We start from the raw sequence: 57,340 nt of genomic DNA on the forward strand, positions 1-57,340 counted from the left end.
GCACCTCGCCTAGGCTCGGTGTGCCCGAACGCAGGCTTGAATCCGTGGGCCGCCGTCATGGGCCATCCATGGCCCAGGACGGCTAACCCGGCGTCCTGCCGGGTTACCCACGGATTCAAGCCTGCGTTCGGGCACACCGAGCCTGAGCGAGGTGCCGAGTGGTGGGGCAAGAGCCCTTTGGTTACTTTGGGGCTTTTCCAAAGTGACCCGCTGTAAGAGCGGAACCCTAAGCCGCCGTTACCGAAAAAACGGATATGTACTCAACCCAACTCAACTCAACCCAAAAAGCCGGTCGGCCCAGAGGCCGCCATCACCGCCAACCCCCACACTTGACCACGCCCGCTCCAGGAATCAATTGCCCCCTCAACATGGCAAGATGAACGCCGCTCAGGTTTACTACTCCCTGAGTAATGGAGTCACCGACCTTGCGTGTCGGCTCATCAAGGTCACTGAATGGACAACTACACCCCCCGCACCTGGCAACCCCACGAGCGTCCGGCCCTGCCGGGCTCGCCGTCGACGCCGCTGCACCCCACCCACAAACGCTGGCTGTATGCACTGGTCGGCGTCCTGGTCGCAATCACCGGCGGCCTCGGCAACTCGTTGGTAATCGCCAACCTGCAATACCTGCAAGGCGCCCTCGGCGCGACCACGGCGGAAATGGCCTGGCTGCCCGCCGCCTACGTCATGACCAACGTGTGCATGAACCTGCTCTTGGTGAAGTTCCGCCAGCAATTCGGCCTGCGTGCGTTTACCGAGGTGTTCCTGGTGCTGTATGCGCTGGTGACTTTCGGCCACTTGTTCGTCAACGACCTCAACTCCGCCATCGCCGTGCGCGCCGCTCACGGGATGGTCGGCGCGGCGCTCAGTTCCCTGGGGTTGTACTACATGATCCAGGCGTTCCCGGCCAAGTGGCGCTTGAAAGCCTTGGTGCTGGGCCTGGGCACCGCGCAGTTGGCGTTGCCGTTGGCGCGGCTGTTTTCCGAAGATTTGCTGCAAATTGCCGAATGGCGTGGCCTGTACCTGTTTGAGCTGGGCATGGCGCTGATCTGCCTGGGCTGCGTGTTCCTGCTCAAGTTGCCACCTGGCGACCGCTTCAAGACCTTTGAAAAACTCGACTTTCTCACCTTCGCCATCCTCGCCAGCGGGGTGGCGCTGCTCTGCGCGGTGTTGTCCCTCGGGCGGATCGACTGGTGGCTCGAAGCGCCGTGGATCGGTGTGGCGTCGGCCTGTTCGCTGGTGCTGATCATGACCGGCCTGGCGATTGAGCATAACCGCGCCAACCCGCTGCTGATGACCCGCTGGCTGGGCAGCGGCACCATGATTCGCCTGGCGCTGGCGGTGATCCTGATTCGCATGGTGCTGTCGGAGCAGTCCACCGGCGCGGTGGGCTTCATGCAGATGTTGAACATGAGCTACCAGCAAATGCACACGCTGTACGTGGTGATGTTGGCGGGCGCGGTGGCCGGGCTGGTGGTCAGTGCGTTGACGATCAACCCGGCGCACTTGCTGATGCCGCTGGTCATTTCCCTGGCACTGATGGCCACCGGGTCGGTGATGGACAGTTTCTCCAGCAACCTGACTCGCCCGCAGAACCTGTACATCAGCCAGTTCCTGCTAGGCTTTGGCGGCACGTTTTTTCTCGGGCCGACCATGGTGCTGGGCACCAAGAACGTATTGACCAACCCGCGCAACCTGGTGAGTTTTTCGGTGATGTTCGGCATTTGCCAGAACCTCGGCGGCCTGATTGGCGCGGCGTTGCTCGGGACGTTCCAGGTGGTGCGCGAGAAGTTTCATTCGAGCATGATCGTCGAGCACCTGACCCTGCTCGATCCGCGTGTCGCCGCGCGGGTGCAGAGCGGCGGTGCGGCCTATGGCGGTATCGTCGCCGACCCGGACTTGCGTAACCTCATGGGCATTCGCAGCCTCGCCACGGCGGCGACCCGTGAGGCGAATGTGATGGCTTACAACGATGTGTTCATGCTGATCGCGATCGTCGCGATCCTGACCATGCTCTGGATCTTTACCCGCAGTCTGTGGCTGTTAAGCACCACCAAAGCGGCCACTCCCGTTCAACCTAGCGGCGCTTCTTCATGACCGAACCGACCACCACCACGACCACCACCAACGCCATCGCCGCCACCCCTGAAGGCGCCACCCCACCGGGTGCCACGGTCACCGAACCGCGCTCCTCGGGGGTGCGCATTCTCTCGTCCCTGGGCTTTGCCGCGATTGCCCTCGTCGGCGTGTTGATCGTGCTGTATGCCTGGCAATTGCCGCCGTTCAGCAGCGCGGTGGAAACCACCGAGAACGCCCTGGTGCGCGGCCAGGTCACGATCATTGGCCCGCAGCTCAGCGGCTATGTGTTCGAAGTGCCGGTGCAGGACTTCCAGTACGTCAAGGCCGGCGACCTGCTGGTGCGCCTGGATGACCGCATCTACAAGCAGCGCCTGGACCAGGCCCTGGCGCAACTGGCGGTGCAAAAGGCCGCGCTGGCGAATGTGGTGCAGCAACGCAACAGCGCCGAAGCCACTATCAAACTGCGCCAGGCCGCGCGGGTAGACAGCCAGGCCCAGGCGCGCAAAAGCACCGCCGACCTGCGCCGCAATGAAGCGCTGATCAGCGACGGTTCAGTGTCCAAGCGCGAACTGGACGTGACCCGCGCCGCCAATGCCCAGACCCTCGCCGCCGTGGCGCAGGCCCAGGCCAGCCTGGAAATCGCGCGTCAGGACCTGCAGACGGTGATCGTCAATCGCGGTTCACTGGAAGCCGCCGTGGCCAGTGCCGAAGCGGCGGTGGAGCTGGCGCGGATCGACTTGTCCAACACCCGCGTCACTGCGCCGCGTGACGGCCAGTTGGGGCAGATTGGTGTGCGCCTTGGCGTTTACGTCAACTCCGGCGCGCAGTTGATGGCCCTGGTGCCGAAGCAGTTGTGGGTAATCGCCAACATGAAAGAAACCCAGATGGCCCACGTGCAGGTTGGCCAGCCGGTGACGTTCACCGTCGATGCGCTCGACCACCGCAAGTTTCGCGGCACGGTGCAGTATATTTCCCCGGCGACCGGCTCGGAGTTCAGCCTGTTGCAGGCGGATAACGCCACCGGCAACTTCGTCAAGATCGCCCAGCGTTTGCCGGTGCGGATCACCGTTGATCCCGACCAGGAGCAGAGCGAGCACTTGCGGCCGGGGTTGTCGGTTGTCGTCAGTATCGACACGGCCGGCCGCCTGAAAAACAGTCCGCCCTGACACCACTGATACAACACAAATCAAAACTGTGGGAGGGGGCTTGCTCCCGATGGCAGTGTGTCAGCCACTACATGCATGACTGATCCACCGCCATCGGGAGCAAGCCCCCTCCCACAGTTGGAATGTATTTCAGGGTGAAATTGAGTTGGACCGACTGATTGTGTTCCAGCAATTTCAACCCCGGCCGCCCCGGCAGGTGATGGGCATTCACCGGATGGCTCACCGGCTCGATGCAAAAGAACCCCAGCCCCGGCGGGCAGTACAGCAGGAAGTAATCGGCGCCCGTGGCCTGGCATTCCAGGGCATAACCCAGCTCCGGCTGTTCGATCCGGCAATGCCCGTCCCACTGGGAAAAACCGTTGTCCACCAGGCCCTCGGGGAGGTTTTTCGACGCCTGGAAGTCCCAAGCGTGCGGCACCGCCGCCAACCCCGTGGGTAGCTTGGACGCATCGCTCAGCCACACCTGCGACGCCTTGGCCTGCAACCGCGTGGCCGGCAGGCGCGGCAAGTAGGGATGCAACCCCAGGCCGTGCCACGCCGCCTGTTCGGCCAGATGGGTGACGCGCAAGGCGATGCTCAGCTCACCGTTGCGCAGTCGAAACCGCTGCTCGGCGCGGTAGGCGAACGGCGTGGCGCATTCCAACGCAAGCAGCACTTCATCCGCCGACTGGCTGACCACGCGCCACGCCTGTTGCCAGGCCGACCCGTGAATCGGCAGCGGATCGGTGAGGCTGTTGGGCGTGAGTGCCAGCCAGCCCGCGGGCGTGTCGAAACCGCCGTTGGCGATGCGATTGGACCAGGGCGCGAGGGGATAGCAGGCCAGTTTGCCAGGCAGGCCGGTGTCCAGCGCCGCTTGATCGCTAGGCCGCAGCAGGGGCTGGCCGCTGGCGCGCACGCGCCAGTTGACGATGCTGCCGCCCACGGCCGGGGCGAGGGTGAGGTGGGTCAGGTGGTCTTGCAGTTCAATCAGCATCACAGCACCAGCCCTGGCAACCACAGCGACAATGCTGGGATGTAAGTCACCGCGATCAACACCAAAAACAGCACGCCATAAAACGGCAGCAGCGCCTTCACGGTTTTCTCGATACTCACCTTGCCCACCGCCGCTCCCACGAACAGCACCGCGCCGACCGGCGGGGTGATCAGGCCGATGCCAAGGTTGACCAGCATGATCATGCCGAAGTGTATCGGGTCGACGCCGATGCCGAGCACCACCGGCAGCAGGATCGGCGTGAGGATCAGGATCAGCGGCGCCATGTCCATCACCGTGCCGAGCAACAGCAGCATGACGTTGATGCACATCAGGATCACGTAGCGGTTGTCCGACAGGGTCAGGAACAGCGTGGTGATCTTCGCCGGGATCTGCATCAGGGTCATGATGTAGCCGAAGCTGGCCGCGAAGGCGATCAGGATCATCACGATGGAAATGGTGCGCACCGTGCGGTGCATCAGCTTGGGCAGCTCGTTCCATTGGTAGTCGCGGTAGATGAACATGGTCACGAAGAACGCCCACAGCACGGCGATCGCGGCGGACTCGGTGGCGGTGAAGATGCCGGAGAGAATGCCGCCGAGGATGATCACCATGGCCATCAGGCCCCACAGCGCGTCGGCGCAGATTTTCAGCGCTTGCTTGAGCGGGATGACTTCGCCCTTGGGGTAGTCGCGCTTCTTCGCGAAGATCAGGCACAGCACCATCAGGCACGCGCTCATCAGCAGGCCCGGGACCACGCCGGCCATGAACAGCGAGGCGATCGACACCGTGCCGCCCGCCGCCAGGGAGTAGAGCACCGAGTTGTGGCTGGGCGGGGTCAACAGCGCCTGTACCGAACCGCTGATGGTCACCGCCGTGGCGAATTCGCGGGGGTAGCCACGGCGTTCCATTTCCGGGATCAGCACCGAACCGACCGAGGCGGTGTCGGCCACCGACGAGCCGGAGATTGCGCCGAAAAACGTCGAGGCCATGATGTTCACCAGCGACAAGCCGCCGCGCACAAAACCCACCAGCACCCCGGCAAATGCAACCAGCCGCCGCGACATGCCGCCCTCGGCCATGATCGCGCCGGCCAGCACGAAGAACGGAATCGCCATCAGCGAAAACTTGTTCACCCCGCCGGCGATCTGAATCATCAGGGCCTGGTACGGAATGTCGATCCACCACGCGCCGATCAACGCCGACAGGCCCAGGGCATAGGCCACCGGCATGCCGATCAGGATCAAGCCGATAAAGCTGCCCAACAGAATCAATGCGTCCATATCAGGCAGCCCCTTCGCTTTCTTCAACCAGGTCGAAGCGCACGACCCGTCGGTTGCTCTGGTCACCGAGCAGGAGTTTTTCCACCACGAAGATCAGGGTCAGCAACCCGCCAATCGGGATCGGCATGTAGGTGATGCCCACGCGCAGGGTGGGGATGGCGCTCATGAACTGGTTCCAGGTGGACAGGCACAGTTTGCTGCCCCAAATGGTCATGAACAGGCAGATGGTGCCCATGAGCAATTGCGAGAGGATGCCGACGATCTGGCGTTGGCGTGCAGGCAGGCGGTCGGTGACCATCGCCACCGACATATGCGCCCCGGCGCGGTAGCTGGCGGCGGCGCCGATAAAGGTGAACACCAGCATCAGCAGGATGGCGGTGGGCTCCGGCCAACTGGAGCCGGTGCCGAGGATATAGCGGGCGAAGATGCCCCAGGGGATGATCAGCGCGACCCCAAGGACCGAGAGGCCGGCGACCCAGATGCAGGTCATGTAGATACGGTCGTTGATGCGCAGCAGTCGATTCTTCATGGCGTTCACCGTGACCGGGCGCGTCAATGCCGACCGCGCCGGGCCTTATGCGAGAGGCAGGGCAGGTTATTGAACGGCGTCGATGCGCGCGATGATGTCGGCGAAAGGCGCGCCGTACTTGGCGCGAACCGCTGCGGTGGCGTCGTAGAAGGGTTTTTTGTCGACTTGGATGAACTCCACGCCGGCCGCCTTGAGTTTTTCCTCGCTGCTGGCGGATTTTTTATCCCACAGCACGCGCTCATCGGCCTGGGCGGCCTTGGCGGCGTTTTTCACCATGACCTGTTGCGCAGGGGTGAGCTTGTTCCAGGTGATTTTCGACATCACGATCGGTTCGGGCAGGATCAGGTGCTCCGTGAGGGTGTAGTACTTGGCGTTTTGATAGTGGTTGTGTTCTAGCAGGGTCGGTGGGTTGTTTTCGGCGCCATCGATCACGCCTGTCTGCAAGGCACTGAAAATTTCGCCGGTGTCCATGGCGATACCGTTGGCGCCCATCGCATTAAATGCGTCGATGAACAGGGGATTACCTTGCACGCGAATTTTCATGCCCTTGAGGTCTTCGATTTTGCGTACCGGCTTTTTGCTGTAGAGGTTGCGTGTGCCGCCGTCCATCCAGGCCAGGGCGACCAGGCCGAATTCGGAGTCGGTGATCTTGGCGAGTATTTCATCGCCGATCTCGCCATCGATGACTTTGCGCATATGCGCCTGGTCACGGAATACGAACGGCAGATTGAACACGTTCACGTCCGGCACCACCGGGCCGACAATGCCGAGGCTGACGCGGGTCATTTGGACCGCGCCGACCTGGGCCTGTTCGACGACTTCTTTTTCCGAACCCAGGACTCCGCCGGGGAAGTATTTGAAGGTCAGTTCGCCGTTGCTTGCTTTGGTGAGGGCCTTGCCCATGTTCTCTTCGGCCACGACGGTGGGGTAGCCGGCGGGGTGGACGTCGGCGAATTTGATTTCCAGCGCGTGGGCGGCGCTGCTGAGGGTGAAGACTGCGGCGGCGAGCAAGGTGCGTTTGAAGTCCATGGGCGGTCACTCCTGTCTTGTTATTGTTGTATTCAAGGCACAGCGATGCAGCTAGAGGGTGAAGTGCGGTTCGGGCAGTCCTTGGACGCCAGGGTTGAGGGCGAACACGCCGCCGGACAGCGACTGCTCACTCGGGTCGTCACGGATCGAGGTGACGAATAAAGTGTCCAGGCGACTGCCGCCGAAGGCGCACATGCTGGGTTTTTTCACCGGCACGCTCAGGGAGCGGTCCAGGCGGCCGTCGGGGGTGAAGCGGTGGATCAGGCCGGCGTCGTTGGCGCAGATCCAGTAGCAACCGTCGACATCCACAGCGGCGCCGTCAGGGCGGCCTGGGTGTTGCTGCATGTCGACAAATACGCGGCGGTTGCTCGGCGTAGCGGTTTCGGTGTCGTAGTCGAAGGCCCAGATCTGTTGCACCAGCGGGTGCGAGTCCGAGACGTACAGCGTGCGGCCATCAGGGCTGAAGGCCAGGCCGTTGAGGGTGATAAAACCCTCTAACTGCGCATGCGGCGCGGCGCCCGAAGCGTAACGGTAGAGGATGCCAGCGGCGGCATTCGCGCCCATATCCATGACCATGCTGCCAGCCCAGAAACGGCCCTGGCGATCACAGCGCCCATCGTTCAGGCGCATGCCCGCGCGCGGGTGCGCGACCTCGGCCAGCGGCGTGGTGTCGAGGCTGCCGTCGTTGTGCGCGGTGAGCTGGAAAAAGCCGCTTTGCATCCCGGCGACCCAGTTGCCTGCACCGGTGCGGGCAATGCAGGCGAGCATCTGCGGGGCTTTCCACGCGTCGATATGGCCGGTGGCGGCGTTCCAGCGTTGCAACCCGCCGTTGGGGATATCCACCCAGTACAGGGCGTTTTCTTCGGGCACCCACACCGGGCATTCGCCCACGGCATTGCGGGCGTCGACAATCAACTCAGCAGTCATGGCAACTCATTCCCTTGGGTGAGTGTGGCGTCAGTCACCGAATGGTCCCGCTGCGCAAAAAGCGCCGCCCTGGTAGACCTTGGCCGGGTCATTGGCGGCGAGCGGCGGCAGGGCCTCGACCTGGGCGCGGAACCCTTCGGAGCTGTCTTTTGGGGTAAAGCCCAGGTGCGCGGCGTAGCGGTTGTCCCACCAGGTATCGAGGTTGGCCGACATGCCGTAGACCACGGTGTGGCCGACGTTCGGCGTGTACAGCGCGCGTTCGAGCAGTTGGGTCAGGTCGTCGAAGCTCAGCCAGGTGTGCATCATCCGGCGGTTCTGCGGTTCGGCGAACGACGAGCCGATGCGGATGCTCACGGTCTCGATGCCGTAGCGGTCGAAGTAGAAACTGGCCATGTCTTCGCCGTAGGACTTGGACAGCCCGTAGTAGCTGTCCGGGCGACGTGGCGAGTGGGCATCGAGTTGTTCGCCTTGTGGGTAGAAACCGATCACATGATTGGAACTGGCGAAGATCACGCGTTTGACGCCATGGCGGCGCGCGGCTTCGTAAATATGGAAAATCCCGCAGATATTGGCGCCGAGGACTTCTTCGAACGAGCGCTCTACCGAAACGCCGCCGAAATGCAGGATGGCGTCGACGCCTTCGACCAAGTGGTGGACCGCCTGTTTGTCGGACAGGTCGCAGGGGTGTACTTCTTCATCGACGCCGGCGGCGGCCATGTCGGCGATATCCGACAGGCGCAGCACCTGGGCATACGGCCGCAGGCGTTCGCGCAGGACATTGCCGAGGCCGCCGGCGGCACCGGTGAGGAGGAGGCGGTTGAAGGGCGTTGGGGTAGTGGCGGTCATCTGGATTCCAGTTTTTGTTGTAGGTTGTCGTATGACTATGCCGGAGTATTGTTAGTGAGTCTCAGGTTGTCAATGTTGGAGGGGCTTGCTCCCGATGACGGTGTATCAGGTAATGTCTCTGTGACTGACCCACAGCCATCGGGAGCAAGCCCCTCCCACAATGGATGTGCACGGGTTTTAGATTTTTAAAGCAACGAAATCGGATAGCTGATGAAGACCCGGTTCTCATCAAATTCGTTATTGCTAAAGTCCCGCCGCATGGTCGAGTTGCGCCAGCGCACGTTGAGGTTCTTCAGTACACCGCTTTGCACCGTGTAGGCCAGCTCCGATTCACGTCCCCATTCCTTGCCGTCGGTGATCGTGCCGGTGTGGACGTTACTGCCGCTGATGTAGCGGTTCATCAGGGTCAGCCCCGGAACGCCGAGCACCACGAAATTGAAGTCATGGCGCAGTTGCCAGGATTTTTCCTTGGCGTTGTCGTAGCTGGCGTTGTAGCTGTCGTTGGCCAGGGTGCCGCCGCTGGTGCCGTTGACTCGCATCCATGCGCTGTCACCGCTGAGTTTTTGCAGGCCGACGTAGAAGGTGTTGCCGCCGTACTTGGCCGAGAGCAGGGCGAAGGCGGTTTTGTTGTCCAGGTCGCCGGCCAGGGCGCTGCCGTCTTCCTTGCCGTTGAAGAAACCGAGGTTGGCGCCCAGGGTCCAGTCGCCCAGCGGCTGGCTGTGGGTCAGGTTGAGGTACTGCTGCTGGTAGATGTCGCTCAGTTCGGCGTACCACAGGCCGACCTGGGTGCGCTTGTCGTTGAAGGTGTATTCGCCGCCGCCGAAGTTGAAGCGGTCTGAGGTGAAGGCGGCTTTGCCGTTCATGAACATGTCTTCCATGCTCGCATCGTTGCGCGGGCTGTTACCGCGAAACTGGCCGCCGTAGAGGGTCAGGCCGGCGATTTCATTGGAGGTGACCTGGCCGCCCTGGAAGGTCTGCGGCAGGGAGCGGCCATCGTCCGAGCGCAGGATCGGCAGCACGGGCATCCATTCGCCGACTTTCAATTCGGTGTTCGACAGCTTGGTTTTCAGCGCCACGCCCAGGCGCCCGAAGTTATCGGCGGGGCGCCCGTCGTTGTGAACCGGCAGCAACTGGGTGCCGGCGGTGCCTTTGCCGCCGTCGAGCTTTTGCGAATACAGGCCCAGCACGTCAATCCCGAACCCCACGGTGCCCCGGGTGTAGCCGGATTTGGCGTCTAGGATGAAGTTCTGCGTCCACTCTTCGGCCTTGGCCTGGGGGTTGGACGGGTTGGTGAAATTGCGGTTGAAGAAGGCGTTGCGCACGTTGAGCGTGGCCTTGGCGTCGTCGACAAACCCTTCGGCCTGGGCGGTGAGGGGCAGGGTGAAAGCCAGGCTGCTGAGACCGATAAGGCCGAGACGCGAGGAGGAATTGCGGGCGAATTGACGCACAGTGACGCTCCCTTTTGTTTGTTGTTTTTATTATTTGTCATACGTCGTCGTACAACATTGGGGCGATACTTGCGGGGTTTTTGTGGCTTGTCAATCAGAAGTTATACGATGACCAGGCTTGACTGATCAAAAGTGGCCGCAGTCCAGGGAGGGAGCTGGATCGTGCCGACGATGGATTCAGCCAGCCACGACCATCGGCGGCAGGGTGCCGAGGAGGGAGACGGCGGCTACCGCTGAAACACCTAGTAACCATTCAGCCATCACACTGGCCTTCAAGGTCTCCAGTCGCTGTTCGCAGCGATCGATACGCAAGCGGTTCAGCAGCGCCAGGGCCAACATGCCCAGCACCAGCATTGCCTTGATCAGCAGAATCAGGGCGAAACCGTTGAACAGCGGGGTGGGCCACAGTTGTCCGGTCAGTACGCGAACATTGATCAACCCGGTGACCAGCAAGCCGGCGACCAGGCCATAACCCACGCCGCTGAAGCGCCGCAAAATCGGCTCCAGCCCCTGGCGTTGCGGTTGGCGCAGGATCAACACCAGCAACAGCAAACCGCCAAGCCAGGCGCCCACGCACGCCAGGTGTACGACCTGGTTGAGGATCAGCAACTGCCCGCTGAGCCCGTTGAGCATGGCGCCGTGACCGACCGGTGCGAGGGTCGCCAGCAGCAGGCTGAGCAAGGGCAGGCGCAACGCCGGCCAGGGTTTGATCAAGGCGATCAGCAGCAACAGGTTGAGCAGCAGATGCCAGAGCCACACTTGGCCAAAAAAGGTTTTGCCCAGCACCAATTGCACCGTGGCCGGTTGCAGTGCGGCGTCCCAGCTGCCGGCCATGCTGGCGGTAATCAGCAGCAACCAGGCCACGCCGGAGCCGAGCCCCAGCCAGGCCAGGCCACGGCTGATACGCAGCAATTGCCGGTCCAGCGCCGGCTGCGGTTCATTGGCCATCAGCCAGGGCCTGAACACACAGGCCCCGAACATCAACAAGACGACGATGAAATGCAGGAAGCGGCACAGCACCAGCAGCGTCGCCATAGGTTATTGGCCGACCTTGAAGCTGTATTCACCGTTGCTCTTGTGGGTGTCGACCGAGACGGCGTTCCACACCACTTTGTAGGTGCCAGCCGCGAGTGGAGCGGCGGGCGTCACCACCAGGGTTTTCTTGTCGGCATCCGGGGTTGTCAGGCCCTTGATCGCGATTTCGGTGCCGTCCTTGCTCAGGGATACCTTGGAAAAAGTCGCCTCCACGCCTTCGCTGAAGCTCAGGCGCACCTCTTTCGGTGCGGTGACGCTGCTGTCTGCCGCAGGCGTCGCGCTCTTGAGGTGCGCATGGGCAAACGCGGCCGAGGCGCCCAGCAGGGAGGCCAGCAGGGCGACGGTGGTCAGGGTTTTCTTGATCAACATTAGGCAACACCAATCAATGGGTAGGGGCGCCAGTGTACGAAGTTTCGGCTCCGCCTGTCGCCCCGATCTAGAGCGGGTGGTAGTCTTTCCGTTATGTCTTTGTCAGGGAGCCCTTATGGGCAATCACAAGATCGGAATCCGTCGAGTCAACGTCGAAAAAATCCTGCTGGCCGCGGAGAAGATCTTCGCCGAGAAGGGGTATGGCAGCACCGCCATGGCCGATATTGCCGCAGAAGTGCAACTGCCGCGCTCCAACCTGCATTACTACTTCACCACCAAGAGCGAGCTGTACAGCGCGGTGCTGTTTGACCTGTTGGAAGTGTGGAAGCAGGACGCCTTGAGCTTCGAAACCTTCGATGACCCGCGGGTGGTGCTCAGCAGCTACATCCGCGCCAAGATGCAACGCTCACGCACGCGGCCGTATGGGTCGAAGGTCTGGGCCAACGAAATCATGCACGGCGCGCCGACGCTCGGTGAGGCGTTGGATGAAAGCCTGTACGACTGGGCCAAGATGAAGGAAGCGAAGATTCGCCAATGGGTGGAAGACAAACGCATCCTGCCGGTGGAGCCGGCGAGCCTGCTGTATATGATCTGGGCCTCGACCCAGCACTACGCCGACTTTGATCATCAGGTGAAGATTCTGAACGATCACCAGCCGTTGTCGGATATGCAGTTCGAGAGGGCGATTCAGACGGTGACCAGTGTGATTTTGCGCGGGATTGGGTTGGAGCCTTGAGGCTTGAGTTTTGTGGTGAGGCTGGGGGCCTCATCGGGGGCAAGCCCCCTCCCACATTGACTGCATTTTATCTGAAGGAATGCGGTCAACTGTTTGAGGCTTGAGTTTTGTGGTGAGGTTGGGGGCCTCATCGGGGGCAAGCCCCCTCCCACATTGACTGCATTTTGTCTGAACGAATGCGGTCAACTGTTTGAGGCTTGAGTTTTGTGGTGAGGCTGGGGGCCTCATCGGGGGCAAGCCCCCTCCCACATTGACTGCATTTTGTCTGAAAGAATGCGGTCAACTGTTTGAGCCTTGAGCCTTGAGTTTTGTGGTGAGGTTGGGGGCCTCATCGGGGGCGAGCCCCTCCCACAGTGGATCGCATTTTTTCAGACATAATGCGCTCAATGTGGGAGGGGGCTTGCCCCCGATAGCGGTCTACAGGACTACACCGCTTCCCGATAGGGATTACGCGGGTCCTGGGTCCAATTCAAGAACGGCTTGCCGGTGTCCACCGTCACCATCTCGATGCAATCGGCCACCGGGCAGGTGATTTGGCACAGGTTGCAGCCCACGCACTCATCATCGATCACCTCGTACTTATGCGTGCCGTCCGCCTGTTTCAAGCTGGCGATGGCCTGGTGCGACGTATCCTCACAGGCAATATGGCAACGCCCGCAGCCGATGCAGGCGGCCTGATCGATCTTGGCGATCACCTGGTAGTTGATATCCAGGTACTTCCAGTCCGTGGTATTGCCCACTGCGCGCCCGGAGAAATCCTGCAGGCTGGTGTAACCCTGACTGTCCATCCAGCGCGACAGGCCGTCCTTCATTTCTTCGACGATGCGAAAGCCATGCAGCATCGCCGCCGTACACACCTGCACGGCGCCGCAGCCGAGGGCGACGAATTCCGCCGCATCGCGCCAGTTGCCGATGCCGCCGATCCCGCAGATCGGCAGGCCGTGGGTCTGCGGGTCGCGGGCGATTTCGGCGACCATGTTCAGTGCGATCGGCTTCACCGCTGAACCGCAGTAACCGCCGTGGGTGCTCTGGGTGCCGACCGTCGGCAGGGCGACCATGCGCTCCAGATCCACGCGGGTGATGGAGTTGATGGTGTTGATCAGCGACACCGCATCCGCCCCACCGCGATACGCCGCACGCGCCGCCACGCGAATGTCGGTGATGTTCGGCGTGAGCTTGACGATCACCGGCAGCGAGCAGTACGTCTTGCACCAGCGCGTCACCTGTTCCACATACTCTGGCACCTGGCCCACCGCCGCGCCCATGCCGCGTTCCGGCATGCCATGGGGGCAGCCGAAGTTCAGCTCGATGCCGTCGCACCCGGTGGCTTCCACCAGGGGCAGGATGTTTTTCCAGGACTCTTCGACGCACGGCACCATCAGCGACACGATCAACGCGCGGTCCGGCCAGTCCTTTTTGACCTGGGTGATTTCGCGCAGGTTGATCTCCAGGGAGCGGTCGGTGATCAGTTCGATATTGTTGATGCCCAGCACTTCGCGGTTAGCGCCATAGTGCGCCGAGTAACGCGACGACACGTTGACCGCCGCCGGGTCTTCGCCGAGGGTTTTCCAGACCACGCCACCCCAGCCCGCTTCAAACGCGCGGACCACGTTGTAGGCCTTGTCGGTGGGCGGCGCGGAGGCCAGCCAGAACGGGTTGGGGGCTTTGATACCAGCGAAGACAATCGAGAGATCGGCCATTACGCAGCCTCCACGTTGAGCATGAGTTGGGCGTGCATGGCTTCTGCCGCCAGCTTGCCGTGTTGCACCGCCTGGACGGTGAGGTCCTGGCCGAGGCTGACGCAATCGCCGCCGGCATACACGCCGGGGATGCTGGTGCGCAGGTGCTCGTCGACGAAGATGCGCGCGCCGACCCGCTGCAGTTGCTGCGCCAGCGGGTCGTGCAGCGCGGCGTTGTCGAAGCCTTGGCCGATGGCCTTGAAGATCGCGTCGGCGGCCAGTTCGAAGGTCTCACCGGTGGACTGCAGGCGCCCGTTGTCCATGTGTGTGCGTGCGAAACGCATGCCGCGCACGTGGCCTTCAGCGTCCAGCAGCACTTCTTCCGGTTGGGCCCAGGTCAGTAGGCGTACCTGATTGGCCTTGGCGATGTCCTGCTCATGGCCGGTGGCGCCCATGTCTGCCAGGCCCCGGCGGTACACCAGGTTCACGTCGCGGGCACCGAGGCGGGCCATTTGCACGGCCATGTCGATGGCGGTATTGCCGGCGCCGAGCACGATGCAGCGGTCGGCCAGCGGCAGTTGGCTCAGGTCGTCGGCCTGGCGCAGTTCGCGGATGTAATCGGTGGCGGCGAGCAGGCCGGGGGCGTCCTCATGGGGCAGGCCGAGTTGCTTGCTGGCGGCCAGGCCGAGGCCGAGGAATACCGCATCGAAGTGCTGGTGCAGTTCGCTCAAGGTCAGGTTGTCGCCCAGGCGCTGGCCGTGGCGGATTTCGATACCGCCGATCTGCAGGAGGAAATCCAGCTCCTGCTGCGCGAAATCATCCACCAACTTGTACTTGGCGATCCCGTATTCATTCAGGCCACCGGCTTTTTCCCGGGCTTCGAAGATCACCACATCGTGGCCGTGCAACGCGGCGCGATGGGCGCAGGCCAGGCCGGCCGGCCCGGCGCCTACCACCGCGATGCGCTTGCCGGTGGTGGCGGCGCGCTGGAACGGGTGTTCGCTGAAGTGCGCGTTGTCGATGGCGTAGCGTTGCAACAGGCCGATCAGCACCGGGGCGCATTCTTCGGCGTTGTTACGCACGCAGGCTTGCTGGCACAGGATCTCGGTGGGGCAGACCCGGGCGCAGCTGCCGCCGAGGATGTTGGCCGAGAGAATCTTCTGCGCGGCGCCTTGCACGTTATCGGTGTGGAGGTTGCGGATGAACGACGGGATGTCGATCTCGCTGGGGCACGCGTTCACGCACGGCGCGTCGTAGCAATACAGGCAGCGCGAGGCTTCCAATTGCGCCTGGCGGGCGTTGAGAGGCGGCGCCAGGTCGGTGAAATGGCTGGCGAGGGTGGCGCCGTCTTCATGGGGATGGGGGAGGTGGGTCAGGGTCTGGATCACGGTGTGGGCCTCACGGTTTTTTTGGATTGCCTCTGGCGGGCATTTTTGTTGCCTGGGCTGGCCTCATCGGGGGCAAGCCCCCTCCCACAGTGATCGCATTGTGTCTGAAAGCATGCGGTCAATTGTGGGAGGGGGCTTGCCCCCGATAGCGCTCTCAGCGGTTCACAGCAACCGGCTTGGAGCGCTCAGCCCGCTTGCTCAACTGCTCGAACACCGCCGGGTACGTCGGCCGTTCCACATACCGCCCGGCACCGCGTTCGGCGCGCAGGTCGCCATCGGCCCAGACCAGCTTGCCCTGGCTGATGGTATGGCTCGGCACGCCGCGCACGGTCTTGCCTTCGAAGATGTTGAAGTCGACGTTCTGGTGGTGGGTCTTGGCGGAAATCGTGCGCGTGCCCTCGGGGTCCCACAGCACCAGGTCGGCGTCGGCACCGACGCGGACCGCGCCTTTGCGTGGGTAGAGGTTGAAGATTTTCGCGGTGTTGGTGGAGGTCAGCGCGACGAATTGCTGCATCGACAGGCGCCCGGTGTTGACCCCTTCGTCCCACAACAACGCCATGCGGTCTTCGATACCGGCGGTGCCGTTGGGGATCTTGCTGAAGTCGTCACGGCCGGCGGCTTTTTGCTCAGCGCAGAAGCAGCAGTGGTCGGTGGCGGTGGTGTGCAGGTTGCCCGATTGCAGGCCGCGCCACAGCGCTTCCTGATGCCCGCGCGGGCGGAACGGCGGGCTCATCACGTAGCCGGCGGCGGTCTGCCAGTCGGGGTGACGGTAGACGCTGTCGTCCAGCAGCAGGTGGCCGGCGAGTACTTCGCCGTACACCGCCTGGCCTTTGCCGCGGGCGTAGGTGATTTCATCCAGCGCTTCCTGGGTGGACACATGCACCAGGTACAACGGCGTGCCGATGGTTTCGGCGATACGAATCGCGCGGCTCGCCGCTTCACCCTCGACCTGGGACGGACGCGACAGCGGGTGCGCTTCCGGCCCGGTGATGCCCTGGGCCATCAGCTTGCGTTGCAGGTGATACACCAGCTCGCCGTTTTCTGCGTGCACGGTGGGCACCGCGCCCAGCTCCAGGCAGCGCTCGAAGCTGGCCACCAAGGTATCGTCGGCCGCCATGATCGCGTTCTTGTAGGCCATGAAATGCTTGAAGCTGTTGATGCCGTGGTGGCTGACCAGCTCGGCCATCTCCTCGCGCACCTGCTCGCTCCACCAGGTGATCGCCACGTGAAAGCCATAGTCGGCCGCCGACTTTTCCGCCCAGCCGCGCCATTGGTGAAAGGCTTCGAGCAAGGATTGCTGCGGGTTGGGAATCACAAAGTCGATGATCGAGGTGGTGCCGCCCGCCAGACCCGCTGCTGTGCCGCTGAAAAAATCCTCACTGGCCACGGTGCCCATGAAGGGCAGTTGCATATGGGTGTGCGGGTCGATGCCGCCGGGCATCAAGTATTGGCCGCTGCCATCGAGGACTTCGGTGCCAGCGGGAATGTCCAGGTCCGTGCCAATCGCGCGAATTAGACCGTCTGCGCATAAAACATCGGCGCGGTAACTTTCATCGTGGGTAATGATGGTGGCGCCACGGATCAACAGCGACATGTCGAGTTCCTCACAAGGCTTGACCGGCTTGTGCCAGTTCTAAGTGTTGTAGTTCTTTCCAGCGCAGGTTTGTAAAACCTGTCATGGGTGACAGGAATAGAAACTAGCCGGTGTTTTTAGAATGAGCAAGAAGATTTTTCCTACGTCTATTTGCTTTTTAACTAGTTGAATTTAAACAATAAAAAATAAAAATCACCAAAATGTAGCGAGCGCTCACCATTTTGACGCACTTGACAGGTTTACAGTATGAGTAACATTTCTTATTGCAAATCAGGCGCTTGAGACTTGCCACTTGACGGCGGCGGCAAATAAAAATAATTGTGTTGCACCAGATTGAGTCCTGAATGTTCGGCCAACTTTCGCGTTATCCAGCCTGTGTCACGCGGCAAGTACCGCAGGATTAATCGGTGTTTGAAATAAAGCTGATAAACATCAGCGAGTTATATACGCGGTGCGGGGTCGGGTTGGGTTGTCGGCACGGTTATTGAGTGCAGTGGCGGCTGGCCGGACCCGTGATGTCATGTTGTTTACGAGGTACTCCGGCCACCTGCACCGACCTTGCAGGTGAGCAACAATAATTCGAAAAAAACCGTGGAGCGGCCATGCAACAGAACAGATCGCAAGTCATTGAACGCAACGGCCTGTACGAACTCGACGCCGGCCCCGACGTCCTCGACAGCCCTCGCTACAACCACGACATGGCACCGACCAAGGTGCATGAACGCACCTGGAACAAGTGGCACATCACCGCGCTGTGGGTCGGCATGTCGATCTGCGTGCCCACCTACACGTTGGGCGGGGTGCTCACCGCGTACTTTGGTTTGTCGGTGGGCGAGGCGCTGATGGCGATCCTCCTGGCCAATATCGTGGTGTTGATCCCGCTGACCCTCAACGCCTTCCCCGGCACCAAATACGGCATCCCGTTCCCGGTGTTGCTGCGTTCTTCATTCGGCATTCTCGGCTCCAACGTGCCGTGTCTGATCCGGGCGCTGGTGGCGTGTGGCTGGTTTGGTATCCAGACGATGTTCGGCGGGTTGGCGATTCACCTGTTTCTGGGCTCGATTTTCGAGGGTTGGAAGGCCTTGGGCGGCACCGGTGAAGTGATCGGCTTCATGATCTTCTGGACCCTGAACCTCTGGGTGGTGCTGCGGGGCGCCGAGTCGATCAAGCGCCTGGAAACCTTGTCGGCACCGCTGCTGGTGGCGGTGGGCATTGGCCTGCTGGTGTGGGCGATGCCGAACGTTTCCCTCAGCGAGTTGATGGCGATCCCGCCCAAACGCCCCGAAGGTGCGAGCCTGACCGGTTACTTCATGGCCGGCCTGACCGCGATGGTGGGCTTCTGGGCCACCTTGTCGCTGAACATTCCCGACTTCAGCCGCTACGCCAAGAGCCAGAAGGACCAGATCCTCGGGCAGATTTTCGGCCTGCCGTTGACCATGTTCCTGTTCGCCGCCCTCGGCGTGATCATGACTGCGGCGTCGGTGAAACTGGTGGGCGTCAGCGTGTCCGACCCGGTCACGCTGATCGGGCATATCCAAAGCCCGGTGTGGGTCGCCGTGGCCATGGCGTTGATCATCGTCGCCACCTTGTCGACCAATACTGCGGCGAACATCGTGTCGCCCACCAACGACTTCCAGAACATCGCGCCCAAGCTGATCAACCGCACCACGGCGGTGATTCTCACCGGGTTGGTGGGGTTGGTGTTGATGGGGCACGAGTTGCTGAAAAAACTCGGGCTGATCGTTTCCGACGTGAGCCTGGAAACCGTGTATTCCAACTGGTTGCTCGGTTATTCAAGCCTGCTGGGACCGATCGCCGGGATCATGGTGGTGGACTATTTCATTACGCGTAAACAGCAATTGGACCTGGCCGGTTTGTACCGTGACGACGTGTACCCGGCGTGGAACTGGAAAGGCTTTCTTGCGTTTGGCGTGCCGGTGGTGCTGACGCTGTTGTCGTTGGGCAGCGATGCGTTCAGTTGGTTCTACAGCTATGGCTGGTTTACCGGTTCGGCGTTGGGCGGCGTGTTGTATTGCGGCCTGAATGCCGGGCGCGGGGTCAGCCCGGTCGCCGTTAAATCTTCGTTGTAAACCCGCTCAAGGTGGGAGCTGGCTCCCACCATTGACCGAGTCAATCCATAAGAAATGTAGCCTGAGGAGATCCCCATGAACGCTGCCCTGGACGTTCTGCAATCGACCCATCAGCACATCAACCGCGACCGTTTGTGGCAGTCGCTGATGGACCTGGCCAAACTCGGCGCCACCCCCAAGGGCGGCGTGTGCCGCCTGGCCCTCACCGACCTCGACCGCCAGGCCCGCGACCTGTTCGTGCAATGGTGCGAAGAGGCCGGGTGCAGCGTGACCGTCGACGGTATTGGCAACATCTTCGCCCGCCGGCCGGGGCGCAATCCCGACCTGCCACCGGTGATGACCGGCAGCCATATCGACACCCAGCCCACCGGTGGCAAGTTCGATGGGTGCTTCGGCGTGCTGGCCGGTGTGGAAGTGCTGCGCACCCTCAACGACCTCAAGCTGCAAACCGAGGCGCCGCTGGAAGTGGTGGTGTGGACCAACGAAGAGGGCTCGCGCTTCCCGCCGTGCATGATGGGCTCGGGGGTGTTTGCCGAGAAATTCAGCCTGGCCGATACCCTCGCCAAGGTCGATGCGGCTGGCGTCAGCGTAGGCGATGCGCTGAATGCGATTGGCTACGCGGGGACGCGGGGGGAGAGTGGGCATAAAGTCGGCGCTTACTTCGAAGCGCATATCGAGCAGGGGCCGATTCTGGAGGACCAGAAAAAAACCATCGGCGTGGTGCTCGGTGCCCTCGGGCAAAAGTGGTTCGACCTGACACTGCGCGGCGTGGAAGCCCACGCGGGGCCGACGCCGATGCACCTGCGCAAGGACGCCCTGGTCGGCGCGGCGGTGGTGGTCGCGGCGGTGAATGCGGCGGCGTTGGGGCATCAGCCGCATGCCTGTGGCACTGTCGGTTGCTTGCAGGCTTATCCGGGCTCACGCAATGTCATCCCGGGTGAAGTGCGCATGACCCTGGACTTCCGTCACCTGGAACCGGCGCGATTGGATTCGATGATTGCCCAGGTGCGCCAGGTGATCGACGAAACCTGCGCCAAGCATGGGTTGAGTTTTGAAATGGAACCCACCGCCGACTTCCCACCGCTGTATTTCGACAAAGGCTGTGTGGACGCTGTGCGCGATGCCGCGAATGGGTTGGGGTTGTCGAACATGGACATCGTCAGCGGGGCAGGGCACGACGCGATTTTCGTCGCCGAACTCGGCCCGGCGGGGATGATCTTCGTGCCGTGCGAAGGTGGCATCAGCCACAACGAAATCGAAAACGCCGCACCGGATGACCTGGCGGCGGGGTGTGCGGTGTTGTTGCGGGCGATGGTGGCCGCCTCGGCAGCCATCGCCAGCGGTAAGTTGGCTGCCTGAAATGCGCTAAAAACTGTGGGAGGGGGCTTGCTCCCGATGGCGGTGGGTCAGTTACAGATAAGCTGGCTGAACCACTGCTATCGGGGGCAAGCCCCCTCCCACATGGGTTTTGCGGTGTTCATACATTGTGTGTCTGGCGCAGGATCAGTGTGGGAGCAAGCCCCCCCACAGTTGAACTGTGTCTATACCCAAATGGCATCCCACAACGGGTAGTCGCCAATCCGGCTAACCAATCCCGCTCGCAATGGATTGGCCACCACATACCGGGCCATTTTCACCAAGTCGTCTTCCTGGCGCAGCGCCCGGTCATGGAAACTTTCCTGCCAAAGCCGCCCCTTGCGTCCGCTTGCGCCATTAACGGTCCTGGTGCTTTTGGACTTCACCTGGCACATCAAGTCCGCCAGCGAGCCTTTTTTCAGTTCGAGCAGCCAATGGAAATGGTCCGGCATGATCACCCATGCCAGGGAGTTAGCCAGCCCTTGGTACTGAGCTAATCGAAACTGCCAGACCACCAAGCGACCGAGATGGAAATTCTTGAATATCGGGATGCGTTCGTGGGTGTTGGTGGTGATGAGGTAGATACGGTTCGGTTCGCTGAATCGACCGATGCGCAGGCGGTGTGAAGCGGGTAAGTCAGGCATTCCTTGGCCTCTTTCTGGGTGTGTTTTGAGAGGCTAGATAGAGGGGCTTGGGATTGATGGACATGCTTTTGGCAGGATGTGTCTGAAAGGGCGCAATCGGGAGCAAGCCCCCTCCCACATGGGTTCTGCGGTGTTCATACATGGTGTGTCTGGTGCAGGGTCAGTGTGGGGGTGGGCTTGAACCCTCCCACATGGGTTCTGCGGTGTTCATACATGGTGTGTCTGGTGCAGGGTCAGTGTGGGAGGGGGCTTGCTCCCGATGAGGCCGGAACTGACGCCACCGCTATTGCGGCCGAACCTGCGCGCCTTCCCGCATCCGGCAAATTCCCAGCGCCATACCGCGCTGCGGCCCATCGACATTCGAAGGCTAGATGTGCGGCGATGGAGTTGATCGATTCCAGATCCTGGGTGGCATTGACCAGCAGCGTTTCGGTGTCAAGGTCGGGCCCGAGGCCTGAATATGCGATGGATCAGTCGGTGATGTTTGGCTGATCTACCGCCATCACAGGCAAACCAGCCCCCACCTTCGAGCCGGTTTGCACAAACAAGTCTCAGGCGCCAGGTTGCCAGCCGCCGCCAAGCGCGGTGACCAGCCCTACACTCGCCTGCAACTGCCGCGTCTGCACCGTCTGCAAGGTCATTTGCGCCTGCAACGTCGCGGTCTGCGCGGTCACCACATCCAGATAACTCACCGCGCCGGCCTGGTAGCTGTTCATCGCCAACGCTTGCGTATGCAGCGCCGCATCCGCCGCCGCTTGTTCATCCTGCGCCTCCTGCTGCAAATCCCTTAACTGCGCCAGGTTGTCTTCCACCTCGCGCACGGCCTTCAATACCTGGCTGCGGTACTGCGCCGAGGCTTGTTCAAACTCGGCTTTGGCCTGGCGTTCGTTGGCGCTCAAGCGACCCCCATCGAAGATCGGCAAATTCATCAGCGGCCCCAGCGCCCAATACCGATTGCCTGCCGAGAGTAAATTCCCCACGCCTTGGGTCTGCCCGCCAATCAATCCGGTCAGGCTGAAATCCGGGTACCACGCGGCCTTGGCCACGCCGATATTCGCGTTGGCCGCAAACACCCGGCGCTCCGCCGCCGCAATATCCGGACGACGTTGCAGCAGGTGGCTCGGCAGTTGCGACGGAATCCCCGGCAGGGCGATCAGTTGTTGGCTCGCCGGCAGCGTGAAGTCGCTGGCCGCCACGCCGACCAGTTCACCGATGGCATGTTCGGTGAGGTTGCGTTGCCCGCGCACTTCATCCAGTTGCGCCTTGGCTTGGGCGAGTTGGTTTTGCGCGCGGGTCAGGTCCAGTTCCGACGCTATCTGGCCCTCGTATCGACTGCGGGTCAGTTGCAGGGCCTGGCTGAAATCCTCCAGCGAGTTATTGAGAATCCGACTTTGCGCATCCAGCCCATTGAGCTGCACATACAAGGTCGCCAACTGATGCTGCAAGCTCAAACGCGCCACCGCCAAATCGTCGCCCGACGCCTGCGCCTGCGCATCACCCGCCGCCACTTGGTTGCGGATTTTGCCCCACAGGTCCAAGTCGTAGCTCAATGAAAACCCCGCAGTGTTGCTGTTGTACACCGACGGCTGCGTTGTACCGCGCAGCGGTCGCGAGTCCGATTGGCGCTGACGCAGCGGTTGTGCGCTGGCAGTGATTTGCGGGAATAACCCGGCATGCAATTGGCTGGCATACGCCTGGGACGCATCGAAGTGCGCCAGCGCTGCCGCCAGGTCCGGGTTGGCCTTGAGCAATTGCTGTTGCAACTGATCCAGGCGTGGCTCGTGGTAGAGCGTCCACCACTGCGGCGCCAGTTGGTCGGACGGCTGCGCGCTGTGCCAGGGGCCGTCGCTGGTTTGTTCGCGGTAGTTGGCCGGCAGTTTGATCGCCGGCACGTTGTAGGTCGGTGCCAGCGAGCAACCTTGTAAAGCCAGCAGCATCACGGCAACAAGTGGTTTAAGCCTTGGGCGCATGGGCACCTCCGGCGGCGTCGGCCAGTTGCACGGGGTCGCCTTCGCGCAGGGCGTCGGGCGGGTTGTCGACCACGCGGTCGGCGGGTTTCAGGCCCTGGTCGATCACCAGGCGTTCGCCCAGATCCAGGCCGATATGGATGGCCTGCAGGTGCACGTGGTTTTGCGCATCCAGTACAGCGACCTGGGTGCCTTGGGCGCGGAAGATCAACGCGCTGGCCGGGATGCTCACGCCATGGGTGTCCGCCGGGATCGGCAGGGTGGCTTCGGCGTAATCGCCTGGCAGCAATTGGCCGTTGGGGTTGTCGGCGACAAACTGCGCGAGCAGGGTGCCGGAGCGGCGGTCGATGGCGGTGGAGTCGCCGATCAGGTGCGCCTTGAAGTGCTCGCCGGGGTGCTCGGGAACGGTCAGCTCGGCTTCAAGCCCTTTGTGGATGACGGCCGCATAGTTCTGCGGCACCGGCACGTAGAGGCGCAGTTGGTGGGTGTCGGCGATGCTGAACAGCTCCGGGTCGCTGTCGGTGTCGGCCTTGATCAACTGGCCGATGTCGGTGTTGCGCGCGGTGATGGTGCCGGCGAACGGTGCGCGCAGGGTCTTATAGCTTTCCAGCGCGGATAACCGTGCGTAGTCAGCGGCGGCCGCTTCGGAGTTGGCTTTGGCCGCTGCGGCGTTGGAGGTTTTTTCATCGGCCTCCTGGCGCGACACCGAATGGCTGGCCAGCAGGTTTTGCCAACGCGTCGCGGTGGTGGCGGCCAGCCGCGCATTGGCCTGTTGCTGCAACAGCCGCGCATGGGTTTGCGCCAGTTGTTGATCGAGATCGGGGCTGTCGATTTCGGCGAGGATTTGCCCCGCTTTGACCTGGCTGCCGATGTCGACTTTCCAGTCCTTCAAGTAGCCGCTGACCCGCGCATGGATCGGCGCCTTGCTCCAGGCTTCAAGGTGGGCGGGCAGGCGCAGGGTGTCGCCGGCCACGTTCTGTTGCGGCTCAAACACCATCACCTGCGGTACGGCGGCGGTTTCGGTCCAGGCCGTGACGGATCGTTCGTGCATTGTGCGGGCGTACAGGCCGTTGGCGACCAGCAGGGCGGCCAGGGTCAGGCCGCCGACACCCATGAGCATCAGACGCTTGCGCGAGGGTTTGTGATCAGACGACATGGGGCGTTTCTCCAACAGTTGCGCGAGTAGGCTGACGACCGTGGACCAGGCTGAAGACCACGGGAACAAACAACAAAGTGGCGACGGTGGCGAGGATCAAGCCACCGATCACGGCGCGACCCAGCGGCGCGTTCTGCTCCTCGGACAAGGCCAGCGGCAGCATGCCGATGATCATCGCCAGGGCGGTCATGCACACCGGGCGAAAGCGCGTGTAACCGGCTTCCAGCGCGGCCTTGAGCGCATCGCCATGTTCGGCCAGGCGTTCGCGGCAGAAGCTCACCACCAGGATCGAGTTGGCTGTGGCCACGCCCATGCACAGGATGGCGCCGGTCAACGCGGGCACCGACAATGACGTGCCGCTGAGGAACAGCATCCACACGATCCCCGCCAGCGCCGCCGGCAATGCGGTGATGATCACGAACGGGTCGACCCACGACTGGAAGTTGACCACGATCAGCAGGTAGATCAGCACCACCGCACCGAGCAGGCCGACGCTCAAACCGCTGAAGGCTTCATGCAGCGCATCGATCTGCCCATGCAGGCTGATCACTGAGCCCTTGGGGCGCATGGACGCGGTATCGTCCAGCACCTTTTGCACGTCACGCGCGACGCCGCCGAGGTCGCGGCCTTGCACGTTGGCATACAGGTCCAGGGTCGGTTCGATGTTGTAGTGGGTCACCACCGCCGGGCTTTGCACGCGGGAGATGCTGGCCACGCCGCCGAGGATTTGCGACTGGCCATCGGCACCGGTCACGGGCAGCGCTTCCAGCGCCGGCAGGCTGTCGAGACGGTATTGCGGGGTGGCGGCGACGATGGAATAGGACACGCCGTTGGCCGGGTTGAGCCAGAAGGTCGGCGCCGTTTGCGAGCTGCCCGCGAGGGACGCGACCATGCTGTTGGTCACATCGCGCTCGGTGATGCCCAGGCCGTTGGCGCGCAGGCGGTCGACATTCACTTGCAGCGACGGGTAGCCGGTGGACTGCTGGATGCGCAGGTCGGCAATGCCCGGTACGTGTTGCAGGCGGCGTTCGAGTTCCACGGCGTAAGCACGGTTTTCTGCATCGCTGCGCCCGGAGATTTTCACGTCCAGTGGCGCCGGCGTGCCGAAGTTGAGGATCTGGCTGCTGATGTCCGCCGGCAGGAACGCGAAGTGGCTGCCGGGGAAACTTTGCGGCAGTGCTTCACGTAGTTTTTTCACGTAATCGGCGGTCGGCGCGTGGTGCTGTTTCAGGCTGACCTGGATATCGCCGTCCTGCGGGCCGATGGTGCCGCTGCTGCTGTAGGCCATGTCGATGCCGCTTAGCGGAATGCCGATGTTGTCGACGATGGTGTCGAGTTCTGCGGCCGGGATCACTTCGCGTATCCGCGCCTCGATCCGGTCGAACGCGGCCGCGCTTTCTTCGATCCGCGTACCCAGCGGCAAACGCACATGCAGCGCCAGCGCACCGGCGTCGGTGGCCGGGAAGAAGTCCTGGCCCAGGCTCGGCAGCAGCAGAAACGAGGCGAGCACGCAGGCCAAAAAACCGACGATGAAGCGCTTGCGATTGCCCAGGGCCAACGTCAGCAGGCCATGGTAGGTGTCGCGGATGTTCGAGAAGTGCCGCTCGAAACCCTGCTGGAAATTCAGCACCGACTGCAGCACGGCGTTGCGTGGCCTGGTGTGCTGCTCGCCTTCATGGTGGTTGATGAATGCATCTTCCGGGTGATGGCCGGTGCCGGGTTCCGGCGTGTGCGGTTTGAGCAGGTACATCGCCAATGTCGGCACCAGGGTGCGCGAGAGGAGGAACGAGCTGGCCATGGCAAAGATCACCGCCAGGGCCATCGGTCGGAACAGGTACCCGGCAATGCCTTGCAGCAAAAACATCGGCACGAACACGATGCAGATGCACAGCAGCGAGACGAACGCCGGGCCGACGATCTGCGCGGCGCCGTCGAGGATCGCGGTCTTCACCGCCTTGCCCTGTTCCAAGTGCCAGTTGATGTTTTCGATGGTCACCGTGGCGTCGTCCACCAGAATCCCCACCGCCAACGCCAGCCCGCCGAGGGTCATCACGTTGAGTGTCTGCCCGCTGACCGCCAGCAGCGCGATGGCCGCGAGCACCGCCAGGGGAATCGAGACGGCGATGATCAGCGTCGAGCGCCAACTGCCGAGGAACAGCAGGATCATCGCGCTGGTCAGCAGCGCGGCGATGATGCCTTCCTGGGCCACGCTGCCCACCGATTGTTTGACGAACACCGACGCGTCGCCCAGCAGTGAGGTCTTCAGCGACGGTGGCAGGGTTTCGTTGATGCGCGGCAGCATCTGGCGGATGCCGTCGATGATCGACAGGGTGGAGATACTGCCGTTTTTCAGCGCCGGCATCAGCACAGCGCGATGGCCGTCGACGCGCACGATGTTGGTCTGCGGCGGCGAACCGTCACGCACGTGGGCCACCTGGCCGATGGTGATCAAGGCGCCGTCGACGGTCTTGATCGGCAGGTCGTTGAGTTCATCGATGGCCTTGGGGCTGTTGTTGAGCAGGATCGTGTATTCGTTGGGGCCGAGCTTGGCGGTGCCGACCGGGATGATCTGGTTCTGCAACGCCAGCGCATTGCCCACGTCCTGGGCCGACAAGCCTTTGGCGGCCAGCGCCTGCGGGTCGAGGTCGAGGGTGATCTGGCGCTGCTTGCCGCCCATAGGCGTGGGCATGGCCAGGCCGGGCAGGGCGCTGAGGGGCAGGCGGATATTGTTTTGCACCAGATCGCGGATCTTGGCTTCCGACAGTGTCGGGCTGGAGAACGCCATTTGCAGGATCGGCACCGTCGAGGCGCTGTAGTTGAGGATCAGCGGCGGGGTGATGCCGGGGGGCATTTGCTTGAGCACGGTTTGTGACACCGCCGTCACTTGCGCGTTGGCAGTGCGGATGTCGACGCCGGGCTGGAAGAAAATCTTGACGATGCCCATGCCCGGCAGGGATTGCGATTCGATGTGTTCGATGTCGTTGACGGTGGTGCTCAGGGAGCGTTCATAGGTGTAGATCACCCGCCCGGCCATGGCGTCCGGCGACAGGCCGTTGTACTGCCAGACCACTGCAACGACGGGGATGCCGATATCGGGGAACACATCGGTGGGGGTGCGCAGGGCCGCCATCGGCCCGATGATGCAGATGAATATGGCCAACACGATAAACGTGTACGGCTTGTGCAGTGCGGTCTTTACCAGCCCGAGCATGCGTGAACCTCCGAGGGAGCAGGATTGCAAACCCCGGCAGTCTTGCCCGACCCACCTAACACGCACCTTTCAGCCAGGTGAAGGAAGATTTAGGTATGGGCTGAAGATCGTTTCATGTGTATTCATTTGTTCTACAAGGGGCGCCTCTCCAAGCTTGTGACCCATCGGATGCGATGCGTCTTTTAACTGAAATCCTTTGGAGCCCTGCCATGTCACTGAAACCTTTATTGCTGATCCCCGCCTTGAGCGCTGTGTTGTTACTGTCGGCCTGCGCCGGCCCGATGCCCAAAGCCGACCCCAGCGAAGCCTGGATCGGATTGAAAGAAGAAGCGCCGAATGACCTGATGGCCGAGCGCGTCGATGGCAAGCGCGTGGACGACGGGCGCTTTTTTGAAGTGCCGCCGGGCGACCATCGTTTGGATGTGACGTTATTCGAAGAGGAGCCAGGCGACGACAACCAGCAGGACTGCCAGGGCCGCGTGGAGTACAAGGACTTCAAGGCGGGTGAGCACTACACCCTGGTGGAATCCAGCCTGGGCAGCACCGTGCGCGCATCGCTCATGGATGGTCACGGCAAGGAAGTCGCGGCAACGCAGGACTTCAATTGCATGCCTGGCTAGGCGTGATGAACCGCCGCATTGTGCAGCTTGGCGGATGCAGCCGGTTTGACGTGGGGGTGATGGTGCCGACGGGTAATGCGCAACACCCCCCACAACATGGCGCCGGCGACCGCCAGCCAACCGCAGAACAACAGGAAAATCGTCGTTGCAAGGCTCATTCTGGCCTCCTTTCGCCCAGTAGGGGGCACACACAGTCTTCTCAATGGACAGTCTAGTCAGTCGACGGTTGCCTGCTATTGACCAATGGTCGTGTCGATCCAACTTCTTTGCTCTATCCCGGGCGTTTTACTGCGGCTCAAGGCTATACCCGGGCTGAAGAGCGTCCTATGATCAGGGCCCTTACCGGCAGTTGATCAAGAGAGTAAAAAATTGCGGTTACGGTCGAACGTTACAACCTCCTTGCTGCTGGCCTGCGCCCTCGGGCTCGCGGCCTGTTCCGGGCACCCGTCGAAGCTGCCGGGCTTGCCGGAGCGCGTCGAACTCAATGGTGTGCCGACGTTTCGCAGCGACGCCTATCAAAGCGGCCCTACGGCGTTAGCCAGCATGCTGTCGCAACAAGGCATTGTCATGACACCGGGTTTACTGGATAAGCCGTTGCACTTGCCGGGCGGCGAGGCGAACCTTGAGCGCAACATGCAGGTGCTGGTCCGTGAATACGGGCTGATGGTGTATCCGCTCGACGCCAAGCTCACGTCGGTGTTGGCGCAGGTGTCCGCGGGGTACCCGGTGATGGCGCGGATCAGCGGGCGGTTTTGGTCTGAGCCGCGCTACGTGGTGGTGGTAGGGTTTAACCAGCGCAAAAGCACGGTGTTGTTGAGTTCGGGCATGGACCGGCGACTGTTGATGGGCTTCAGTGATTTCGAGTCCGCCTGGAAAGGCGCCGGTCACTGGGCCATCGTCACCCAGCGCCCGAGCCAGTTGCCGGCCAATGTGGATGCACAGCGCTGGCGCGACGCGGCCAATGCCACCGCGCAGGCCGGGCAAGAGCAGGCCGCGGCGCAGGCGCTCAAGGTGTTGGCCGAAAGAAAGTAAAACACACCGCGCCCGCCACGCTGGGGCGCGGTGTGGTTTTGCACTACACCACGGCGCCGAACATCGCCCCCACGGCGGCCGTAATGCCCATGGCCAGCACGCCCCACAGGGTCACGCGCCAAGCGCCGACGATGACTTTCGCCCCGCCGGCCCTGGCCGCCACGGCGCCAAGACTGGCAAGAAACAGCAGGGACGTGCCGGATATCCACGGCACAACGCTGTGCGCCGGCGCGATGACCGTCACCGCCAGCGGCAACGCGGCACCGACCACGAAACTCGCCGCCGAGGCCAGCGCCGCTTGCAGCGGTTTGGCGGTGAGGGCTGCGCTGATGCCCAACTCGTCCCGTGCGTGTGCGCCCAAGGCGTCGTGTGCCATCAATTGATCGGCGACCTGATGGGCCAATTCGGGTGATACGCCACGGTGCATGTAGATGTGCGCAAGTTCGCTGTGTTCGGCTTTGGGGTTGCTGGCCAGTTCTGCCCGTTCCCGTGCCAGGTCGGCCTGTTCGGTATCGGCCTGGGAATGCACGGAAACGTATTCACCGGCCGCCATGGACATCGCACCCGCCACCAGGCCGGCCATACCGGTGACGATCAGCGAGGCGTGGCTGGCGTTGGCGGCGGCTACGCCGATCAACAGGCTGGCGGTGGAGACGATGCCGTCATTGGCCCCCAGGACTGCGGCGCGCAGCCAGCCGATACGGTCACTGCGGTGGGATTCGGTGTGCCGGTGCATGAATTTCATGGGGGTGCGGGACTCACGTGTGTGGGCTGGTTAGGGGCGGACGGCTTTCAATCTGCGCTTGCAGAATGCCGCCGACAATCGATATTTCTTTGAGTTGTTCACCCTCGCGCAGCACGAACAGCGCGTCCATCCCGCGTGCCTGCGCCAGGCGTGGGCCTTCGATTTCGCCCAGCACCATCAACGCCGTGGCCCAGGCGTCGGCGAGCATGCATGAGGCCGCCACCACGGTGACGGACGCGATCGTATTGCACAACGGAGCGCCGGTGGCCGGGTTCATGGTGTGGGCATAGTGGCGGCCCTTCACGTCAATCCAGTGTCGATAGTCGCCGGAGGTGGCGATGGCCGCGTCGCTGAGCTCCATGACCCCCATCACTTCACGCTGGCCACGGCTCGGTTTTTCAATGGCCACGACCCACGGTTGAGCATCCGGCTTGGCGCCTCGGGCACGCATTTCGCCATCGATGCCGACCAGGTAGCGCGTGAGCCCGAAGCTGTCCAGACAGCGCGCCAGTTCGTCGACGCCAAAGCCTTTGGCGATACCGTTGAGGTTGAGGTGCAGCGGCGCGCGTTTGCGCACTTGGTGGCGCTGGGCGTCCACCGTCAACGCTGCATTGGCCGAGAGACCGCCGCGTGGCGGCAGGGTGTCGATGGTCTGTTCGGTGACTGATTGTGCGCCCGGACCGAAACCCCAGGCGTCCACCAGATCACCCACGCCGATGTCAAAAGCCCCGCCGGATTGCTGGCTGACCCGCAGCGCGGCGGCTAACACAGTGGCCAGCTCTTTGGGCACCGCCAGCCATGTCTGCTCGGGGCCCGCGTTGAGGCGATTGAGGTCGGAATCGGCTTTCCAGGTGGACATTTGCTGGTCCACCCGGCCCACGGCCTGAGCCAGGCTGCGGTTGATCGCTGCGGTGTCGATGGCAGCTTGGGCATAGAACACGGCGCTGTAGCGCGTGCCCATGGTCTCGCCGTTCAGGCTGTAGCGTTGCATCTCAGTAGACGTCTTCACGGTAGCGTCCTTGTGCTTTCAGGGCCAGCACGCTCAGGTGGAGCGGGGCTAACACGTTATCCAGCGCTTGCATCACGCCTTTGGCCATCTCGCGGCTGCCGCACACCAGCACTTGGGCGCCGTTTTCGATCAGGGCGCGCAACGCCAGGGCGTCGCTGATCAGGCGGTCTTGCACGTAGCTGCGGTCCTGAACCTGGGAAAACGCCGCGCGCAATGCGGTCAGGCGGTGGTCGGCGAGGTAACGGTTGAGCTCCGGCTCATAGAGAAAGTCCGAGGCCGGGTTGCGTCCGCCCCAATACAGGTGCATTGGGTGTTTGGCGGTGTTGTGGCGAATAAAACCGGCCAAGGGCCCGATACCGGTGCCGGCACCAATCAGAATCACCGGGTGCGTGCCTGAAGCCGGGCGAAATTGTGGATTGGGCTGGATGAACGCTTCGACAGACGCGCCGATCTCCAGATCATGCAGGAACCCCGAGCATAGGCCACCTTCGTGTTTGCGCACGCAGATTTCCAGCACACCGTCTTCAGAACGGCTGGCCAGCGAGTAAAAGCGCGGCACCGGATTGTCCGGCGGGTAGATGCCGACCAGGTCACCGGCCTGGAAGCTCGGTAGCTCGCCCGCAGCCTTGAAGCGCAGGACGTGGGTCGGCGCGTTCACCGCTTCGCCATAGGCGATGCGCTCGGTCAACGCCAGTTGACGGGTGGGCGGGCGCTGGGCCGTATGGTTCAGCGGCAGGGCGTGGCCCAGTGGCGCCGCCAACGCGTTGCCCCAGCGCGCAAATTCCTGGGAGGACTGCCGGTTCACGGTTTCCAGCCCGAGCAATGGCGAGCCGCCGGCTTGCACCATCGCGTCCTGCACCTGATGGGCGTACTGACAGAATCGGGGAAACTGCCGGTCGCCAAATCCGAGTACCGCAAAGGACAGGCCGGGTTTGAGGCCCACTTGCTTGAGGCGCTCCAGGAACTGTGTGGCTGACGCGGGTGCATCGCCGTCGCCGTGGGTGGCGGTGAGGATGAACAGTCGCTGAGCGTCACGGTACGTGCCTTTCCATTCATTCATCGCGGCACTGTGAACCCGGTGCCCGGCCTGGTGCAGCGCCGCGTGCAAGGTATTGGCAAAGCCCCAGGTGCTGTTGTTTTCACTGCCCACCAGAATCACGCTGTCGGCTGAGTGGGCGGGGCTGTTATGGCGAATCTTCGGCGCGGCTTTGCGTCGCCGCCACCACAGCACAATACCGGTCACGCTCATCAACGGCACGCTGAGGGCGCAAAGCCCGAGGGGCAAGCCCAGCCACCAGAGGCCCTCACCGGTGTGCAGTTGATAGATCAATTGATAAAGGTTGTGCATTGAGTCGTGGGCCTGATACGACAACAGCGCGCCGCTGACCGGGTCCACGTAACCGTCGCCCTGGGCTGTGCGCAGGGAAAACACGTCCTCGGGGTTGCCGGGGCTTGGGTAAACCAATTCGCGCAGGTCATTCAAATCGGTGGCCTGCAAGGCTTGCAGGTTGGCCACCGGCTGCGCCGCCCCGACGCTGATATGCGCGGGGAAGGCCGGTTCAGCCTGACTGCCGTCGGCGATCAGGCCAAACGTCGTGGCGCACATGTACAGCCCAGTCAAGGCCGACAGCAGCAGCCCGAGCACGGCCAGGCGCCCGACTTCGGCGTGCCAGCGCTGGCTGAACGAGCCGCGCAGCGGCCGCAACAGGTTGCGCAGGCCGCCCAGGCGGCGCGCCAGCAATAGCGCGCCGGACACGGAAAGCAGCAACATGACGAATGCGCCGACGCCCGCGATCCCATGCCCCGTTGTGCCCATGAACAGCGAGCGGTGCAGGTCTTTTACCCAGCGCGACACGGCAGACGGCTCATAGGGGCCGAGGCCCTGGCCGGTGAGTGGGTCGATGGTTTGCGCACCGGCCTGGCCGTCCTGGTTGTAGTAGATGATCACGGTTCCGGAGGCGCTGCGCTGGATCTGCTCCACCCCCGGGAAGTGGTTGGCGATGTTCCCCGCCAACTGGCCGACAGTGAGCTGCCCGGCTGCGGTTGACGTGTTGTGCAGGCGTTCCAAAGCCGGATTGACGGACAGTACTGCGCCGCTGATGGCCAATATCATGACCAGCAGGGCGGCGATCAGACCGGGCAGTGAGTGGAACTGGCGAAGCATGTTTAGCCTCCAGAAGTCGCAGGTGCTACAGGTCGTAGGTAAAGGACTCGACATAGCCGTTGCCGCTGACCGGCTTGCCCGCCCCGCCCGATGTCAGCGGGACACTGACGTCGGCGCGGCTGTCGCGCTTGTCTTCCACGGCGCTGTCGATACGGATCTGATACCCGGCATCGATCAAGGTGTCGGCCAGTTCCACGCTGACGGTGAGGCTGCGGCCGCTGCCGACACTGGCGCCGCTGAGGCCGTCAAACTCGCTCGGGTTCATGGCGCTGCCACGTGCCCAGTCGCTCAGGTGCCGGTAGTACTTGGCCTTCTTGCCGGCGACCCAAAGGGTTTTCTGGTACTGGCCGTTGGCGTCGGTGACGTAAATCGCCAGGTACGCGCCGTTGCCGCTGTAGTCCTTGAGCTGGGTGGTCAGGGTCACTTCGCGGGCCTGGGCCAGCCCCGGCAGGGCAATGGCGCCGGCGAGGCAAGTTGCAGCAATGATTTTTTTCATGAGGATGTCCTGGTTGAACGTGGTGGCGAGAGCCTGGACCTGCTGGCTGACAGCAACCTGAAAGCCTTGCAAAGACGCGATGATCATTCAGATCCAGGACGGTTGAGGTAATCCCGGGCGTCGCCGTTGGCGCCGAAATGGATTTCCAGTTTGCGCAGGCGAAGCGAGGCTGGTGCGTAGCTGGCTTCGATTGCATTGCCCTTGCGGTCGGCGCCCTTGAGCTCGTAGCAGCCGTCGTCGACCTTGATGCGCTGCACGCTCCAGCCGTATTGCTGCTCCACTTGCTGGCGCAGGGTTTCGCGTGGTTGCCAGTCGCTGACCGGCTCGCTGCAGTCTTCATCGGCCAAGGCGTACCCGCTGAGCAGGACGCTGAGCAATGTGGTGCTGACAATAAAAGCTGATTTCATGATCTGTCTCCGGCCGGATTGGCATTTGCGGCTTACCCTAAAGGTCATTCCTGACAACTGGCTGAATCTTCAGATTCGCGTCAGGAAAGGTGGGTAAGGTGCTCCACGACAACCATCACAGGAGGTGCCAGATGCGGGTTTTATTGGTCGAGGATGCACTCGGGCTGGGCGAGGCGGTGCGCGAACAGATTGCCGATGACGGCCACGCGGTCGATTGGGTGCAGCGACTGGACCATGCGAACAACAGCGTGCGCACCACGCCGTATGACCTGATCCTGCTCGACCTGATGCTGCCCGACGGTCGCGGGCTGGACTTTTTGCGCCAGCAGCGCTCGGCGGGCAACGTGACCCCGGTGATCATCCTCACCGCCCAGGACCAGATATCCGATCGCATCGCCGGCCTCAACGCCGGGGCCGACGACTACCTGGTCAAACCGTTCGACCTGTTCGAACTCTCGGCCCGGGTGGCCGCCGTGGCCCGGCGTTACAGCGGCAACCCCAACCCGCTGATCAAACTCGGCGACTTACAGATCGATATGAACGCGCGCACCGTGCAGCGCGCCGGTATCACCGTCGACCTGACGGCGCGTGAATGGGCATTGTTTGAGGCGTTTGTGCAGCGCCCCACGGCGTTGCTGTCGAAGTCGCAGCTCGAAGAGCGCTTGTACGCCTTTGGCGCGGAAATCGAGAGCAACACCATCGAGGTCTACATCAGCCGCCTGCGCAAAAAACTCGGCCGCGACCTGGTGGAAACCGTGCGTGGCATGGGGTATCGGTTGATGGCCGTATGAAGTCGTCGATCAGCCTGCAAAAACGCCTCGGCCTGGGGTTGACCCTGGGCATGACCTTGCTCTGGCTGGGGGCGACTGTCGGGGCCTGGCTGGTGGTGCAACACGAATTAAACGAGGCGTTCGACAGCGCCCTGGAAGAGACGGCCCAACGCATCCTGCCCTTGGCCGTGCTGGAAATCAGCAACCGCGAGGAGCCGCGCGCGGCCCAGCACGTCGCCACCTTGAAGGTGCATAAGGAATACCTGACGTACCTGGTGCGCGACGCCCAGGGCCAGATTCTGATGCAGTCCCATGACGCCGATCCGAAGATCTTCAACGAACGGCCGAGTGAAGGGTTTTCCACCACGCAAAAGTACCGGCTGTATGGCGCGAGTGCGCTGCGCGACACCGTGTTCATTGAGATCGCCGAGCCGCTGGCGCATCGCCGTGAAGCAGCGCGGGAAGCCTTGCTGGCCTTGTTGGTGCCGTTATTGGCACTGATCCCCATCAGCCTGCTGGGCACTTGGCTGTTTGTGCGCCTCAGCCTGCGTAGCGTGTTGGCTTATCGCCGTGCCGTGGAAGCCCGTGGCGTGGGGGATTTGTCGCCGATCAGCGTGGCGCGGCTGCCGGCTGAAATCGACCCGTTGGCCGATGCGGTCAACCACCTGCTGGAGCGCTTGCGCAAGGCCTTGGAGGCCGAGCGCAGCTTCACCGCCAACAGTGCCCACGAATTGCGCACGCCGTTGGCGGCGACGTTGGCGCAGATCCAGCGCTTGCGCCAGGAAGCACCGGAAGGCCCGTTGCGCGTGCGTGCGGCGAAGATCGAAGACTCCCTGCGCGAACTGGCGCGGCTCTCGGAAAAACTCATGCAGTTGGCCAAAGCCGAGGGCGGCGGGCTGTTGTCCGAGGCACCACAGGACCTGATTCCATTACTGGCCCATGGGGTCGATGAGTGGAATCGCAGCAGCGGGCAGCGCATTCGGTTGCAGTTGCCAACTGAGGGCAGCGTTTATTGCGCGATTGACCCGGACGCGTTCGGCATCTTGCTGCGTAACTTGATCGAGAATGCGTTGAAGTACGGCGCGGCGGATCAACCGGTCGACGTCAGCCTCACGGACCAGGCACTGCTGCGGGTGGTCAACGGTGGACCGGCTGTGCCAGCGTCGGTGTTGCAGCGCCTGACCGAGCGTTTCGTGCGCGGCAGCAGCGAGGCCAGCGGTACAGGGCTGGGGCTGGCGATTGCCAAGACCATCGCCCACGGGGTCAAGGCGCGTATGACCCTGGCGTCGCCAGCGCCAGGCAGGGAAGACGGGTTTGAAGTGAACGTTCAGTTTTTACGCTTGCCGACATGAACGTTCATCGAGCCCCGGCGGCTGTGCCACTCAGAAGTCCACGGTGACGCCGGTGTACAGCGCCCGCCCGTCGCCGGGTGAGTGCAGCGAGGCCTGGGCGCCGTCCGGGTCATACCAGACGTATTCGTAGTAGCGGTTGGTGAGGTTTTTCAACTGCAGGTCGACACTGACCGATTCAGTCACCTGGTACGTGGCGCCGAGGTTCATCAAGACGTAGCCGCCGTAAGTGCCCTTGGTGTTCTCGCGTTCCAGGTAGTAGTTGGTCTGGCCGTTCATCCACGCCGTCAACTGCAGCGCACGCGTGGCCTTGTAGCTGACGCCGGCGTTGTACAGGTGATGAGGGATGTGGTCGATTTCCTGGCCTTTGCTGTTGGGCAAGCTCGAGCTCGGCTGGAGGATTTTCGAATACTGCCAGGAGTAGGCCATCCAGATGTCGGTGCGCTCGTTCGGGTGCAGGTTGAGCTGCGCGTCATATCCCCAGCGTCGGGTTTCGCCGACGTTATCCGACTCGCCGCTCGGGTCGTTGAGCCGGCGACTGACTTCACCACTGGCCTCTTGCTGCCAATAGGCGACGCGGCCATCGATCCAATCGGCCGGGGTGAACTTGATCCCGGTTTCCCAGCCTTCGTTGATCGACGGCGCCAGGTTGGTATCCCGCGGTGGAATCTTATAGGCCGCCGCGCCGGTGCCGACCTGGAAGGTACGCCCCCAGTTGGCGTAGACGCTGGCCACGTCCCACGGTGAATACACCACGCTGAGCTTGGGTTGTTTGATCAGCCCATAGTCGTTGATGTCGTAGTCCATGCCGGTCATTTCGTTGGTGAAGTTGCCCTGGATTTTATCGACGCGATACGCCGGGACGATTTTCAGCGACTCGAACGGCTTGATCTCGGCCTGGACGTAGGCGCCGTAGGTGTCAAAGTCGAATTGCTGGTCGCGGGTTTGGGCCAGACGCACGCGGTCTTTGGTGCGGTAGCGCTCGCTCTTGTTCTGTTGCTGCTGCATGTCCGCGCCGCCTTCCAGGGCGAAGTCGTACAGCCAGCTGACTTCCGGGCGCCAGGTCAGGGACGTGAGGGCGCCGTACTGGGTTTCGTAGGCGTCGCGCTCCTGCTGGGCGCTGGTGCGCCAGTATTGCGTCCAGCGCCGGTCGTCGAAGGTGTTGACGTAGGTTTTTGCCGACCAGGCCAGCGTCTCGGCCAGGTCGGTGTCGAAGTGCACGCTGACCTGGTTCATCCGCCGCGTGCCTTTGTCGGTGGCGTTGTAGCTGTTGGTCATGCTCGGGTGCTGGTGGGCATCCTCTTCACTCAAGTAGCCCGGTTCCTGCGCCTCGGTTTCGTAGTGACGGGCGATCAGGCCGATGCGGTAGCTGTCGTCGTCCGGGGTGTAGAACCATTTGCCGGACATGGAAAACTTGTCCGCCTCGGCGTGATCGCGGTAACCGTCGGACTTCTGATAGGCGAAGAAGTAGTTCTGCGTCCAGTTGCTGCCTTCGATGCCCTTGGCCAGTTGCGTTTCCTGGGTGTTGTAACTGCCGTAGCGCACCCGCGCCTTGGTGTAGTCGCCGCCGGTGCGGGTCAGCATATTGACGTTGCCGGCGATGTTGTTCAGGCCATAGCGCGCATCGCTGGTGCCGCGCACCACTTCGATGCTGTCCAGTTCCATCGGGAAAATCATGTCCATGAACGGCATGTTGCCGTCATTGCTATTGCTTGGAATGCCGTCGATCAACAGCTTCACTGCGTTGACTTCGCCTTCGCCGTTAAAGCCGCGAAAGGAAATCTTGCCGGAGGTGGTGCCTTGGTTGAACTCGGTGAGTATCACCCCTGGCGCACGGCTGAACAGCTCCCAGCTGTAGTTGACCGGCATTTTTTCGAGGATGTCGGCGCCGAGCACATCCACCGAACTGAGCACGCTGCTGGTGCTTAGCGGGCCCCTGCTGGCGCTGGCGCCCTGGACCGTGACGGTGCCGAGGGTGAGGGTTGAGTCTTCGGTTTTGCCGGTTTCGGCCAGCGCCGAGGAGAACGGGTTGAGGGCGAACAGGCCGATGGACAGCAAGGGCCATAGCGGGCGGGAAACAGAGACACGCTTTGCGCGAGGCAAAGTCATTCGAGCAGGCATAACGCACCTTTCCTGATGATCAAGACACTTCGAGGACGCCCGGTCGGGCGGCTGATAAGCAGATCGGGCCGCCTGTGGGGCGGCTCCGGTGTCGATCAAGCGGTAGGGGAGGCGCGCGGGCTCAGGCTCGGCCAGCGGATTCTGGGGTGCAGCGTCGGCAACTCGGGGTTGTCGAGGGCGGTGTTGGGCGCGTAGCGCGGTAGGAAATGTCTGTAGTAGTCGGATGGCAGCGCCGCCAGCCCCGCGTGGCCACAGCAGCAATCGCTGTGTTTCATGGCAGTGTTTGACGGAGCCGTCTGGAGCGGGTCGATCAGCTTGCTCAAGTTGGGCGGCAGCGCTTGCGAGGCGCCCCCCGAGCAGAATCCGCCCCACAGCAACAGTCCCATGTCCGGCGTCTGCATGGCGCGGCTGAGCGGCATGGCCAGCATGTTCAGCACGACGGCCAGACAGGCTATCCAGGGACTGATGCGTTTGAGACGAGCCATGAACGAAGTCGATTAAAAGGGGTGAACATTTAGCGGCAGTTCAGGCACAAAGTAAAAGCCCGTTCGTGCGCTATTTTGCCGCAGACCAACCGTCTGTTTTTGCGTGGTGCATGCAGAAAAAACAATGCCCCGAACAGGTCGGGGCATTGGTCAGACGGGTGTTTTTTGGTTCAGCGGCGAACTTCTGCCGTGTTCGGGCGGTTTTTCAGGTTCTTGTCGGCCTTGTAGCGCAACGCAACGTCCGGCACCGAACCGCCCTTGCCGGTCTCGACCCAGTTGCGAATACGGCTGGCGTCGGCGAAGTGGGTGAACTTGCCGAAGGCATCGAGGATCACCAGCGACACCGGGCGGTTACCCATGCTGGTCACCAGCACCAGGCAGTGGCCGGCCTGGTTGGTAAAGCCGGTCTTGGTCAGCTTGATATCCCAGTTGGCGCGATTGATCAGGTGGTCGGTGTTGGAGAAACCCAAGGTGTAGTTGGGCTTGCGGAACGCGACGGTCTTTTCCTTGGTGGTGCTCAATTGGCTCAGCATCGGGAATTTACGCGCGTAGGCCAGCAGCTTGCTCAAGTCCCTGGCGGTCGACACGTTATGGATGGACAGGCCGGTAGGCTCGACGTAATGGGTGCTGGTCATGCCCAGCGCCTTGGCCTTGGCGTTCATCGCCGCAATGAAGGCTGGGTAGCCGCCCGGATAGTGGTGGGCCAGGCTGGCGGCGGCGCGGTTTTCCGAGGACATCAGGGCGATCAGCAACATCTCTTTGCGCGGCATTTGGCTGCCGATCTTCACTCGGGAGAACACGCCTTTCATTTCCGGCGTGTCGGTGATGTTGATGTCGATGTATTCGTCCATGTTTTGCTTGGCTTCCAGCACGATCAAGCCGGTCATGAGCTTGCTCACGGAAGCGATGGGCACCACCACGTCCGGGTTGCTGGAATAGATAACTTTGTTGGTCTGCAGGTCGACCAGCATGGCGCTGCCGGAAGCGATTTGCAGTTTCGAGGTGTCACGCGGGGCCAGGGTGGTTTCGGCGGCGTGCGCACAGGTGCCGGTGAAAGCAAATAAAAGGCTGACGAGAGAGAGACGAATTTTCACGCGGATGAACTCGCTAAAAAAAGTAAGAAATACCGTTCTGCAACGGGCTATATGAAAAATGACGTTACATTTTAGGAGTATGGATCAGAAAACGATAGAGAGCCTTTAAATAAAGGCTGTAAGACGATGATTGGTTGGGTTTGTACGCATTCGTGGGCAAAAAAAGGGCCGGCTTATGGGCGGGCCTAATGGAGTTCTTCAAAGGAGTAGGGGTAAGTTGCGCCCGATCCCGTCGATAGCGGGTGAAAAGGATGTCGAAGAAACGAGAAACCCGGCGCTGCGCACGGGTTGTCGAGCCGGATGTTCGGGTAAGTATTTTATTGGGCGGATTTGTCAGCGTCGGCAATTCAAGGCGGCTACCTGCATTTTGCCACCGTCCCTCACATCGACGATGCTCACGCTGTCAGCGCCAACCTCCGCGGCTTTATTGAATGCCGTGTTCAGTGCGTCGCCGTTGGAGGAGCCCTCTACCGTGAATGCTTTGACGACGTGGCAAGCGTTGGCGGATGAGGCTGTGACGAGGTTGATTTGCTTGCCCGCTTCAGTGAGCTGGGTGGTGCAGGCCGAGATCAACACCGCAATGAGGATCAGCAGAGGGGCGGCATGAAGATTACGCATGACTAAAAGCACTCCTGGGGTTCCTGCGGCATTTGGTTGATACCGAAAATGTCAGCCGCAGATGCACGATAGCAGAGCATGAGGTTCACCAGAAACCAAAAGCCCTGCGATAAGGCAGGGCTTTTTCAGTGCGGAAGATGATCAGTCGTGCAGGGTTTCGGCCGCATATAGCGTGTTTTCCAGCAGGCAGGCACGGGTCATCGGGCCAACGCCGCCCGGTACCGGGGTGATCCAGCCGGCACGGGGTAGGGCGGTTTCGTACACCACGTCGCCGACCAGCTTGCCGTCTGCCTGTCGGTTGATGCCGACGTCGATGACGATCGCGCCTTCCTTGATCCATTCACCCTTGACCAGGCCCGGCTTGCCGGCGGCCACCACCACCAGGTCGGCACGGCCGACGTGACCGGCGAGGTCTTTGGTGAAGCGGTGGGTCACGGTCACAGTGCAGCCGGCCAGCAGCAGTTCCATGGCCATCGGGCGCCCAACGATGTTGGAGGCGCCGACGATCACTGCGTCGAGGCCGTAAAGATTGACGCCGGTGCTTTCCAGCAGGGTCATGATGCCTTTCGGCGTGCATGGGCGCAGCAGCGGGATGCGCTGGGCCAGGCGGCCGACGTTATACGGGTGGAAACCGTCGACGTCTTTGTCCGGGCGGATGCGTTCGAGCAACTGGGAGGCGTCCAGATGCGCGGGCAATGGCAGTTGCACCAGGATGCCATCGATGTTCGGGTCATCGTTGAGGCCGTCGATCAGGTCGGTAAGGGCCTGCTGGGTGGTCTCGGAAGGTAAGTCGTAGGCCTTGGAAATAAAGCCGACCTCTTCACAGTCCTTACGCTTGTGCGAGACATAAACCTGAGACGCAGGATCGCTGCCGACCAGGATCACCGCGAGGCCAGGCGTGCGCAGGCCTTGCTGGCTACGCTCGGTGACGCGTTTGGCGATCTGCTGGCGCAGGCTGGCGGCGATTGATTTGCCGTCGATAAGTTGTGCAGTCATTACGCGTGATTAACCATCGAGAGGGGGAAGAAAAGTGCGCGCATTCTCGCATGCCAACGCGCGAGGGCAAAGGCGCTTGGTCTGCAAATTGGCCTAACCCCTTAAATAAAATGAATTTTTTTCAAAAAAGATTTGACGGCTTTCTGGTGCGTCTATACTATTCGTCGCACTTGTCGGGCACAGCCTAGCACTGGTTAAGAAGGTCAAGCAGGGTTGTTGCTCTGTAAGGCTGGAAGCACTTAGTTTGTAATCCTCCAAGAGTACAGATTAATCAGGCGCCCGTAGCTCAGCTGGATAGAGCATCCGCCTTCTAAGCGGATGGTCGCAGGTTCGAGTCCTGCCGGGTGCGCCATTAGGCAGCTTTGGCACAAGTAGCGTTAGATGGTGGGCGTAGCTCAGTTGGTAGAGCACGGGATTGTGACTCCCGTTGTCGAGGGTTCGATCCCCTTCGTCCACCCCATATTTTGAAAAAGGCGCCAGATTAACCATCTGGCGCCTTTGCTTTAAGAGCTTCAAGCGCGGATGTGGTGGAATTGGTAGACACACTGGATTTAGGTTCCAGCGCCGCGAGGCGTAAGAGTTCGAGTCTCTTCATCCGCACCAATTAAAGCTTTGCCCGGCCGAAAGGCTGGGTGAGGTTAGACAAAGAAGTGGTTTGGTTTCTTTGTTAACGCAATATGGTGGGCGTAGCTCAGTTGGTAGAGCACGGGATTGTGACTCCCGTTGTCGAGGGTTCGATCCCCTTCGTCCACCCCATATTCGAAAGGCGCCAGATTTAACAGTCTGGCGCCTTTTTTGTTTTAGCGGTTCGAGTATTCCGCGGCCGCAGGTTCTGGGTCGCAAGGCAGGGCGTTTCGTCGTATTTATGTGTCTCGATGATGCCGCGCTGCCTGCCTGTCCTGTTCGCAGGGCGGGCCGTCAGGGAGATGATTGGCGACTGCTTCTATATATAGAAGGGTCGGCGCAGAGCCCTGGCGTGATTGGCTGTATTTGTCACCGGGGCGAGGCGCAACAGTGTCTTCGTACCGATAAATTGCCTGCTGTTTTTTTACCCGTTTCCAGTAGGGTGACTTCTTGAGTTTGACCCACTAGAATGCATGCCCTTGATTCTGGGGTCGGAAACGGCCGGCTAACGTCTGTGCAACGAGGAATATCCATGCAAGTTTCTGTTGAAAATACTACTGCTCTCGAGCGCCGCCTGAGCATCACCGTGCCGGCAGAGCGCATCGAGACTGCGGTCAACAAGCGTCTGCAGCAGACTGCCCAAAAGGCCAAGATCGCTGGCTTCCGTCCAGGCAAAGTGCCAATGAGCGAAATCAAGCGCCGTTTTGGTGCTGATGCGCGTCAGGAGGCGGTAGGCGACGTGATCCAGGCTTCTTTCTACGAAGCGGTTGTTGAGCAAAAGCTGAACCCGGCCGGCTCGCCGTCGATCGAGCCTAAGTCCCTGGAAGCGGGCAAGGACCTGGAGTACGTTGCTGTATTCGAAGTGTTCCCAGAGTTCGAAGTTGCCGGTTTCGAAGGTATCGCGATCGAGCGTCTGAGCGCTGAAGTGGCTGATGCTGACCTGGATAACATGCTGGAAGTCCTGCGCAAGCAGAACACCCGTTTCGAAGTGGCCGAGCGTGCTGCCCAGAACGAAGACCAACTGAACATCGATTTCGTGGGCAAGGTTGACGGCGAAGCATTCGCTGGCGGCTCCGCCAAGGGCACTCAGCTGGTGCTGGGCTCCAACCGCATGATCCCGGGTTTTGAAGAGGGTCTGGTTGGTGCAAAAGCTGGCGAAGAGCGCGTTCTGAACCTGACTTTCCCGGCTGACTACCAGAATCTGGACCTGGCCGGCAAAGCCGCCGAGTTCACCGTGACGGTCAACAGCGTTTCCGAGCCTAAGCTGCCAGAGCTGAACGAAGAGTTCTTCGCTCAATTCGGCATCAAGGAAACCGGCATCGACGGCTTCCGCACCGAAGTTCGCAAGAACATGGAGCGTGAGCTGCGTCAGGCCGTCAAGTCCAAGGTCAAGAACCAGGTCATGGACGGTCTGCTGACCGCCAACCCGATCGAAGTGCCTAAGGCTCTGCTGTCCAACGAAGTGGATCGCCTGCGCGTACAAGCTGTTCAGCAGTTTGGTGGCAACATCAAGCCTGACCAACTGCCGGCCGAGCTGTTCGAAGAACAAGCCAAGCGCCGCGTCGTGCTGGGCCTGATCGTGGCTGAAGTGGTCAAGCAGTTCGATCTCAAGCCTGACGAAGATCGCGTTCGTGAAATGATCCAGGAAATGGCTTCGGCCTACCAGGAGCCTGAGCAGGTTGTGGCTTGGTACTACAAGAACGACCAGCAGCTGAACGAAGTACGTTCGGTTGTGCTGGAAGAACAAGTTGTGGATACTGTTCTGCAGAAGGCTAAGGTGACCGATAAAGCGGTCTCTTACGAAGAAGCAGTCAAGCCGGCGGAAGCAGCACAAGCCAACTGATTGTCCAACTCGTTCGAAATACAACCATAAGCCAGCCTCGCGCTGGCTTATGCGTTTTCAAGACATGACTATTTGGGAGTAACTGCAGAGCATGTTCCGTAATTCCTATATTCAGCAGAACTCTGATATCCAGGCCGCAGGCGGCCTGGTCCCGATGGTTGTCGAGCAGTCCGCTCGTGGCGAACGCGCCTACGACATCTACTCGCGCCTGCTCAAGGAGCGAGTGATCTTTCTGGTGGGCCCAGTAGAGGACTACATGGCCAACCTGATTTGTGCGCAACTGCTGTTCCTTGAAGCGGAAAACCCGGACAAGGACATCCATCTTTACATTAACTCGCCGGGCGGTTCGGTGACCGCAGGTATGTCGATCTACGACACCATGCAGTTCATCAAGCCAAACGTGTCGACCACCTGCATCGGCCAAGCCTGCAGCATGGGCGCTTTCCTGCTGACCGCGGGTGCCGAAGGCAAGCGTTACTGCCTGCCGAACTCGCGCGTGATGATTCACCAGCCACTGGGCGGTTTCCAGGGTCAGGCATCGGACATCGAAATCCATGCCAAGGAAATCCTCTTTATTCGTGAGCGTCTTAACACGCTGATGGCCAAGCACAGCGGGCACACCTTGGAAGAAATCGAGCGTGATACCAACCGTGACAATTTCATGAGCGCTGAAGCCGCGCGTGATTACGGGTTGATCGACGCAGTGATTGAAAAGCGCCCCGCTTAATATAAGCAGCTCAAAATAGGGCTGGTCGGCAAGTCCGATCACCTGCGGGCTTGAAAAAGCCCGCATAAGCCTTCATCTTGTGTTGCAAGCCTATCGGATTTGGATCGAACGAATGACTGACACCCGCAACGGCGAGGACAACGGCAAGCTGCTCTATTGCTCCTTCTGTGGCAAAAGCCAGCATGAAGTGCGCAAATTGATTGCCGGCCCCTCGGTCTTTATCTGCGACGAGTGCGTCGACCTGTGCAATGACATCATCCGTGAGGAGGTGCAGGAAGCCCAGGCCGAGAGCAGCGCGCATAAATTGCCTTCGCCTAAAGAAATCAGCGGCATCCTTGATCAGTACGTGATTGGTCAAGAGCGTGCAAAAAAGGTTCTGGCCGTAGCGGTGTACAACCACTACAAGCGTTTGAACCAGCGTGACAAGAAAAACGACGAAGTCGAGCTCGGCAAGAGCAACATCTTGCTGATCGGTCCTACAGGCTCGGGTAAAACCCTGCTTGCAGAAACCCTTGCTCGCCTGCTGAACGTTCCGTTCACCATCGCCGACGCTACCACCCTCACCGAGGCTGGCTACGTGGGTGAAGACGTCGAGAACATCATTCAGAAGTTGCTGCAGAAGTGCGACTACGACGTAGAGAAAGCCCAGATGGGTATTGTCTATATCGACGAAATCGACAAGATTTCGCGCAAGTCCGACAACCCGTCGATCACTCGGGATGTTTCCGGTGAAGGCGTGCAGCAAGCCTTGCTGAAACTGATCGAAGGCACGGTTGCTTCCGTACCGCCACAAGGTGGCCGCAAGCACCCGCAGCAGGAATTCCTTCAGGTTGATACGCGCAATATCCTGTTCATCTGCGGCGGTGCGTTCTCCGGACTGGAAAAGGTTATTCAAAACCGTTCCACCCGTGGCGGCATCGGTTTCAGTGCAGAAGTGCGCAGCAAGGAAGAAGGCAAGAAGGTGGGCGAGTCCCTGCGTGAAGTCGAACCTGACGATTTGGTCAAGTTCGGTCTGATCCCGGAATTCGTTGGTCGTCTGCCAGTTTTGGCGACATTGGACGAGTTGGATGAGGCTGCTCTGATTCAGATCCTCACCGAGCCGAAAAACGCCCTGACCAAACAATATGCCAAGCTGTTCGAAATGGAAGGCGTAGACCTCGAGTTCCGTACCGACGCACTCAAATCAGTGGCCAAGCGGGCACTGGAGCGCAAGACCGGTGCGCGTGGCCTGCGTTCGATTCTCGAAGGCGTATTGCTCGACACCATGTACGAAATTCCCTCGCAGTCCGAGGTGAGTAAAGTGGTGATCGACGAAAGCGTTATCGAAGGTAAGTCCAAGCCACTGTATATCTACGAAAACAGTGAGCCGGCTGCCAAGGCTGCACCAGACGCTTAAGCGTCCTGTAGCTGCATAACAACAAGGGGCCTTTAGGGGCCCCTTTTGTTTTAAGGGTGTGTTTTTCCTGCGTTTAACTGCTGGCATTGAGCTTGTTTTTTTTGCTAGCAGCCCCCATCTTGGTTTCATGCTTACTTTTCAACTGTCATAGAGGCGAAATCATGAAGACAACCATCGAATTGCCTCTCCTGCCGTTGCGTGATGTCGTCGTCTATCCGCACATGGTTATCCCGCTGTTCGTGGGGCGCGAGAAGTCTATCGAAGCCCTCGAGGCTGCGATGACGGGCGACAAGCAGATCCTGCTGTTGGCCCAGAGAAACCCTGCTGATGATGATCCAGGCGAAGATGCCCTGTATCGCGTCGGTACCGTTGCGACTGTCCTGCAACTGCTCAAGCTGCCCGATGGCACCGTCAAGGTGCTGGTGGAAGGTGAGCAGCGTGGTGCTGTCGAGCGTTTCATGGAGGTGGACGGCCACCTGCGTGCCGAAGTGGCGCTGATCGACGAAGTCGAGGCCCCGGAGCGCGAGTCCGAAGTATTTGTACGCAGCCTGCTCTCGCAGTTCGAGCAGTATGTGCAGTTGGGTAAGAAAGTCCCGGCTGAAGTCCTGTCTTCCCTCAACAGCATTGATGAGCCTAGCCGCCTGGTCGACACCATGGCCGCGCACATGGCGCTGAAGATCGAGCAGAAGCAAGACATCCTTGAAATCATCGACCTGCCGGCCCGTGTCGAACACGTCCTGGCGCTGCTCGATGCCGAAATCGACCTGCTGCAGGTTGAAAAACGCATCCGTGGTCGCGTGAAGAAACAAATGGAGCGCAGCCAGCGCGAGTACTACCTGAATGAGCAGATGAAGGCCATTCAGAAAGAACTCGGCGACAGCGAGGAGGGCCACAACGAAATCGAAGAGCTGAAAAAGCGCATCGATGCCGCCGGCCTGCCAAAAGACGCCCTGACCAAGGCCAATGCCGAGCTGAATAAGCTCAAGCAAATGTCTCCAATGTCGGCCGAAGCCACTGTGGTTCGTTCCTACATCGATTGGCTGGTGCAGGTGCCGTGGAAGGCTCAGACCAAGGTCCGCCTGGACCTGGCTCGCGCCGAAGATATCCTCGACGCCGACCACTATGGCCTCGAAGAAGTCAAAGAACGCATTCTCGAATACCTCGCCGTGCAAAAGCGTGTGAAGAAGATTCGTGGCCCGGTGTTGTGCCTGGTCGGTCCGCCTGGTGTGGGTAAAACCTCCCTGGCCGAGTCGATTGCCAATGCCACCAACCGTAAATTCGTGCGAATGGCCCTCGGCGGCGTGCGTGATGAAGCGGAAATTCGTGGTCATCGCCGGACATATATCGGTTCGATGCCAGGAAGATTGATTCAAAAGATGACAAAGGTGGGTGTGCGCAACCCACTGTTCCTGCTCGATGAAATCGACAAAATGGGCAGCGACATGCGCGGCGATCCGGCATCGGCGTTGCTCGAAGTGCTCGATCCCGAGCAGAACCACAATTTCAACGACCATTACCTGGAAGTCGACTACGACCTGTCCGACGTGATGTTCCTGTGTACCTCCAACTCCATGAACATTCCGCCAGCGTTGCTGGACAGGATGGAGGTGATTCGTCTGCCGGGTTACACCGAAGACGAGAAGATCAACATCGCCGTCAAATACCTCGCGCCCAAGCAGATTTCGGCCAATGGCCTGAAGAAAGGCGAGATTGAATTCGCGGTCGAGTCGATCCGCGACATGGTGCGTTACTACACCCGCGAGGCCGGTGTACGGGGGCTTGAGCGCCAGATCGCGAAGATTTGCCGCAAGGCGGTCAAGGAACATGCACTGGAAAAACGCTTCTCGGTGAAGGTCACGGCCGATGCGCTGGAGCACTACCTCGGCGTGCGTAAATTCAGTTACGGCTTGGCTGAACAGCAGGATCAGGTAGGGCAGGTGACTGGCCTGGCGTGGACCCAGGTGGGCGGTGAATTGCTGACCATCGAAGCTGCGGTGATCCCAGGCAAAGGCCAATTAATCAAGACCGGTTCCCTGGGTGACGTGATGGTCGAATCCATCACCGCTGCGCAGACCGTGGTGCGCAGCCGTGCCCGGAGCCTGGGGATTCCCCTGGACTTCCACGAGAAGCACGACATCCACATCCACATGCCGGAAGGGGCGACCCCAAAAGACGGCCCTAGCGCTGGCGTAGGCATGTGTACGGCCCTGGTATCGGCCCTGACCGGCATTCCGGTGCGCGCTGATGTGGCCATGACCGGCGAAATCACCCTGCGTGGCCAGGTATTGGCCATCGGTGGTCTGAAAGAGAAATTGCTCGCCGCACACCGGGGTGGAATCAAGACTGTGATCATTCCTGAAGAGAATGTCCGCGACTTGAAGGAAATTCCTGACAATATCAAGCAAGATCTTCAGATTAAACCAGTTAAATGGATTGACGAGGTCCTGCAAATTGCGCTGCAATACGCGCCGGAGCCCTTGCCGGATGTGGCTCCGGAGATAGTCGCTAAGGACGAAAAGCGCGAGTCTGATTCCAAGGAAAGAATTAGCACGCATTAATGCGTTAAAGCCTGGGGGCTTCCTTGACAGCTTTTTAGAGCCCTTGTTATAAAGCGGCTCTTAAGTGTCTGTAGTCCATTCAGCACTGGTTTTTGCTTTCACCAAAAAACTTAGAATCATACTCAATAGATATATAGGGGGACTTAGAGTGAACAAGTCGGAACTGATTGATGCTATCGCCGCATCCGCTGATATCCCGAAAGCTGCTGCTGGCCGTGCGCTGGACGCAGTAATCGAATCCGTCACTGGCGCTCTTAAGGCCGGCGACTCGGTGGTACTGGTAGGTTTCGGTACTTTCTCTGTGACTGACCGTCCAGCTCGCACTGGCCGTAACCCACAGACTGGCAAAGCACTGCAAATCGCTGCTGCCAAGAAACCAGGTTTCAAAGCCGGTAAAGCCCTGAAAGAAGCCGTTAACTAAGCCTCGCTCAAGCCTTTACCTACCCGGGTCCGACGCAGGTCTGGCCTGGCAGCGGAGCGGCAGCTGACCCACGTATCCATCGGGTCACCACGCCGGGGGTGTGGGTTCTAACCCCCGTCCGCTCCGCCAGTTACGAGAAGGCGCATCCTCGGATGCGCCTTTCTTCTATCCGGACTCTACCCACGCTCCACGGTTGCCAATTTTTGAAGTTCAACCGTTTCTGGGGGACGCATGCTGCAAAATATCAGGGACAATTCACAAGGCTGGATTGCCAAGACCATTATCGGGATCATCGTCGCATTGATGGCGTTCACCGGTATCGAGGCTATTTTTCAGGCTTCGACCAACACCAAGCAGGACGTGGCCAAGGTCAACGGTGAAGCAATCACCCAGACCGAACTGAGCCAGGCCGTCGACATGCAACGTCGCGAGTTGATGCAACGGTTCGGCAAGGATTTCGATGCTTCCTTGCTCGACGAAAAGCTACTGCGCGACGCCGCTCTCAAGGGGCTGATCGATCGTAAGCTGGAGCTGCAAGGCGCCGCCGATTCCAAGTTTGGCTTCTCTGAAGCTGCGCTGGATCAGGTGATCCTACAGACGCCGCAATTCCAGGTGGACGGCAAGTTCAACGCCGAACGTTTTGACCAGGTGATCCGTCAACTGGGCTACAGCCGTCTGCAGTTCCGTCAGATGCTGAGCCAGGAAATGCTGATCGGGCAAGTTCGCAACGGTATCGGCGCCAGCGCATTTGTGACTGACGCACAGGTGCTGGCATTCGCCCGTCTGGAAAAACAGACCCGCGATTTCGCCACCGTCAATATCAAGGCCAACCCTGCGGCGGTGAAACTCACTGACGACGAGGTCAAGGCTTACTACGACCAGCACGCCAAAGAGTTCATGACCCCGGACCAGGTGGTCATCGACTATCTGGAGTTGAAGAAGTCGTCCTTCTTCGACCAGGTCACCGTCAAGGACGATGAACTGCAGGCGGCGTATGAGAAAGAAACCGCTAACCTCTCTGAGCAACGTCGTGCCGCGCACATCCTGATTGAAGTCAACGACAAGGTCACTGACGCGCAAGCCAAGGCCAAGATCGAGGAGGTCCAGGCGCGCCTGGCCAAGGGTGAGCAGTTCGAAGCCCTGGCCAAGGAGTTCTCCCAGGACCCGGGTTCGGCCAGCAATGGCGGTGACCTCGGTTTTGCCGGTCCTGGCGTCTACGATCCGGACTTCGAAGCAGCCCTGTATGCCTTGAATAAGGACCAGGTCTCGGCACCGGTGCGCAGCACCTTCGGTTGGCACCTGATCAAGCTGTTGGGCGTTGAAGCGCCAGAAGTGCCATCGTTCGCCAGCCTGAAAGGCAAGCTGACTCACGAGCTCAAGAATCAACAGGTTGAACAGCGTTTTGTCGAAGCGACCAAGCAATTGGAAGATGCGGCATTTGAAGCCTCCGACCTGGCTCAGCCAGCGTCCGACCTCAAGCTGACCGTTCACACCTCTGCGCCGTTTGGTCGCGACGGCGGGGAGGGTGTTGCAGCCAACCGCGCCGTGGTCACTGCCGCGTTCAGCCCGGAAGTGTTGGATGAGGGTGCCAACAGCACCGCCATCGAGCTCGACCCGGAAACCATCATCGTGCTGCGGGCCAAAGAACACCTGAAGCCTACGCAACTGCCGCTGGAAAGCGTGTCAGCGGCGATCCGCACACAGATGACCAAGGAACGCGCCAGCGCGGCCGCCAAGACTCACGCTGACGAGTTGATCGCCAGCCTGCGTGATGGCAAAACCCCGCTGAACCAGCCCATTGATGGTCAGGCCTGGAAAGTCACCGCCGTGGCTACTCGTAGCCAGGAAGCGATCGACCCGGTCGTGCTGCAAGCCCTGTTCCGCATGCCCAAGCCTGCGGCCAAGGACAAACCGACCTTCACCACCGTGACCCTCGCTGATGGCAGCCTGGTGATCGTGCGCTTGAACAGCGTCAACGAAGCGGCGGCGCCATCGGACGACGAGAAGGCGCAATACCGCCGTTTCCTCGCCTCCCGTGTGGGTCAGCAGGACTTCGCGGCGTACCGCAAGCAGTTGGAAACCAAGGCTGAGATCAAGAAGTACTGATCTCGGTTTGAATAAAAAGCCCCCGGCCTGAAAAGACCGGGGGCTTTTTCATGGGCGTTTGCTAAGGGCAAGCAGCATCAAAGCAACTACCGCCAAGGGAAACGCGAACACGCCCCAACTCTGCAGCAGCAACCCCCCCGCTAACCCGCCACCGGCAATGCCCAGGTTCCACACGGTCACCAGCATCGATTGCGCTGCGTCCGCCGACTCGCCAGCGGACTTGGCCAGAGCGGCTTGTAGCAAGGCCGGCAGGCCACCGAATGCCAGGCCCCAAACCGCTACGGCGGTGTAGATGACCGCCGGCGAGTCGATCCAGAACGCCAGCGCCAGCGCCGACAGGCCAAACAGCGCGCAACTGAGCAGCACCAGCGGGCGCAACCATCGATCGATCAGCAGGCCCACCAGCCAAATGCTCAACAACGCCGCGAGGCCAAACACCAGCAGCACCCGGTCGATATCGGCCTCGATTCCGGCGTGCTCCAGCAGTGGGGCGATGTAGGTGTAGAGAATGTTGTGGGCCAGCACGTAGGTAAAGGTCACCCAAAGCACCGGGCGAATGCCGCGCAACGTCATCACCTGGCGCAGGCCCAGGCGCTGTTGTGCCGCTTGACCGGCAAAGTCCGGCAGTTGCCAGCGCGCCCAGAGCAGTAGCACCAGCGTCAGTCCGGTCATGATCGCAAAGCTCAAGCGCCAGCCAACGAGAGTGCCCAGCAGTGTGCCGGCCGGCACGCCCAGGGACAGGGCCAGCGGCGCGCCAAGCATTGCGATGGCAATCGCCCGGCCTTGCAGATGAGGGGCGACCATGCGACTGGCATAACCCGCCAACAGGGCCCAGAGCAACCCGGCGAATACCCCGGCGAAAAAGCGCGCTACCAGCGTAAGCCCATAGTGACTGGATACGGCAGTCACGCTGTTGACCAGGGCAAAGCCACTAATGGCCACCAGCAGTAGAGGTCGGCGGCGCCAACCACGCGTCAGCAGCGTCAAGGGGATGGCCGCGAGCAACGATCCAAGGGCGTAGAGGGTGACCAATTGGCCAACCAGGGCGGGTGACACGCCCAGGCCTGCGCCCATCTGCGGCAGAAGCCCTGCGGGCATGGCTTCGGTGAGGATGGTAATAAATCCTGCGCAAGCCAGGGCCAGCAAACCACCGAGCGGCAGCGCGTCAGGCTGGGCGTTCGCCGGGCAATGGGTCAGTGACGGGTTGTCGCTCATAACGCTCTATCCATATAAAAGGGGCAAGGCGGCAGAGTAAGGGGCTGTGGTGCGCGGAAAAACAGGCTAAGGTTCCGAACTTATCGGACGTGGATGTCCGTAATCGGTCGGGGCGTCATCATGGACAGCTTGAGCAGCCTGTCGGTATTTGTGCAGGTGGCGGAGACACGCAGCTTTACCGTTGCGGGCCGTGTGCTGGGGGTATCCTCTTCGGCCGTGGGCAAAAGTATCGCGCGCATGGAAGAGCGCTTGGGCGTAAGGCTGTTTCACCGCAGCACGCGCAGTATCACGCTGACCAGCGAAGGCTCACTGTTTCTTGAGCGTTCGCGGCGTATTCTGGCCGAGGTCGAGGCGGCCGAGCAGGAGTTGACGGACGCCAGCGCCACGCCCCGGGGCAAGTTGCGCATCAGTCTGCCGCAGGTGCGCGGGTTGTTGATGCCGGTACTCAGTGACTTTATGCGCGCCTACCCGGATATCGAGCTGGATGTGGATTTTTCCGACCGCATGGTCGACGTGATCGAGGAAGGTTTCGATGCGGTGATTCGCACGGGCAAGCCGGAAGATTCGCGCTTGATGGCGCGTCATCTGGGCTATTACCAGTTGGTACTTGTCGGCACGCCGGGCTACTTCGTTCAACACGGCACCCCGCAGCAACCGCAGGACCTCAGCAATCACGCCTGCTTGCGCCACAAATTCTGTACCACCGGCAAGCTGGAAAACTGGCCGTTGCGTCACATCTCGGGCGCCGCCGAGCCCACGTTGCGTACACCGCTGGTCAGCACCACCATCGAGTCCCTCAAGCATGTGGGGTTGGGCATCGCCTGCTTGCCGGACTACATGGTCAACGAGGCCGTGCGGGAGGGGCGCTTGCAACGGGTGTTGGATGATTATCTCGAACACCGTGGCAGTTTCTGGCTGCTGTGGCCATCAAGTCGCCATGCCTCAGCCAAGTTACGCGTGTTTATCGACCATATGTACGCCGGGCTTTTCCCCGTAGGCACCGCTGTGTAGGCTTGTGACGTTTTACCGACAGGAATGCGCGCGCCAAGGCCTCGTTCTGTTGCACAATACCGCCCAGATCGTTTTCCTCAGGATTTTCAATGTCGACATCATTTCACTTGCGTAGCCTCGGCTTGGCGCTGGTGTTGGCGGGCGCCACGGGCTGCTCGTCACCCAAGACCGCTATTTACGAGCACGAGAATTTCGACGACTCCGGTACGTTCTCCCGTGATTACCCGGTCAGTGACATCGCCGCGTGCGAGGCCGCGCGCCGTGCACTGCTGAGCCAGGGTTACATCATCACCAGCAGCGATCCGAAGCTGGTGGTGGGTAACAAGAGTTTCCAGCAGACCGGCGAAACTCATCTGCAGATCAGCTTCAACGTGGTGTGTGCGGACGATGGCAAAGGTAAAAATCATTCGACGATATTTGCCAACGCCCTGCAGGATCGCTATGCGCTGAAGAAGGTCAATAACTCCGCAAGCCTGGGTGTGGGCGTGTTGGGCTCGGTATCGATGCCGATCGGCTCCACCGACGACTCGATGGTGAAGGTGGCGAGTGAGACTGTCTCGGCACCGAAGTTCTATGAGCGGTACTTTGCGTTGGTGGATGTATTCCTGCCGCAGGAAGTGAAAAAGGCTGCGCATATTCCCGAGCAGCCTAAGGCGGAGTTGGGCGTGCCTGAGCCTAAAGCCGCGCCGGCCGCCGAAAAAGTTGAAGCGCCGAAGCAGGAGCTCGCCGCACCGGTTGTTTCCGAGCCGGTCGCACCTCCGGCCGAGCCCGCACCGATTGCTCCGCAACAAGAGCCAGCGGCTCCCACGCTGCCGCCGCCGACGGAAGCTATTCCGCCCCTGCCGACGCCTTCCCAGTGACACCGACGGCCTTCGACGGGGCGGGGCTGATTGGCACCTGATAAATTCTTGCAGCGCTGCTACGTTTAATCCTGTAGTGCAGGAACGTCATGGCGCTGACATTTTTTCGTCATGACGGCACTTTAGGCTGGTCTTGTAGGTCATTAACCTGCAGCCGCTTTCACCCTAAAGGAGCTTAATATGGACGATTATCAGGAAGAACTGCTCGAGTACCAGGCCTTTGAATGGGATCCGCTGGACCCCGCCGACGATGCCACCGAGCTATAAAACCGATTTCAGGCGGAATGCCGCTGACTGCGGCGAAACTCCCCTGGGGTCTGGTTGTTCCACCGCCTGAACGCTCGTTGAAAGGCTTGAGCCGAGGCAAAGCCGAGCAAGTAGGCAATCTCGCCGAATGCCAGTTCCGTATCGCGAATGTAGGTCATAGCCAGGTCGCGGCGGGTATCGTTGAGGATCGCCCGGAACTGAGTGCCTTCTTCGGCCAGTTTGCGGCGCAGGGTCCAGGTCGGCAGCTTCAAGCGCGCCGCCACTTCTTCCAGGTCGGGCTCCCGGCCACCATTGAGCATCGGCCCGAGCAAACGGGTAATGCGCTCGCGCAGGCTGCGGGTGCGGGTCAACTGCTCCAACTCTCTTTCACATAGCTGTAACAGCAGGTGCCAGGTGCTTGGGCAATGCTGCGGGTTGCGCAGGGCCAGGGTTGGTTGGCTTAGGCGCAGTTGATTGGCGTCGGCGCCGAAGTGGACCGGACTGTCGCCCAACGCACGGTATTGTTCACTGTAGTCCGGTGCGTCGAATTCGATCTCGATGCGCTGCGCCTGCACCGGTTGCTGGGCCAGACTCGACAGTTGGTGCAACCAGCCGGCGATGATCGAGTCGACCACAAAGCGGTTATAGGCGTTGTAGGGGCTGATGGAATAGAAACGCAGCCAGGCGCCTTCGGCGTCTTCATGAAAGCTCGATTGCCCGCGATAGTTGGAACCATACAGCGCTTCAAAGCGCGTGAGGGTGCGGGCCGCTTCGCGCACGTTGGGCGCCTGGGCGGCCGTGACGCCCGCCAGGCCGGCCTGGTTCAAGCGGCTCAATTGGCCCATGCGCAGGCCAAGGCCCGGGTCGCCGGTCAGTTGGATGGCGGCATGGCCCAGGCGCATATAGCGCGGGATCGACAAGCGTGCGCCGGCTTCGGCGAGCCGCGCCGGGTCCAGGCCGTATTGCAGCAACAGCGGTTGCGGGTCCAGCCCGTGGTGGGTGATTGCGTCGGCCAGGGTGTGTACGAAGCCCACCGACATATCCCCCAGGCGTACCGGCTTCACGGCGTTACAACCAGAGATTCAGCAAGCGCGCACCACGGGCGTCGCCGTCGGCGAACACTTGACCGTTGCTGCTGAGAAAGCTCCGGCCGGCGCTGCCCAGGTCCCAGAACTGCCCGCGCAAAAACACACTCATGCCTGCGGTGGCCTGGCTGATGGGTTGCTGGCTGATCAAGGTCAGGCGCCGCCAGGCTTCGCCCTCGCTGAGCTCTTCGGGTTTGAGGCTGATTTCCGTGGGCGTCGACACGCTCTTGAAGCCGCGCCATGGGCGGTCCCACGTGTCGCGCCCGATGACAAACGCGGGGACGGCGATCAACTGGGCGCCTTGCTCATTGAGCTTGCGATAGTTGTCCGGGTACCAGCTGTCGCTGCCGATCAGGATGCCCAGGCGGCCGGCCGGGGTGTCGACCACGCTGACGGTGTTTTCATCGCCTGGCGCAATGAAACCGCGCTCGTCGTAGATCGGGTAGAGCTGACGCTGCGGCTGGCCCAGGGGCAGGCCATCGGCCGCAAACACCAGGCTGGCGTTGTACAGCGCGCCATCCCCGACCTGCAGTTGCCCCTGGCTTACGCTGGGGTTGGGCAGCGCGATGGAGCCGGCCACCAGGGTCACGCCAAACTCCTTGGCCAAGCCGCCGAACAACACCTGGTAGTCCCGCGCCATCGCCGGGGCTTTCATGCGTAAGTAAGCGTCGTCCATGCGGTTGTCGCCAGTGGCGCTGATCCAGGCGCGCATGAATTGCACCGGGTTGCTGATCGACAGCCAATTCATCGCGTCTTTCAGATGGGGCGCCTGATACAGCTCGTTTTTTTCGCCGCTGAGCATCAGCCAGGTGCCGATGTGTTCCGGCAGCACTACGATGGTTTTTTCATTGAGCAGCCCCTGGTCTCGGGCCGTTTGCAGGTAGGCCGCGAGCTTCAGGTGCAAGCGTTCCAGGCTCTGGTAATCGCCGGGGAACAGTTCCGGCTGGATGCCCAGCAGGTTGCCGCGATCGGCAGGCTGGCCCTCGTTGACGGCCAGGGTGATGCGCAGGTCGGACAGGTAATGCGCCACGGGGCGCTCCTGGGTCCAGACCAGATAGGCGGCGACGGCGGCAACCAACGCCATGGTGACGGTAAAAGCTAGAAGTTTACGCATGGGGGAACAGACAACGGACCAAGTGCAGGGTTCGCGACTAGGTTAGGGCCCGTGGCTCTGCTTGCCAAGGGGGGCTGTGCATTTGGATCAATAACTTGTCAGTTTCAGTCATTGAGCCCTAGCCGATCGCCTCTTAGTCTGTGGGACATAAACCGATGGCAAGCCGTTAGAGCGTGCCACGTCCCGTGATGATCCGTTGTGGAGCTTGACCATGACCGCTGCTGCGTACCCGCACCTGCTGGCCCCGTTGGACCTGGGTTTTACCACCTTGCGCAACCGTACCCTGATGGGCTCGATGCACACGGGCCTGGAAGAAAAACCGGGCGGTTTCGAACGCATGGCGGCCTATTTCGCCGAGCGCGCCCTTGGTGGCGTGGGCCTGATGGTCACCGGCGGCATTGGCCCGAACGATGAAGGTGGGGTGTATTCCGGCGCGGCCAAGCTGACCACCGACGAAGAGGCGCAGAAGCACAAGATCGTGACCCGCGCCGTACACGCCGCCGGCGGCAAGATCTGCATGCAGATCCTCCATGCCGGTCGTTATGCCTACAGCCCAAAGCAGGTTGCACCGAGCGCGATCCAGGCGCCGATCAACCCGTTCAAGCCCAAGGAACTTGACGAAGCGGGCATCGAGAAGCAGATCCAGGATTTCGTCACCTGCTCGCTGCTGGCCCAGTCTGCCGAATATGACGGCGTGGAAATCATGGGCTCCGAAGGCTACTTCAT

Annotated in this window: 48 protein-coding genes, 4 tRNA genes and 1 pseudogene (1 of these 53 cut by a window edge); 22 read left to right on the top strand and 31 right to left on the bottom strand. The window is 61.2% G+C overall.

What is annotated here, in order from left to right; all coding sequences use genetic code 11:
* The first annotated feature begins 453 nt into the window (after positions 1–453).
* Both ACP7CJ_RS22650 and ACP7CJ_RS22655 read left to right on the top strand, forming a co-directional pair.
* Positions 454–2,097 carry an MFS transporter gene (locus tag ACP7CJ_RS22650; RefSeq protein WP_247407625.1) on the top strand — a complete coding sequence of 548 codons (1,644 nt, stop codon included), beginning with the start codon at positions 454–456 and terminating at the stop codon, positions 2,095–2,097.
* Positions 2,094–3,245 carry an HlyD family secretion protein gene (locus tag ACP7CJ_RS22655; RefSeq protein WP_426102078.1) on the top strand — a complete coding sequence of 384 codons (1,152 nt, stop codon included), beginning with the start codon at positions 2,094–2,096 and terminating at the stop codon, positions 3,243–3,245. Before ACP7CJ_RS22650 ends, ACP7CJ_RS22655 begins: the two co-directional genes overlap by 4 nt.
* A 67-nt stretch (positions 3,246–3,312) precedes the next feature.
* Here ACP7CJ_RS22655 and ACP7CJ_RS22660 read toward each other — a convergent pair whose 3' ends face one another.
* The 9 genes from ACP7CJ_RS22660 to copC form a co-directional block, all read right to left on the bottom strand.
* On the bottom strand, positions 3,313–4,218 hold the full coding sequence (locus tag ACP7CJ_RS22660; RefSeq protein WP_426102080.1) for an aldose 1-epimerase: 906 nt from the start codon (positions 4,216–4,218) through the stop codon (positions 3,313–3,315).
* Entirely contained in the window at positions 4,218–5,498 is a 1,281-nt protein-coding gene (locus ACP7CJ_RS22665; protein WP_426102082.1) for a TRAP transporter large permease, read from the bottom strand. Before ACP7CJ_RS22665 ends, ACP7CJ_RS22660 begins: the two co-directional genes overlap by 1 nt.
* Position 5,499: 1 nt before the next feature.
* Positions 5,500–6,027 (bottom strand): TRAP transporter small permease, encoded by a 528-nt coding sequence (locus tag ACP7CJ_RS22670; RefSeq protein WP_253396959.1) that lies wholly within the window; start codon positions 6,025–6,027, stop codon positions 5,500–5,502.
* Between the two features lie 66 nt (positions 6,028–6,093).
* Positions 6,094–7,056 carry a TRAP transporter substrate-binding protein gene (locus tag ACP7CJ_RS22675; protein WP_426102084.1) on the bottom strand — a complete coding sequence of 321 codons (963 nt, stop codon included), beginning with the start codon at positions 7,054–7,056 and terminating at the stop codon, positions 6,094–6,096.
* 51 nt (positions 7,057–7,107) lie between these two features.
* Positions 7,108–7,983 (bottom strand): SMP-30/gluconolactonase/LRE family protein, encoded by an 876-nt coding sequence (locus tag ACP7CJ_RS22680; protein WP_426102086.1) that lies wholly within the window; start codon positions 7,981–7,983, stop codon positions 7,108–7,110.
* 30 nt (positions 7,984–8,013) lie between these two features.
* Positions 8,014–8,829: an NAD-dependent epimerase/dehydratase family protein gene (locus tag ACP7CJ_RS22685; RefSeq protein ID WP_426102088.1), complete on the bottom strand. Its 816-nt coding sequence runs from the start codon at positions 8,827–8,829 to the stop codon at positions 8,014–8,016.
* 185 nt (positions 8,830–9,014) lie between these two features.
* The gene (locus tag ACP7CJ_RS22690) at positions 9,015–10,277 is read right to left on the bottom strand and encodes an OprD family porin (protein ID WP_426102090.1); all 1,263 of its coding nucleotides are present in this window, start codon (positions 10,275–10,277) and stop codon (positions 9,015–9,017) included.
* 177 nt (positions 10,278–10,454) lie between these two features.
* The gene (gene copD, locus ACP7CJ_RS22695) at positions 10,455–11,312 is read right to left on the bottom strand and encodes a copper homeostasis membrane protein CopD (protein ID WP_276193686.1); all 858 of its coding nucleotides are present in this window, start codon (positions 11,310–11,312) and stop codon (positions 10,455–10,457) included.
* Between the two features lie 3 nt (positions 11,313–11,315).
* On the bottom strand, positions 11,316–11,681 hold the full coding sequence (copC, locus tag ACP7CJ_RS22700; protein ID WP_276193685.1) for a copper homeostasis periplasmic binding protein CopC: 366 nt from the start codon (positions 11,679–11,681) through the stop codon (positions 11,316–11,318).
* A 115-nt stretch (positions 11,682–11,796) separates the two neighbouring features.
* Between copC and ACP7CJ_RS22705 the strand changes: the two genes are divergently transcribed.
* Positions 11,797–12,417, top strand: a complete 621-nt coding sequence (locus ACP7CJ_RS22705) for a TetR/AcrR family transcriptional regulator (RefSeq protein ID WP_247403662.1) — start codon at positions 11,797–11,799, stop codon at positions 12,415–12,417.
* 425 nt (positions 12,418–12,842) lie between these two features.
* Here ACP7CJ_RS22705 and preA read toward each other — a convergent pair whose 3' ends face one another.
* From preA to hydA, 3 genes are all read right to left on the bottom strand, one after another.
* A complete protein-coding gene (gene preA, locus ACP7CJ_RS22710; protein ID WP_276193684.1) occupies positions 12,843–14,117 on the bottom strand; it encodes an NAD-dependent dihydropyrimidine dehydrogenase subunit PreA in 1,275 nt (424 codons plus the stop codon).
* A complete protein-coding gene (locus ACP7CJ_RS22715) occupies positions 14,117–15,484 on the bottom strand; it encodes an NAD(P)-dependent oxidoreductase (RefSeq protein WP_426102092.1) in 1,368 nt (455 codons plus the stop codon). The genes preA and ACP7CJ_RS22715 overlap by 1 nt, the downstream gene beginning before the upstream one ends.
* Positions 15,485–15,638: 154 nt before the next feature.
* Entirely contained in the window at positions 15,639–17,078 is a 1,440-nt protein-coding gene (gene hydA, locus ACP7CJ_RS22720) for a dihydropyrimidinase (RefSeq protein ID WP_426102094.1), read from the bottom strand.
* A gap of 602 nt (positions 17,079–17,680) precedes the next feature.
* Between hydA and ACP7CJ_RS22725 the strand changes: the two genes are divergently transcribed.
* Both ACP7CJ_RS22725 and ACP7CJ_RS22730 read left to right on the top strand, forming a co-directional pair.
* Entirely contained in the window at positions 17,681–19,168 is a 1,488-nt protein-coding gene (locus tag ACP7CJ_RS22725; RefSeq protein WP_426102096.1) for an NCS1 family nucleobase:cation symporter-1, read from the top strand.
* Positions 19,169–19,243: 75 nt separating this feature from the next.
* Positions 19,244–20,527, top strand: a complete 1,284-nt coding sequence (locus tag ACP7CJ_RS22730; protein ID WP_276193680.1) for a Zn-dependent hydrolase — start codon at positions 19,244–19,246, stop codon at positions 20,525–20,527.
* Between the two features lie 182 nt (positions 20,528–20,709).
* On the opposite strand, the gene ACP7CJ_RS22735 is transcribed toward ACP7CJ_RS22730, so the two are convergent.
* The 5 genes and pseudogenes from ACP7CJ_RS22735 to ACP7CJ_RS22755 all read right to left on the bottom strand — a co-directional run bounded on the left by ACP7CJ_RS22735 (position 20,710) and on the right by ACP7CJ_RS22755 (position 27,502).
* Positions 20,710–21,168, bottom strand: a complete 459-nt coding sequence (locus ACP7CJ_RS22735) for an REP-associated tyrosine transposase (protein ID WP_276193679.1) — start codon at positions 21,166–21,168, stop codon at positions 20,710–20,712.
* Between the two features lie 283 nt (positions 21,169–21,451).
* Positions 21,452–21,635 (bottom strand): annotated as a pseudogene (locus tag ACP7CJ_RS22740) (DUF6124 family protein).
* A gap of 84 nt (positions 21,636–21,719) precedes the next feature.
* Positions 21,720–23,138, bottom strand: coding sequence for an efflux transporter outer membrane subunit (locus ACP7CJ_RS22745; protein ID WP_426102098.1), 1,419 nt, complete (start codon positions 23,136–23,138; stop codon positions 21,720–21,722).
* Complete coding sequence (locus ACP7CJ_RS22750; protein ID WP_426102100.1) at positions 23,122–24,291, bottom strand: efflux RND transporter periplasmic adaptor subunit; 1,170 nt, start codon at positions 24,289–24,291, stop codon at positions 23,122–23,124. Before ACP7CJ_RS22750 ends, ACP7CJ_RS22745 begins: the two co-directional genes overlap by 17 nt.
* Entirely contained in the window at positions 24,281–27,502 is a 3,222-nt protein-coding gene (locus ACP7CJ_RS22755) for an efflux RND transporter permease subunit (RefSeq protein ID WP_426102102.1), read from the bottom strand. Before ACP7CJ_RS22755 ends, ACP7CJ_RS22750 begins: the two co-directional genes overlap by 11 nt.
* A 209-nt stretch (positions 27,503–27,711) precedes the next feature.
* Here ACP7CJ_RS22755 and ACP7CJ_RS22760 point away from each other — a divergent pair, with 209 nt between their 5' ends.
* Positions 27,712–28,122, top strand: coding sequence for a hypothetical protein (locus tag ACP7CJ_RS22760; RefSeq protein WP_276193675.1), 411 nt, complete (start codon positions 27,712–27,714; stop codon positions 28,120–28,122).
* Here ACP7CJ_RS22760 and ACP7CJ_RS22765 read toward each other — a convergent pair.
* Positions 28,119–28,280 (bottom strand): hypothetical protein, encoded by a 162-nt coding sequence (locus ACP7CJ_RS22765; RefSeq protein ID WP_276193674.1) that lies wholly within the window; start codon positions 28,278–28,280, stop codon positions 28,119–28,121. The two genes, ACP7CJ_RS22760 and ACP7CJ_RS22765, sit on opposite strands and share 4 nt — an antisense overlap.
* A 211-nt stretch (positions 28,281–28,491) precedes the next feature.
* Between ACP7CJ_RS22765 and ACP7CJ_RS22770 the strand changes: the two genes are divergently transcribed.
* On the top strand, positions 28,492–29,154 hold the full coding sequence (locus ACP7CJ_RS22770; protein WP_426102104.1) for a peptidase C39 family protein: 663 nt from the start codon (positions 28,492–28,494) through the stop codon (positions 29,152–29,154).
* 43 nt (positions 29,155–29,197) lie between these two features.
* On the opposite strand, the gene ACP7CJ_RS22775 is transcribed toward ACP7CJ_RS22770, so the two are convergent.
* The 5 genes from ACP7CJ_RS22775 to ACP7CJ_RS22795 form a co-directional block, all read right to left on the bottom strand.
* The gene (locus ACP7CJ_RS22775) at positions 29,198–29,899 is read right to left on the bottom strand and encodes a VIT1/CCC1 transporter family protein (RefSeq protein WP_426102106.1); all 702 of its coding nucleotides are present in this window, start codon (positions 29,897–29,899) and stop codon (positions 29,198–29,200) included.
* Between the two features lie 13 nt (positions 29,900–29,912).
* Positions 29,913–30,908: an FAD:protein FMN transferase gene (locus tag ACP7CJ_RS22780; RefSeq protein ID WP_426102108.1), complete on the bottom strand. Its 996-nt coding sequence runs from the start codon at positions 30,906–30,908 to the stop codon at positions 29,913–29,915.
* On the bottom strand, positions 30,892–33,072 hold the full coding sequence (locus ACP7CJ_RS22785) for a PepSY domain-containing protein (protein ID WP_276193670.1): 2,181 nt from the start codon (positions 33,070–33,072) through the stop codon (positions 30,892–30,894). Before ACP7CJ_RS22785 ends, ACP7CJ_RS22780 begins: the two co-directional genes overlap by 17 nt.
* A gap of 25 nt (positions 33,073–33,097) precedes the next feature.
* Entirely contained in the window at positions 33,098–33,568 is a 471-nt protein-coding gene (locus ACP7CJ_RS22790) for a DUF2271 domain-containing protein (protein ID WP_276197960.1), read from the bottom strand.
* Between the two features lie 83 nt (positions 33,569–33,651).
* Positions 33,652–33,975 (bottom strand): PepSY domain-containing protein, encoded by a 324-nt coding sequence (locus ACP7CJ_RS22795; RefSeq protein WP_276193669.1) that lies wholly within the window; start codon positions 33,973–33,975, stop codon positions 33,652–33,654.
* Positions 33,976–34,106: 131 nt separating this feature from the next.
* On the opposite strand from ACP7CJ_RS22795, the gene ACP7CJ_RS22800 reads away from it, so the two are divergent.
* Complete coding sequence (locus tag ACP7CJ_RS22800; protein ID WP_276193668.1) at positions 34,107–34,766, top strand: response regulator; 660 nt, start codon at positions 34,107–34,109, stop codon at positions 34,764–34,766.
* Entirely contained in the window at positions 34,763–36,097 is a 1,335-nt protein-coding gene (locus ACP7CJ_RS22805; protein WP_276193667.1) for a sensor histidine kinase, read from the top strand. Before ACP7CJ_RS22800 ends, ACP7CJ_RS22805 begins: the two co-directional genes overlap by 4 nt.
* A 30-nt stretch (positions 36,098–36,127) precedes the next feature.
* Here the strand turns inward: ACP7CJ_RS22805 and ACP7CJ_RS22810 are convergent, their stop codons facing one another.
* The 5 genes from ACP7CJ_RS22810 to folD form a co-directional block, all read right to left on the bottom strand.
* Entirely contained in the window at positions 36,128–38,215 is a 2,088-nt protein-coding gene (locus ACP7CJ_RS22810; protein ID WP_426102110.1) for a TonB-dependent receptor, read from the bottom strand.
* 95 nt (positions 38,216–38,310) lie between these two features.
* A complete protein-coding gene (locus ACP7CJ_RS22815; protein WP_426102112.1) occupies positions 38,311–38,700 on the bottom strand; it encodes a DUF2946 domain-containing protein in 390 nt (129 codons plus the stop codon).
* 170 nt (positions 38,701–38,870) lie between these two features.
* Positions 38,871–39,794, bottom strand: coding sequence for a D-alanyl-D-alanine endopeptidase (gene pbpG, locus ACP7CJ_RS22820; RefSeq protein ID WP_247398718.1), 924 nt, complete (start codon positions 39,792–39,794; stop codon positions 38,871–38,873).
* A 333-nt stretch (positions 39,795–40,127) separates the two neighbouring features.
* Positions 40,128–40,412, bottom strand: a complete 285-nt coding sequence (locus ACP7CJ_RS22825) for a DUF4156 domain-containing protein (protein ID WP_247398721.1) — start codon at positions 40,410–40,412, stop codon at positions 40,128–40,130.
* A gap of 141 nt (positions 40,413–40,553) precedes the next feature.
* On the bottom strand, positions 40,554–41,408 hold the full coding sequence (folD, locus tag ACP7CJ_RS22830; protein ID WP_276193614.1) for a bifunctional methylenetetrahydrofolate dehydrogenase/methenyltetrahydrofolate cyclohydrolase FolD: 855 nt from the start codon (positions 41,406–41,408) through the stop codon (positions 40,554–40,556).
* Between the two features lie 275 nt (positions 41,409–41,683).
* Here folD and ACP7CJ_RS22835 point away from each other — a divergent pair.
* The 10 genes from ACP7CJ_RS22835 to ACP7CJ_RS22880 all read left to right on the top strand — a co-directional run bounded on the left by ACP7CJ_RS22835 (position 41,684) and on the right by ACP7CJ_RS22880 (position 51,083).
* Positions 41,684–41,760 (top strand) — tRNA-Arg (locus tag ACP7CJ_RS22835).
* 32 nt (positions 41,761–41,792) lie between these two features.
* Positions 41,793–41,868: transfer RNA gene (locus tag ACP7CJ_RS22840), tRNA-His, on the top strand.
* Between the two features lie 58 nt (positions 41,869–41,926).
* Positions 41,927–42,011: transfer RNA gene (locus tag ACP7CJ_RS22845), tRNA-Leu, on the top strand.
* A 77-nt stretch (positions 42,012–42,088) separates the two neighbouring features.
* A tRNA-His gene (locus tag ACP7CJ_RS22850) sits at positions 42,089–42,164 on the top strand.
* 400 nt (positions 42,165–42,564) lie between these two features.
* Positions 42,565–43,875, top strand: coding sequence for a trigger factor (tig, locus tag ACP7CJ_RS22855; RefSeq protein ID WP_426102114.1), 1,311 nt, complete (start codon positions 42,565–42,567; stop codon positions 43,873–43,875).
* Between the two features lie 91 nt (positions 43,876–43,966).
* Complete coding sequence (gene clpP / locus ACP7CJ_RS22860) at positions 43,967–44,602, top strand: ATP-dependent Clp endopeptidase proteolytic subunit ClpP (protein WP_048725112.1); 636 nt, start codon at positions 43,967–43,969, stop codon at positions 44,600–44,602.
* Positions 44,603–44,714: 112 nt separating this feature from the next.
* A complete protein-coding gene (clpX, locus tag ACP7CJ_RS22865) occupies positions 44,715–45,998 on the top strand; it encodes an ATP-dependent Clp protease ATP-binding subunit ClpX (protein ID WP_017848146.1) in 1,284 nt (427 codons plus the stop codon).
* Between the two features lie 161 nt (positions 45,999–46,159).
* A complete protein-coding gene (gene lon, locus ACP7CJ_RS22870; protein ID WP_276193612.1) occupies positions 46,160–48,556 on the top strand; it encodes an endopeptidase La in 2,397 nt (798 codons plus the stop codon).
* 148 nt (positions 48,557–48,704) lie between these two features.
* Positions 48,705–48,977: an HU family DNA-binding protein gene (locus tag ACP7CJ_RS22875; protein ID WP_003174819.1), complete on the top strand. Its 273-nt coding sequence runs from the start codon at positions 48,705–48,707 to the stop codon at positions 48,975–48,977.
* Between the two features lie 231 nt (positions 48,978–49,208).
* Positions 49,209–51,083: a SurA N-terminal domain-containing protein gene (locus ACP7CJ_RS22880; protein WP_426102116.1), complete on the top strand. Its 1,875-nt coding sequence runs from the start codon at positions 49,209–49,211 to the stop codon at positions 51,081–51,083.
* A gap of 48 nt (positions 51,084–51,131) precedes the next feature.
* Here ACP7CJ_RS22880 and ACP7CJ_RS22885 read toward each other — a convergent pair whose 3' ends face one another.
* Positions 51,132–52,298, bottom strand: a complete 1,167-nt coding sequence (locus tag ACP7CJ_RS22885; protein ID WP_426102118.1) for an MFS transporter — start codon at positions 52,296–52,298, stop codon at positions 51,132–51,134.
* Positions 52,299–52,418: 120 nt separating this feature from the next.
* Here ACP7CJ_RS22885 and ACP7CJ_RS22890 point away from each other — a divergent pair, with 120 nt between their 5' ends.
* Together ACP7CJ_RS22890 and ACP7CJ_RS22895 are read left to right on the top strand one after the other, a co-directional pair.
* Positions 52,419–53,309 (top strand): LysR family transcriptional regulator, encoded by an 891-nt coding sequence (locus ACP7CJ_RS22890; protein WP_426102172.1) that lies wholly within the window; start codon positions 52,419–52,421, stop codon positions 53,307–53,309.
* Between the two features lie 89 nt (positions 53,310–53,398).
* Positions 53,399–54,169, top strand: a complete 771-nt coding sequence (locus tag ACP7CJ_RS22895) for a DUF2242 domain-containing protein (protein WP_276193609.1) — start codon at positions 53,399–53,401, stop codon at positions 54,167–54,169.
* 275 nt (positions 54,170–54,444) lie between these two features.
* Here ACP7CJ_RS22895 and ACP7CJ_RS22900 read toward each other — a convergent pair whose 3' ends face one another.
* Together ACP7CJ_RS22900 and ACP7CJ_RS22905 are read right to left on the bottom strand one after the other, a co-directional pair.
* Positions 54,445–55,479 carry an AraC family transcriptional regulator gene (locus ACP7CJ_RS22900; RefSeq protein ID WP_276193608.1) on the bottom strand — a complete coding sequence of 345 codons (1,035 nt, stop codon included), beginning with the start codon at positions 55,477–55,479 and terminating at the stop codon, positions 54,445–54,447.
* Positions 55,480–55,483: 4 nt separating this feature from the next.
* Positions 55,484–56,614, bottom strand: a complete 1,131-nt coding sequence (locus tag ACP7CJ_RS22905; protein WP_276193607.1) for a carbon-nitrogen hydrolase family protein — start codon at positions 56,612–56,614, stop codon at positions 55,484–55,486.
* Between the two features lie 211 nt (positions 56,615–56,825).
* Here ACP7CJ_RS22905 and ACP7CJ_RS22910 point away from each other — a divergent pair, with 211 nt between their 5' ends.
* Positions 56,826–57,340: the 5' end (the start) of an NADPH-dependent 2,4-dienoyl-CoA reductase gene (locus ACP7CJ_RS22910; protein WP_276193606.1), read on the top strand. 1,525 nt of this gene lie beyond the right edge of the window; only the first 515 of its 2,040 coding nucleotides appear in the window; the start codon lies at positions 56,826–56,828; its stop codon lies off the right edge, out of view.

Source organism: Pseudomonas sp. PSPC3-2, from assembly GCF_049897085.1.
GTDB classification, from domain to species: Bacteria; Pseudomonadota; Gammaproteobacteria; order Pseudomonadales; family Pseudomonadaceae; genus Aquipseudomonas; species Aquipseudomonas paraveronii.

Coding starts and splice junctions, on each gene's coding strand:
- ACP7CJ_RS22655 (WP_426102078.1), top strand. CDS start 2,094: ATGACCGAACCGACCACCACCACGACCACCACCAACGCCATCGCCGCC.
- ACP7CJ_RS22790 (WP_276197960.1), bottom strand. CDS start 33,568: ATGAAAAAAATCATTGCTGCAACTTGCCTCGCCGGCGCCATTGCCCTG.
- ACP7CJ_RS22670 (WP_253396959.1), bottom strand. CDS start 6,027: ATGAAGAATCGACTGCTGCGCATCAACGACCGTATCTACATGACCTGC.
- ACP7CJ_RS22680 (WP_426102086.1), bottom strand. CDS start 7,983: ATGACTGCTGAGTTGATTGTCGACGCCCGCAATGCCGTGGGCGAATGC.
- ACP7CJ_RS22665 (WP_426102082.1), bottom strand. CDS start 5,498: ATGGACGCATTGATTCTGTTGGGCAGCTTTATCGGCTTGATCCTGATC.
- ACP7CJ_RS22725 (WP_426102096.1), top strand. CDS start 17,681: ATGCAACAGAACAGATCGCAAGTCATTGAACGCAACGGCCTGTACGAA.
- copC (WP_276193685.1), bottom strand. CDS start 11,681: ATGTTGATCAAGAAAACCCTGACCACCGTCGCCCTGCTGGCCTCCCTG.
- folD (WP_276193614.1), bottom strand. CDS start 41,408: ATGACTGCACAACTTATCGACGGCAAATCAATCGCCGCCAGCCTGCGC.
- ACP7CJ_RS22815 (WP_426102112.1), bottom strand. CDS start 38,700: ATGGCTCGTCTCAAACGCATCAGTCCCTGGATAGCCTGTCTGGCCGTC.
- ACP7CJ_RS22675 (WP_426102084.1), bottom strand. CDS start 7,056: ATGGACTTCAAACGCACCTTGCTCGCCGCCGCAGTCTTCACCCTCAGC.
- tig (WP_426102114.1), top strand. CDS start 42,565: ATGCAAGTTTCTGTTGAAAATACTACTGCTCTCGAGCGCCGCCTGAGC.
- clpX (WP_017848146.1), top strand. CDS start 44,715: ATGACTGACACCCGCAACGGCGAGGACAACGGCAAGCTGCTCTATTGC.
- ACP7CJ_RS22660 (WP_426102080.1), bottom strand. CDS start 4,218: ATGCTGATTGAACTGCAAGACCACCTGACCCACCTCACCCTCGCCCCG.
- ACP7CJ_RS22795 (WP_276193669.1), bottom strand. CDS start 33,975: ATGAAATCAGCTTTTATTGTCAGCACCACATTGCTCAGCGTCCTGCTC.
- ACP7CJ_RS22705 (WP_247403662.1), top strand. CDS start 11,797: ATGGGCAATCACAAGATCGGAATCCGTCGAGTCAACGTCGAAAAAATC.
- ACP7CJ_RS22890 (WP_426102172.1), top strand. CDS start 52,419: ATGGACAGCTTGAGCAGCCTGTCGGTATTTGTGCAGGTGGCGGAGACA.
- ACP7CJ_RS22685 (WP_426102088.1), bottom strand. CDS start 8,829: ATGACCGCCACTACCCCAACGCCCTTCAACCGCCTCCTCCTCACCGGT.
- ACP7CJ_RS22760 (WP_276193675.1), top strand. CDS start 27,712: ATGTCACTGAAACCTTTATTGCTGATCCCCGCCTTGAGCGCTGTGTTG.
- ACP7CJ_RS22750 (WP_426102100.1), bottom strand. CDS start 24,291: ATGTCGTCTGATCACAAACCCTCGCGCAAGCGTCTGATGCTCATGGGT.
- ACP7CJ_RS22810 (WP_426102110.1), bottom strand. CDS start 38,215: ATGCCTGCTCGAATGACTTTGCCTCGCGCAAAGCGTGTCTCTGTTTCC.
- ACP7CJ_RS22745 (WP_426102098.1), bottom strand. CDS start 23,138: ATGCGCCCAAGGCTTAAACCACTTGTTGCCGTGATGCTGCTGGCTTTA.
- ACP7CJ_RS22905 (WP_276193607.1), bottom strand. CDS start 56,614: ATGCGTAAACTTCTAGCTTTTACCGTCACCATGGCGTTGGTTGCCGCC.
- ACP7CJ_RS22885 (WP_426102118.1), bottom strand. CDS start 52,298: ATGAGCGACAACCCGTCACTGACCCATTGCCCGGCGAACGCCCAGCCT.
- copD (WP_276193686.1), bottom strand. CDS start 11,312: ATGGCGACGCTGCTGGTGCTGTGCCGCTTCCTGCATTTCATCGTCGTC.
- ACP7CJ_RS22775 (WP_426102106.1), bottom strand. CDS start 29,899: ATGAAATTCATGCACCGGCACACCGAATCCCACCGCAGTGACCGTATC.
- ACP7CJ_RS22765 (WP_276193674.1), bottom strand. CDS start 28,280: ATGAGCCTTGCAACGACGATTTTCCTGTTGTTCTGCGGTTGGCTGGCG.
- ACP7CJ_RS22785 (WP_276193670.1), bottom strand. CDS start 33,072: ATGCTTCGCCAGTTCCACTCACTGCCCGGTCTGATCGCCGCCCTGCTG.
- ACP7CJ_RS22895 (WP_276193609.1), top strand. CDS start 53,399: ATGTCGACATCATTTCACTTGCGTAGCCTCGGCTTGGCGCTGGTGTTG.
- ACP7CJ_RS22800 (WP_276193668.1), top strand. CDS start 34,107: ATGCGGGTTTTATTGGTCGAGGATGCACTCGGGCTGGGCGAGGCGGTG.
- ACP7CJ_RS22735 (WP_276193679.1), bottom strand. CDS start 21,168: ATGCCTGACTTACCCGCTTCACACCGCCTGCGCATCGGTCGATTCAGC.
- ACP7CJ_RS22650 (WP_247407625.1), top strand. CDS start 454: ATGGACAACTACACCCCCCGCACCTGGCAACCCCACGAGCGTCCGGCC.
- ACP7CJ_RS22730 (WP_276193680.1), top strand. CDS start 19,244: ATGAACGCTGCCCTGGACGTTCTGCAATCGACCCATCAGCACATCAAC.
- clpP (WP_048725112.1), top strand. CDS start 43,967: ATGTTCCGTAATTCCTATATTCAGCAGAACTCTGATATCCAGGCCGCA.
- ACP7CJ_RS22805 (WP_276193667.1), top strand. CDS start 34,763: ATGAAGTCGTCGATCAGCCTGCAAAAACGCCTCGGCCTGGGGTTGACC.
- ACP7CJ_RS22825 (WP_247398721.1), bottom strand. CDS start 40,412: ATGCGTAATCTTCATGCCGCCCCTCTGCTGATCCTCATTGCGGTGTTG.
- preA (WP_276193684.1), bottom strand. CDS start 14,117: ATGGCCGATCTCTCGATTGTCTTCGCTGGTATCAAAGCCCCCAACCCG.
- ACP7CJ_RS22755 (WP_426102102.1), bottom strand. CDS start 27,502: ATGCTCGGGCTGGTAAAGACCGCACTGCACAAGCCGTACACGTTTATC.
- lon (WP_276193612.1), top strand. CDS start 46,160: ATGAAGACAACCATCGAATTGCCTCTCCTGCCGTTGCGTGATGTCGTC.
- hydA (WP_426102094.1), bottom strand. CDS start 17,078: ATGTCGCTGTTGATCCGTGGCGCCACCATCATTACCCACGATGAAAGT.
- ACP7CJ_RS22880 (WP_426102116.1), top strand. CDS start 49,209: ATGCTGCAAAATATCAGGGACAATTCACAAGGCTGGATTGCCAAGACC.